Source organism: Dyadobacter sp. SRI_021, assembly GCF_057586235.1.
The window spans coordinates 1-57671 of the sequence record NZ_JBYCZM010000011.1; the positions used below are offsets into that span (position 1 = coordinate 1).

Below are 57671 nucleotides of genomic sequence, written 5' to 3' on the forward strand. Positions count from 1 at the left end.
GTCGATAATGATTTGAAGCATTATCGGGAACTGAGTTTCCTCCGTATCACGTTTCTTCCGTAATACAAACTTGGTCGAAATAGCCATAGCACTACAACTTTAGGTCGAACATAGGTCGAACATTTCGTGTCTAACGTAAGTTAACCAAAGTTACTAAAAATAATCAAAATGCTCATTCAGAGCATTTTATGATAATCATGCTTAATAAAACTTCTTGGAATAATACAATAAATATCCAATGGGGTGCTAGGGGTCGCAAGTTCGAATCTTGTCATCCCGACATTGAAAATAAGCCATTTACAGCTTTATGTTGTGAGTGGCTTTTTCATTATGTATGGGGCTTTATAATCCACCTAAGCATCTGACAGATAATTTAATAAACTGCTCCCAAGACAAAAAGACAAAGATTTTACAGCTGGTTTCACACTTACATTCTGGGAGTTCGAACAATTTTAGTTTTGATCACGTTTCTTACGTAATACAAACTTGGTCGAAATAGCCATTACTGTTTTTGACCGGTTGCCAAGAGACCGACCTTGATATTAATATTCCTTACTCAGGCGATAGGTTGGTTTTATGGGAAAAACGTTACAGCCGGATCTCCTGTCAGAGCTTCAACACCGAAAACTGATACGAGGCTTTCCTATTTCCGATCAACACCTGATAAATGCCTGGCGGCTGCTTGCCGAATTGAATATCCAACTTACCATTCTGAATCCTTGCGTCTTTCAGAACCATCACCGTCTGCCCGGATGTATTGGTCACCTTCACGGTTACTTCCGCGTTTTTCCATTCGAATAGCTCTATATGGAGGAACGATTGTATCGGGTTTGGATAGAACTTTATATTCCGGCCCACGGGTGCATCGATGGCCACAATACGGCTGTAAGCGAAGCTGCTGTCCGTATCCACTTGTTTGAGGCGGTAGTAGATGATTCCTTTATCGAAATAGGTATCCGTGAAATTGTAATGATTGGTGGTAGACACATTACCCGCGCCCTGCACGCGCCCGACTTCCGTGAAATGGCGGACGTTCGTACTTCTTTCAATGGCGAAATAAGCATTGTTGCTTTCTGAACTCGTAACCCACTCCAGGATGTTGCCTTCCGACGTGTTTCTACCTTCAAAACTGGCTAATGTAACCGGTAGCACAGTGCAGGAACTGACTCCCCGTAACTCCACAGCGGCAATAGCTTTGCTCAATTCCGCTACCTCCTCCGCAGTAATAGCCTCGAGATAGACCGGGGGCCTGTTAGGCTGGTAATCTAATTCAGGAAGGTTGAAGGCGATCAGGTCGCTGGCTGCCGCTTCCAGAATATCCGCCATCGCCGCGAAATCGGTGGTTTTGGTCATATACCCCCATTGCGCGCGCCAAGCGATATGCGCGAGCTTGTGTATAAACATTGCTTTGAACGTTTGGCCGTTATATACCCCACCATTGCCCAGTAATGCGAATGCGTGGCTCAGTACCGTGCTGTTTTGGTGTGCATCGCCGCCATTGGCGCACACATATTCCGGATCGGAGAGTTTTCCCGGATTACCCATGCAATCCGGCTTGTACATGTCCCGGATTTCGCCCCGGTATTCACCAATCTTCCATAAGCTGCCGGAGCAATAGCTGGTTCTTGGATATTCTTCGAAGCTATCCATATAGCCGCTGTTTTTCCAGTCCACGATCTCGCCCCAAACATCTGCCAGGGCCTCATCAATTGCGCCGGCCTGGCCTTTGGTTACGAGTCCGGCCGTGTGTTCAATGTAGGCGTGTGCCCACTCATGGCCTACGATGTCATCGGTGGAATAGTCTGCGCAAAAATTGGCACTTACCCCATTCCAACTCGATTGCGGGCATTCGAAATTTGGTGTGTTAAAAACAGTGATCATCGGCGAATCGCGGTTGTCAAAAGAAACCCACCCGAACCCGCTCTTCATCATATTATAAACGTGCCCCGACACATCGATCTCCGCCTTGCGCGATTCATATCCTCCTTCGTACGGGCCGGTTGCGCCGCCGGCGTCCGACCATTTCAGGTTTTCGGGGCTAATCGTGCCATTGTATATCCGCCTGTCGATGCCGTGAATACCGGTAAACTGCTCCGCGAGCTGCCCGGTATGTGCATCAATGTACAAGAACTCCCGCACGTCGGCGTCATTCCGGATTTCCACTTCATACGCCAGCACTTTGGCACCGTTAACTCCTTGAGCTAGCCCTTTCTGGAAAATGTAAAGCGCGCTGCCATTCACTTTCAGCGGCGCATTTGTCTTGACCAGATTTTGAGCCGTTACCAGGGCCAGTGCTTTCACTTCGGCATCCTGCTGCGTAAGTGTCGGTACAGGATTGACGTTAATATCGGCAATGTAGTTGCCGTTTACAGCGGAAAGCCGCTTATTGACATCATAATGAAATCGCATTACTCCGTCCCAAACCAGTACCCCTTTGTAGGTCTGTTGCAATGTAACATGGTCGAGGAAAAACAGGTCCGACTTCTGTTCCCGGAATTGCAGCTCGTCGGTGCCCGGCCGGAGACCGAACAATGCCTGATATTGTGAGACGAAATTCAGCGATTTTTCACGTGCATCGGCACCGGTAACCTGCAATGCATTCGGGTAGGGAAACCGTAGAAACGCGAGCGACCGGGTAGCGGAATCAACAGTGGCTTTGGCACCGGTGGCGGCAACAAATGCTTCGATTGCTGTCTGCGTGGACGTTTGGGCAAGGGCCATGTGCGCGCACAGCAACAGCTGCATGAGGGTTGATAAAAAGTGTTTCATGCCTGTGTTGAGTTATGTAAAATGTGTATCGGGTGAAAAGGATGGGTTCGAAGGCTAATTTTTCAAAACCTTGAGAATATGACCGTTCGAGAACTTCAGCAGGTAAATTCCTGTCCGTAGGGATCGCATATCCAGTTCAAGTGCTGCACCATCGGACTTCCCGCCCATGACTATATTTCCCTTCATATCCGCCAGCTGCCAGGCGCCGTTTGTTTTTGGAGTATGTTTTACATGAAGCGTTTCCACCACAGGATTAGGATAAATCAAATTCCCCTCACCGGGCAATGCCAGCCGCAGAATGGCTGAGTAGGCGAAAGCGCCATCCCCACCGGCCGGGGCACGGTCGATCATTTTCAGTCGATAATAGGCATAGGTGCCGGTGATTTCGTCAAGACCGGTATCAATGAAGCTGTATCGGCCGGTCGGCGAGGTGCTCACCTCGCCAATCGTGCTGAATGTCCTGGCATCATGGCTGCGTTGGAGCTCAAAGTGCGAGAAGTTGGACTCTTCCGTCGCGCGCCAGGTTAACACGCCCTGATTCTCCTGGAGTTTTGCATTGAAATCAACCAGCGTAACCGGCAATGCGCCTGCGGGGATCAATGTCATAGTCGAAACGGATGGCCAGTAGCCGAGCGGATCGAGATAGTTGCCGAAAGCGCTGGGATATTGGAATGCATTGGTGACAGGGTTCCATTCCACCACCGTGCCTGGATTTCGGGCGAGGAAATAGAAATTCCCGTTGCTGAGGGTCATGCTGCCGCGCAGGTCCGAGCCCACCTGCAGAGGCGTGCGAGTCGTGTTTGTCTCCAGCTCCCATTCCAGTACGGTTCCCAGGTTGCTCTCACCGCCCGCCGAAGTCAATGTGTACAATTTGTTATTATAAGTAATGAATGATCCGTAGGGCTTCATGCCCGTGGTGCTGTTCAGGTTCTGCTGCTTCGTCATGGTATTGCTCACCGGATCCCATTCGAACAGCGACCCACCGTTCGTTGGACTGCCTGTAGTGGTGGTGCCGTAAAATTTGCCATTTCTAAACAACAGGTCCCCGGTCGGCCTGCCACCAATTGCCGCGGTGAAATCCAGTTTTTTGGTATAAACGTTCGTCACCGGGTCCCATTCAAAGATCACCCCGAGATCATAATAGCCTCCGTAAGTCGTCATGCCGTAGAACTTTCCGTCCTGTTCTATGAGGCTTCCCTCAGGTTGTCTGCCGTTTGTGGCTACGAAATCGACTTTCTTTGTAAAAGTGTTGGTCTGAATATCCAGCTCAAACAATGTCCCGACTCCGTAAAGCCCGCCAGCCCGAGTAGTTCCGTATAATTTCCCATTTTTGTGCACCAGATTTCCCAGTGGCCGTGAGCCTTTGGTAGCGTCGAGACTTTGCAGTATTTTAAATTCCTCTGTACGGGGATCGAATCGGTAAATTACGCCCAGATCGGAAATGCCACCCCCATAAGCCGTTCCATATAGTTTGCTGCCGACCATCGTGAGACCGCTCTTTACGCCATTCCCTTCACTGACATTAAATATAAACTTCCCTTCAAAAGCATTGGTAGCGGGGTCCCACGAATACATTTCGGTATTATTATGCGCTTCCACTCCTACCGGCCTGCGGCCCCATAATTTGCCCTGCCATTCGATCATCTGCCCCTGAAATCTGCCGCTACGGCCATTGGCAAAACTGAACCGGCTTGTAAACGCATTTGTGTCCGGATCCCACTCGAAAATAATCCCCTGACCGGCCGAGCCACCATTCGCCCGACCATACAATTTGCCGTTATACAGCGTAAAGCCAATCGGATCAACGTAGGTGCTGATAGCCGAGGGAATCGTCATTTTGATTGTTAGCGCATTAGTCGCCGGATCCCATTCATACAATTCGCTGCGTGTCGTGATGCCGTACAACTTACCGTCTTTCCAGGTGACGTAGGAGTTGGGTTTTCCCATCGGATATCGAAACGATACCTTCCCGATATAGGTATTGGTGGCCAGGTCCCACTCCACAATTTCTCCCATGCCGCCTTCACCCCCCTCATTCGTGGCAGCATATAATTTGCCCTGGTATTCCGCCATTTTGGCAAATGGCTCGTGTGTGCCATTATCCATCAGGCTACCGGCTGCGCGGAATGTTTTGCCTAGCGTACCGGTATCCGGGTCCCATTCGTAAAGATAATCGCCACCTGAGCCCATGTCTGCAAGGATTACACCATAGAATTTTCCATTGTACATGGTAAAACTGTCGCCACCACCCTGCGAATAGGCAGGTAGCAAGCTGTAAAGATCGACGAGCTTCTTGTATACATTGGTAATCGGATCAAACTCATAAATGACACCGTGGTCATTTTGCCCGCCAAGCCGGGTGTTACCGTATAGCTTGTTGTCTTTCAGATAAAGGTACAAGCTTGGCTGGTTGCCTGTGGCCCCGTTGAACCGGTGCAGCGTTGTGTATTCATTGGTAACTGGATTCCATTTAAACAAGGTACCTATCCCCGCGCTTAGATCGTCGGTCCTCAGATCTACTTGCGTGGCGTAAAACTCCCCGTTAAACTCCACGAAATCGCCTACAAACCGGCCGGGTCGTTCGTATTCGAACTTGTGCCGGACTTTAAGGTTGGTACCGTCGGCTGCCGAGGAGAACATCGTGCCCTGGCCTATGAGATGATCGGTACGGGTAGTTGCCCAGAGTTCGCTGGCTTCCTGGGCACTTGCTAAAAGCGGCGTGAATGCGCATAGCAAGACCGCTAAGACGCGCTTAGTGTAGAATTCTAACTTCATTTTTGTCGTATAACGTTGAGCAGGTGTAAATATAGTCTTATTTTGTATTCAACTGGATACAAGCGCAAATTATTCTACCCGGCTCGAATCTTGTCATCCCGACAGAGCCTGGTCACTTGACCGGGGCTTTGCTTTGCCGGAGCAGCCCATATGACAGGCGCAGCCTGTTAGTAGTGGTGGTTTATGACATTCCAATGAGGAAGTATTTAAGCAAAAAACGGGCTGGAAAGGTCTGACAAACGAGGGCAATCGGTCCTTATGTCAAGGCTGCACAACAACTTTACCTGTTTTACTACCTAGCATTGCCCTTTCTTCGTCTTCCAGGAATACCTGATAGCTGTAAACTCCTGCCCGGGTTTCCTTAGGAATCCAGAACCACTCCACTACCGGCGCTCCGGCTGCAACAGTCAAAGTCTTGTCTTCGATTCCAATTCCCCGCTGATCATAAATAATATATCGAATCCATTTTAATGCCAGCGACTTAGCATTTCTTAGTTCAAAACGTACATATGAAGTAGCTGGATTGGGGCTTACCACCAGACTCTGCTGGCTATCATCGGGCTTGACGACTTCAAAACACATCCGATATGGCTGGGAAACTTCAATGCCCGCCCTATCTCTCGCATTAACCAACATTTCATACTTACCCGGGCCAAGTCTGCTTGCATAATCCAATGTCAGCCCCCTGCTTCCCTGTGCTTGCATCACCAGCTTGTCCCCTACGTAGGAAAGCCGCTTAAAATCGCAACGATCATCGGCACACGGCTTTATAAATATATCAATAAGCGTGGTGTCAAGAGATAGGGCATTGTCGTCGTTGAGGCTTATACGAAATGATGGGTCGGGAAAAATGGGATCACCCTGCTTCAAAAGACGTCCTTCTGACTGCACGACCAAAACAGGCGGGATATTGTCTTTCAACAATTTAGTGGAAAACATCTGCTTGTCCTTCACCAAATCCCAGTCAATCAGCAATTCAGCATTATTATTCTCACGTGTAAGCTCATTTAAGATGTGTCCAGGATCGATCTGTACTTTTATGGAATTCAGGTCTTTTTCCCTGGGAAAGGATAACTTTAACAATTTCTTGTTGGGGAAAGATCTAATATTAAGCCTGGCCGAATGTGTCGCCTGCTTCCCTGACCAATTGATTTCCAACGGCACGGTTTGATCCTCCTTAAATCTGCCGAAATTCACTAAATCAATATGTACCCGCAGCGAATCCGACTCTCCAATCGTTTTGTCCGCCGAATCCGAAAGAAGTGTTATCCCGCCGTTGGTTTCGACCGCATAATCGGGCTTCTCTGCGGCAAGCAGACGTAAGGCTGGATCACCTTGCAGCAGCGACTGGTGCACGTAGGCAATGTTGTATTGGTCTTTATACTTGGATAAAATATCGTTAGCTACCGCCAGCTGTATATTGCCTATTGGCAAACTGACGGTCGCCGAGTTTTCGAACATGTGGTGATACAATGAGTTCAAATAGGTCATTCCCGGACTCACAAAACTTTCAAAAGAACTTGCAATGACGGCGATGGCTCCCCGGTGGGGCGCGACGAGCCAATCGAGTGAGAGCGTAATCCGGTCGGCGGCTTTGGGATTAGGCGGCGTGGGATTGAACCGGTTGCAAAACACATTACCCACTCCGCAGCCATTGAAATACAGTACAGGATATTTATTCAGATTATGGTAACCTCTCGCCTCATCTCTGACGTGACCGATGTCAGGATCAGTTGTGATAGTCGAACCGTGCCCGAAAAATGTAATCATCCCTACCCCTTCATTAACATCTTTGCTGATATCTACGGATTCCACCTCTTGGGTAGGTTGCTGTTTTACATAGGACTTCACCGTTCCGCCGGCTATTCCTTGTTGTACCATCGGCTCCAATGCACGCAAATAATCCCGAAGCTGCACAATTTCACTCGTCGTTTTTCCTCCGCTCAGATGAAGTATCTTTTTTCGCCAGCCCGATTCTCCCGGCCCGCTTGACTCATACGCGATCACCTTTTGAAGATAGTCGGTAATATTCTGATTGGTCACTGCTGACAGTCTTCCGACCGGAATAACAGGCACATTAACGGCACCTCCTGCTATGCCTTCAACGAGTAATGCGTCCGACCCAGGAAAACCGATTGTGGGCACCTCGCCGGGAAGTTCCCGGATCATACGTTCGTTTTGCGTAATGGATTTGCCGATCAGGAACAGATATTTGTTCTCCGTCCCGTCGGAAAGCATGTAAGCCATGAATTTTTTGATCGCGACCGGGCTAGGTTCGCCATAGTTAAACTGATTATAAATGTCCTGAATTTCAAAAATGGCAGGTTTGAAATTACCTCCGGCCGGCGAAGCCCTGTACTTTGCGTAACTCGTTGCACCCTCCCGAAGGGCTTCCGTAGTAATGATGATATAATTGGTCGATTTAGGATCATGCGCCATTAACTGCACCCTGGCGATGTTCGATGAAGCCACTTCGAATATTTCGGATGTAGCCAGCAACACCTGCTTCTTACCCGGTTGGCGCGGAATCATCACAGTTTCATCTCTTCTTGTGAGGACGACCGGATTATCGACATCCGAAATATCAATAAATCTGAACTTGGACGAGACGCCCTTTACCAGTATTTTATTCCATTTATCCGCAACCGCATTTAAGCTAAATTCTTTAACCGGCACACTCCCGACTCGAAGGACTTGTGCAAATTCAATAGAATAGTAGGCGATTGAAAAACGCTCCAAAGGTTCATCGCTTACAGATCGGATCACCAGCACGCCGCCCTTCCCGGAGTCCGTGTCTTCGGGCCTGATATCAAATACACATTCCGTTGCAGCAAAGCCGAAATTGTCCGATACTTTAGCCAAACGTAAAGCATTCTTGCTTTTGCCTATGTAGCATTCCAATTTCCGGTCGTTCCTACTCCTGCCGTGCAATAGTAATTTGACCGTCGGATTATGGGTACTCTGAACAAAATCACTCAGCTTAAATTCAAATATCGCCTCCTCTTTGTTCTTATAAACTACGCTTGTCCTGCTTGCTCCCAACTCAAAATAGCTGTTGAAAAATCCCGGGTTAATCGAGGATTTGGTTCCCAGGGAATAATCTTGCTGAAAGATCTTTGTTAGCTGTTCATTGTGATCTTCAACAACCGGTACAGAGGGGTCATCTGGCTGATCTACCACGCCAGACCTCTTCCCCGGCTTATCTCCCACAGTCAGAAAATACATCCCTTCATCCCCATACATACTGAAATAGGGATTCACGCGCGAACTCATGGGCCGGTACAGCAGCGAATCGCTTGCACCGTCGTTCGGAACAGCATAGAAGATGATTTCCTGATTTGCTGTACTGATGATGGATATCTCTTTACCCCGATGCCAAAGCTGCAATTTTTCGGGGGAGCCAACTGGAAAACCCTTCGGCAAGGAGGAGAATGCAACTTTGTGCAAGCCCTTTTTCAGAATTCCGATTTTCACGTAAGGTTTGTTGTAGTCGATCCAGCTGTTGGCGTAAGGTGCACCCCATTGGGCTTGTAATTGATAACTGATAAGGAAAGCCACAATCAATAGCGCCTGCCTTGTGAAATACCACATATCTTCAAGAATGTCTGATGAATCCTCAATAAAACACTGCCTGACGATTCCATCCGCTTCCTTCCAGCGAGCGTGACATATGGGTTAGCAACTGGCTTTTGTAATCGCTGCACCGCTGTCGTTGTTCTGTTTAAATATTTCTACAAAATAATCTGGCAGAGATACTACAATGCAGTCACTCTCAAAAATGTATAATTCCTGGCATAGGATTTGACCTTTCGCTTCTGAATAAATCAACTCACGACCGATGGATACTTTTAAGTTTATGAAAGATGACTGGGTGAAGGAAAAAGGAGGCGACCAGCTCATGCAGGTCGACGAATACCAGATCGTCGAGATCGTGGCTAACCATCCTGGATCAGCCTCGCTTCCTGCCACCAGGCGGGTATTCAGCGGGAAAGTTTGGTGTACCTGGGTCAACAAAAACAAAGCGGTAATCACACAGCCGTTCTGGGAAGATGACCTGGAACCTGCCACCGACCGGCAGAACGACCAGCACACCTATCCGTCCCTCAACCACACACACTAATCCCCGAAAACCCACTCTCATCTCAAGACTAAACACCAAAGCCCGGAATCGCTCCCGGGCTTTTCAGTTTTCAATCTTTCTCGCATCAGGGCTTTCCTGCGGGATCAGTTTGCGGCTTCACCGACGTAGTATCATCCATTTCAGCAGTTCCCTTGCGGTTTTTCCGACGTTCTGACCGCTCTTTCCGCTTGTCATCAGTGGGCATCAGCGTATCGTGGATCACGGCTCCCGAGCTTTTTTGTCCTTTAATAAGCGTATCCTCAGACGGAATCTGAGCGGGTCGGGCAGGTGATTGCGGCGAATTGAATTCAGGCTTCGTTTCAGGCGCTGTTGTAGGAACAGGACTTTGCGGTACCGGCTGTGGCACAGACGGTTCCGGCGTCACAGGATTCTGTGCAAATGCTGCTGCGATTCCCAGGAGCATTGTAAGTACGCATGCAAGGTATTTCATGGTTCATGCTGGTTTAGTGAACAAAAATTACCTGTACTATGGCGGTTATTTGCACTAAAAGCATTCCAGAACCCTGCGTTACACCCGGGCCTCCAATGGCATCCTACATAGGAGGTTTCAGATGCACTGACCACAAAATGCGTAGCGATATACCCAAAATGTGCGGTGCTTCATTGGATAAATATGATTTTGAAAACCCTCTTTTCAACTCGAAATACTTCGCAACTGATTTATTAGCTATACACTCTCTTCATGCGGATTTTCTCACTCGGCGTTAATACCAACGGCACTTTTTCCACTTTCACCGAGCTGCTATCGAGGCCAAACCATTTATCTTCCGACGTAGTAATGCTTTTGATCGCGAAGTAGATCTTCATGATCAGTTCCTCCATAAACGGCAGATTGTTTTCAAGCGATAAATAACGTTCGAGGACAATGAAACGGAAGTCCCCTGTGATATTCTGCCGGCTCAGCGATTCATAACGGCTGGTAATGTCCACCTCCTTATTAAGTACCATATCCTCTACCACCTTCCGGAAGAAAAGGTTAATGCGCTGCTCGATCCGGAAGCCGAGGCGGAACGTTACTTTAATTACATCGTCCTCCGCGAGGGTATTCACGTGATAATCCATAGTGTAGGGCTCATCGGTGGTTTCCACGTGCACAAACCAATATATATCGGCTCGCTTCGGCCGTTTGTAAAAGATCGAATAAATGATTTTGCTCTCGATTTCGTTTTCACGCGGGGCATTCGACATGAATATCAAATGCGTCGAGTATTTGGGAATACTGATGTCGTTGCTCAGTTCCTTCAACGGACCAATGTACTTTTCCAGGCTTTCGAACTCCGTTAGTCGCATTTTGATGTAATATGCTTTCAACCAAACGGTAATCACCAGACCGATGACCGTAGCCAGTACCAGTGACACCCAACCGCCGTGGGTGAATTTCAACAGGTTCGCAGCCAGGAACGAGCCTTCAATAGCCAGATAAATGCCCAGGAAAACGATCACAATCGATTTGCTTACCCGTTTTACATAGAGGTACACCGACATGAGAATGGTAGTCATGATCATCGTAAGGGTGATCGCGAGCCCGTACGCGGCCTCCATATGCGATGATTCTCTGAAATACAGCACAATACCAATACAACCCGCCCAAAGCAGCCAGTTCACGCTCGGTACATAAAGCTGCCCTTTCTGATCGCTCGGGTATACCAGCCGGACCTTCGGCCAGAAGTTAAGCCGAATTGCCTCCGAAATGAGGGTAAACGAGCCACTGATCAGCGCCTGGCTGGCAATAATGGCGGCAGTAGTAGCAATGCCAATTCCCGGCAGCAGCCACCAGTCTGGCATGATCTCGTAAAAAGGTTTGCGGCCATTCAGCAGATCGCCCGAATGCACGATCAGCCATGCGCCCTGGCCAAAATAGTTCAGAATGAGACAGGTCTTTACAAAAACCCAGCTGATACGGATATTTCCGCGCCCGCAATGCCCAAGATCGCTATACAATGCTTCTGCACCGGTAGTACACAGGAAAACAGCACCCAGCATCCAGAACCCGCCGTGATGGTTGGCCAGGAGCCGGTAGGCATAAACCGGGTTTAGCGATTTCATGATCTCGGGATGGTCGATCACCTGCGAAACGCCCAGCACAGCCAGCATCAGGAACCATATCATCATCACCGGACCAAATGCGCGACCGACGATCGTCGTTCCAAAGGCCTGAACAATGAATAGCAACGTGAGAATGCCGATCACAATTGGGATCGTCTGAATATCCGGATAAAGTATACGCAACCCTTCCACAGCGGACGATACCGAAATAGGTGGCGTAATGATCCCATCGGCTAACAGCGTACTCGCCCCGATAATGGCCGGGACCGTCAGCCAGGCCGCTCGCCTGCGCACGAGGGCAAACAGCGCGAGTATACCACCCTCGCCTTTGTTGTCGGCCCTGAGAATGAGGATCACATATTTAATGGTCGTTTGCAAGGTAAGCGTCCAGAAAATACAGGACACGGCTCCATAAACGACGTCATTCGTAATCTTGTTGGTACCGATCACCGCCTGCATTACGTAGAGCGGCGACGTTCCGATGTCTCCGTAAATAATCCCTAATGCTACCAGAAGTCCGGCGGCAGACGCTTTATCCAGGTGTTTATGCGAACCCATTCGTTAGTCTGTTGAAATGCAGTGCGAATTTAGAAAAATCCGGCAGCTCTTCGTTAAAAGGTATAAAACTCATAGGTTACCTTCCATTTAATCTCCTGCCCCGGCTGAGCGGCGATCTTAATGTATGGTTCGGGGCAGGACGTGGTCGGACAAGCCCAGTAAACCAGCTTTTCCAACGGCTGATCACAGGTAATCCGCACGCCTGCCTTTGTTTTGGTATTTTCAATCCTGATATCATAATCCTTCGCGGTAGGTCCGAAGCCTTGCAAACCGGCGCTGAAAACCTGATCTCCTTTAACTACTTCCCGGGAGTAGTTCAGCATTTTACCGTTTGCGTTGATAATACTTCCGAAACCTTTGCCTTCTCCCTTAACTTCAAAAGGGAACACAATCCGGATATTCTCATTCGACGGCTCATTGTCAATCATGAAGAAATTGTGGTTATAAGTGCTCGCCACGATCGGTTTCGAGCCGGTATTTTTCAATATGTGCTCCAATACAAGTTGCGGTTTGCCTTTTACCAGTTTCAATGTTTTATGGTAATTATAGCCATAGCCGGTTTCATCACTCAATTCATGAGTAAACACGACCTGATCTTTACCCTTCGCCACCGACCATTTACCCGGATTTTTGATTGCATAATTAGTTGCGAAAGAATACTTTTTATCGTCGGGTTTGGTCAAAACGCCTACGCCGATTTTGACAAACTGCTCTCCGGGCTTTGCCTCGTCGAAATTCAACGGCGTGAATTCCTCTACGGGCCCCATAATCGCATCATGTAACTGGGGATCGTAAGGCGCCTGGTTCCAGGTTCCGAAATAAGTATGCCCTTTGTATTCCAGACTAGGTACCACACCCGCCCAGTCGAAGCGTACGCCCCGGTAATATCCTTCATTTGCATCAGGCAAATACAGTTTTGCTTTGATCATCCCGTTTGAAATGTCGGTTTGCGGAAACTCCGCGATGGTAAATGCAGTGATGGTAAGGCATATCAATGCGGAAAACAGGAATACGATCTTTTTCATTTGAATGGAATGGTTTAGGAAGAAAAGTCGGGCCGAATAAAACCTGCTATAAATAAAGGCAGTAAGATAAAAATGCGGTATCACATTTTCCCCTTACTGCCTTACAATTTGCACGATTTAATATCTACGAAATGCCTTTGAAAGCCTCCTCATTAATAAACGGCTGGTTCCTCAGACGCTGCTTGGTAGCTTTATAAAACGCATTGGCCACTGCTCCTCCCGCCGGCGGCAATGCAGGCTCACCCAGGCCGGTGGGAGAAATGCCATTGTCCACGAAATAGACATCTACCTCAGGAATCTCGTTCATACGAATCAAACGGAATCCATTGAAATTGCTCTGGTCCGGAGTACCTGCTTTGAAAGTCATATTCCCGAACATCGCATGGCCTACCCCGTCAACAACCCCGCCGCGTACCTGCTGTAACGAACCGCTTTTGTTGATCACAATACCGCAGTCGACAGCCGCAATAATGTTTTTCAACGCTGGCTTGCCTTTTTCAACAATCACTTCACCCACTTGCGCCACATATGACCGGTGTGAGAAGTAGACGCTGAAACCCTGGTACACGCCTTTTTTCTTACCCCAGTTGCTCTTTTCAGCCGCCAGTTTAATCACCGCGATCATCCGGTCAACATCATACTTTACTTCTCCAGCCGGTGATTTTTTTGCTTTTTCCAAAAGGGCGAGGCGGAACTGTACGGGATCCTTGCCTGCGGCCTCTGCCACTTCGTCGATGAACGACTGCTCGGCATAAGCGAGGAAATTGGTAATCGGCGCACGCCACGGGCCAGTGGTAATGGCCGATTTATGCTCCACCGAATCGATCAACAGGTTATCCACTGAGCCGGAGGGGAAATTATCCTCGCGGGTAGGATTACCCGAGTTGATACCCACGCCGCGCAATTTATAGCCAATCATTTCTCCATTTTTATCGAGTGCGGCCTCGAACCGATAGCGCACCGCCGGGCGATAGGTACCACCGGTCATGTCGTCTTCGCGGGTCCATATTACCTTCACCGGCGCTTTCACCAGTTTGGAAACATGTACCGCTTCGATGGCAAAATCGGCCGAGAGCCTGCGCCCGAAACCACCTCCCTGCCGTGTGATTTCTACGGTGATTTTTTCAATCGGGAAGCCGGTAATTTTTGCCGCGGCCTCGCGTGCACGATCGGGTGTTTGCGTCGGGCCTACGAGTTCCACGCCATCCTCACGTACGTGCGCGAAAAAGTTCATGGGTTCCAGCGGGCTGTGCGGCAGGAACGGGCATTGGTATTCGGCTTTAATCACTTTGGCTGCGCCCTTGAATGCAGCCTCGACGTCGCCATTCTTCCTGCGAACGGTGGCCTCGCCATTGTCCATTAGATTGGAGAAAATGCGGTTGTGGTCTTCCGAACTCTCGAGATCAGCTGCTTTTTCGTATTCAATTTTGAGCGCTTCACGCGCCTTTTTGCATTGCCAGGTCGATTTACCAACTACGGCGACGCTGTTTTCGAAAGTAACTACGTCCACAATGCCAGGCATGGCTTTGGCGGCTGCGGAATCAACGGATTTCAGTTTAAAACCAAATGCCTTAGGACGTTGGATTATTGCGAAGAGCATTCCCTCGCGGTAGAAATCCAGCCCGAAAAGCGGTTTGCCTGTCGCGATATTCTTGTTGTCGACATTTCTGACCGATTGACCAATCAGTTTGAACGACTTTTCATCTTTTAATTTAATGTCGGTCGGAGCCGTAAGCTTACCAGCCGCCTCTGCGAATTCTCCATAACTGCCCGATTTACCGGAAGCTTTATGGAACAATTTGCTATCCGCAGTGGTGATTTCGGAAGCAGGAAGTCCCCATTTGGCCGCTGCCGCATGGACGAGCAAATGGCGGGCAGTGGCTCCGGCCTTGCGTAAGCGCTCCCATGAATGCGGAACGGCGCCGCTGCCGCCTGTTACCTGGCGTTCAAACGCAGCGTTATCCAGGCGCCCCTGCACGGTTTTAACCAATTTCCAATCGGCGTCCAGTTCTTCGGCAACTACCATTGGAAATGCGGTTTTAATGCCCTGCCCTATTTCGGGGTTAGGAGAAATGATGGTAACGGTGTTATCGGAACCAATGGACAAGTAACTATTGAACTTTACCGATCCGGCTGCGATTTGCTTGGCATCCACTACAACGGGTGCGGCGGTGGTGTCCGACCAGTTGAATCCCAGGAACAAGCCGCCACCGGCCGCTGCCGCGAGCTTCATGAAGTCGCGACGCGATGTCTGATTTAACGTGCTCATGGTTAGTTGGTTTTAGCAGCTGCAACTTTCACGGCCTCACGAATGCGGTGGTAGGTTCCGCAGCGGCAAAGATTGCCGCTCATCGCACCGACGATCTCCTCCTCAGTTGGTTTGGGTTTCTCTTTGAGGAATGCCGCGGCCGTCATGATCTGACCTGCCTGGCAGTATCCGCATTGCGCCACATCCACTTCGTCCCACGCTTTCTGAACCGGGTGATCTCCTTGTTCCGACAACCCTTCGATCGTGGTCACCTTTGCTTTGCCCACTGCCGACACCGGCAATACACAGGAGCGGACAGCTTTGCCATCCAGGTGAACGGTACAGGCGCCGCATTGCGCGATCCCACACCCGTACTTGGTGCCTACAAGGCCCAGATTATCGCGCAATACCCACAGCAACGGGGTATCACCCTCCACGTCTGCGCTGTATGCACGGTTGTTGATTGAAAGTTTGAATAATGCCATGGTGATTAAGAGTTTGCCAAAAGTTACAAAAAATCACCAATGAAGCCAAACTCCTTATTCGCGAAGTAGCTGATTAATAGCGATATATCCGCACTTACGCTTCGCCACCTGGGCCACCGAAACTGATCGGGAAGTTGAATGTAGGCTCGCTATCCTGTGAATTCTGAATGGGGCCGTATTGGTCTTCGTACTTCTGAATATTGTCACGCAATGCGGCTACGAGGCGCTTTGCGTGTTCGGGCGTTACGATTATGCGGGCCTTTACCTTCGCGCGCGGGACGCCGGGCATAAGTCGGATGAAGTCAAGAATAAATTCGCTGTTGGAATGGGCGATCATCGCCAGGTTGGAATAGACACCTTCTGCCATTTCCTCTGACAGCTCTACATTAATCTGTTGTTCGTTCTCCTTGTTTTCTTCTTTCATTGGTTTTAATAGCTGCGCTATCGAATTTACTTTGGATGGGGAAATTACTAAAAATACCGGGCTTGGAAAAGTCCGGCTCCGGAAGCCGCGCTTGGAAAACAAAGAGCCGGTCCCGCTAATGCGGGCCGGCTCTTTGTTTACTCCTATTCAGTGGGATTACGCCAACTCTTTTTTCTTGCGTGATTGTCTCTCGCGAGAATCGGACAGCGCATCGAATTCTTCTTTCGATCCAACGATCAGGTTTTCGTACATACGCATACCTGTACCGGCCGGGATCAGGTGACCTACGATCACGTTCTCCTTCAAGCCTTTCAGTTCATCGCGTTTACCACGAACAGCCGCTTCGCTCAATACTTTGGTTGTTTCCTGGAATGAAGCCGCAGAAACAAAGCTTTCAGTACCCAAAGAAGCTTGGGTAATACCCATCAACGTTGGTCTTGCGACCGCAGCCTGCGCATCACGAGCTGTAACCAGTTTCAGGTCACGACGTTTCAAGCTCGAATTTTCATCGCGCAAACGGCGTACTGAAATGATCATACCCGGTTTCAGTGTTTCGGAGCTACCGGCGTCTTCAACTACTTTCATATCCAGGATCTTGTCGTTTTCCTCGCGGAATACCACGCGGTCGACAGCCTGCATTTCGAGGAAGTTGGTGTCACCAGCGTCCAGGATATCCACTTTCTGCATCATCTGGCGTACGATACATTCGATGTGTTTATCGTTGATCTTCACACCCTGCAGACGGTATACCTCCTGAATCTCGTTCACGAGGTACTCTTGCACCGCGGTTGGTCCTTTGATAGAAAGGATATCCGCAGGGGTAATAGCACCATCAGAAAGCGGATCCCCGGCTCTTACGAAGTCACCATCCTGAACGAGGATGTGTTTCGAAAGAGGTACCATGTAACGGCGTTGCGTTCCGTCTTTCGATTCGATATGGATTTCACGGTTACCGCGTTTTACGCCGCCGTAAGATACCACACCGTCGATTTCGGATACCGTTGCAGGGTTGGACGGGTTACGTGCTTCGAACAATTCGGTCACACGTGGCAGACCTCCCGTGATATCGCGTGTTTTACCAACAACACGTGGGATTTTCGCCAGCGGCTGACCAGCCTTGATGCTCGCACCAGCTTTCACAACCAGACGCGCTCCAACAGGAAGGTTATAGCCTTTTTCAGTCTGATCTTTCAACAAGGTAGACTTACCTTTCACCACGATAGCCGGGTTTTTGGTTTTGTCACGCGTTTCAATGATCACCGACTCCTGGAAGCCTGTTTGTTCGTCAAATTCTTCACGGAATGTGATACCTTCTTCGATCGCGTCGAATGATACGGTTCCTGTGAATTCCGAAAGGATTACCGCGTGATAAGGGTCCCAGGTACAAAGTTCCTGTCCTTTGAATACGGTATCGCCTTCTTTTACTTGCAAATGCGCACCGTAAGGTACGTTGTTCGAGATCAGCAGTTGTTTCGTTTCAGGGTGAACGATTTTCACCTCACCTGAACGGCCCATTACTACCGTTACTTCGTCGCCTTCCGAGTTAACAGATTGTACCAAACGAAGGTCTTCGAACTGGATCAAACCATCGAATTTCGCTTTGATGTTGGCCTCAACAGAGATGTTGGAAGCCGTACCACCCACGTGGAATGTACGGAGTGTCAGCTGTGTACCCGGCTCACCGATTGACTGGGAAGCGATTACACCAACCGCCTCACCGATGTTTACCATCTGGGCAGACGCCAAGCTGCGTCCGTAGCACTTCGCACAAACGCCGTCACGGGTTTCGCAAGTCAGTACCGAACGGATTTCAATCGTTTCAATGCTGGTTTCGTCAATGTAAGCAGCAATTTCCTCGGTGATTTCCTGCCCTGATGTAAGGATCAATTCGTTGGTCAACGGATCGAACACATCGTGAACGCTCACACGGCCAAGAATACGTTCCGACAATGGCTCTACGATATCTTCATTGTCTTTCAATGCCGAGATTGCGATACCACGGAGCGAGCCGCAGTCTTCTTCTACTACCACCACGTCTTGTGCAACGTCGTGCAAACGACGGGTCAGGTAACCCGCATCCGCAGTTTTCAACGCTGTATCGGCAAGACCTTTACGCGCACCGTGGGTAGAGATAAAGTACTCCAAAACGTCGAGACCTTCTTTGAAGTTAGAAAGAATCGGGTTTTCGATGATTTCACCGGCACCACCAGCGATGTTTTTCTGAGGCTTGGCCATTAGACCCCTCATACCACCCAACTGACGGATCTGCTCGCGGGAACCGCGGGCTCCGGAGTGCATCATCATGTAGATAGAGTTGAATCCGCCTTTGTCTGTTTCCAGTTGCTTCATCAACGTCTCTGTAATGCGTGAGTTAACGCGCGTCCAGATATCGATCACCTGGTTGTAACGTTCGTTCTCCGTGATGAGACCCATCAGATAGTTGTTCCAGACGTTTTCAACATCGCCTTTCGCCTGCTCGATGAGTTTTTCTTTTTCACTTGGAACCATTACATCGTCCAATCCCATTGACAAACCACCTTTGAAGGCCATTTGGAAACCAAGTTCTTTGATTTCGTCAAGGAATTGAGCGGTACGGGCTACACCAGCCTGTTTGAATACCAAACCGATGATCTGTTGAAGCTTTTTCTTAGTCAACAACTCGTTGATATAGCCTACTTCCTCAGGAACTGCCTGGTTGAACAGGATACGACCTGCAACGGTGTCAATCAGTTTCACTTCAAATGAACCGTCCTCGTTACGAACGCGAACGCGGCATTTGATATTCGCATGTTTGGAAAGCTTGCCTTCGTTGATCGCGATGATAACCTCATCCGGACCGTAGAAGATTTTGCCTTCACCCTGGATAGGATACTGTTCGGTGCTTACGCGACCTTTTGTCACATAATACAGGCCCAAAACCATGTCCTGAGATGGTACCGTGATCGGCGCACCGTTGGCAGGGTTCAGGATGTTATGCGAAGAAAGCATCAGCATTGAAGCTTCCAATACGGCTTCCTGGCCCAGTGGTACGTGTACCGCCATCTGGTCACCGTCAAAGTCAGCGTTGAATGCCGTACACACCAATGGGTGAAGCTGGATCGCCTTACCTTCGATCAGTTTAGGCTGGAATGCCTGGATACCCAAACGGTGAAGTGTCGGAGCACGGTTAAGCAATACCGGGTGACCTTTCAGTACGTTTTCGAGAATATCCCAGATCACAGGATCCTTGCGGTCTACGATCTTCTTCGCTGATTTTACAGTTTTAACAATACCGCGCTCGATGAGCTTGCGGATAATGAACGGCTTGAAAAGCTCGGCAGCCATGTCTTTCGGCAGACCGCATTCGTGCAGTTTCAGTTCAGGACCTACCACGATAACCGAACGACCAGAGTAGTCGACACGTTTACCGAGCAAGTTCTGACGGAAGCGGCCTTGCTTACCTTTCAGCATGTCTGAAAGTGATTTCAAAGCACGGTTACCTTCCGAACGTACCGCGTTCACTTTACGGCTGTTGTCGAAAAGGGAGTCAACCGCTTCCTGCAACATACGCTTTTCGTTACGCAAGATCACCTCAGGTGCCTTGATCTCGATGAGGCGTTTCAGACGGTTGTTACGGATGATCACACGACGGTAAAGGTCGTTCAAATCCGAAGTCGCGAAACGGCCACCATCCAGAGGTACCAATGGGCGCAATTCTGGTGGAATAACCGGTACCATTTTGATCACCATCCATTCAGGGCGGTTTTCGATACGGGTATTCGCATCGCGGAATGCTTCTACCACTTTCAGACGTTTCAAAGCTTCCGCTTTACGTTGCTGAGAAGTATCGGTAGCTGCCTGGTGACGGAGCTCGTAAGAAAGTTCGTCGAGCTTAATGCGGCTCAACAGCATTTCCAACGCATCAGCACCCATTTTCGCGATGAATTTGTTGGGATCCGTGTCAGGAAGCAACTGGTTCTCGCGTGGGAGCTTGTCGATGATATCGAGGTATTCATCTTCGGTCAGGAAGTCGAGGTAGCCAACGCCGTCCTCTTCTTTGATACCTGGCTGAACAACCGCGTACCGTTCGTAGTAAATGATCTGGTCGAGTTTCTTGGTAGAAAGACCCAGCAGGTAACCGATTTTGTTCGGCAAGCTGCGGAAGTACCAGATATGTGCAACGGGAACCACCAATTCAATGTGACCCATGCGCTCGCGGCGAACCTTTTTCTCGGTTACCTCCACACCGCAACGGTCGCAGATGATTCCTTTATAGCGAATGCGCTTGTATTTCCCGCAGTGACATTCCCAGTCTTTTACAGGACCAAAAATGCGCTCGCAGAACAGACCGCCCATCTCCGGCTTGTAGGTCCGGTAGTTGATGGTTTCAGGCTGGGTTACTTCACCGAAGGAGCTTTCTAGGATAGACTCCGGTGACGCCAGACTGATCGTCATTCTGGAAAAGTCGCTGTTTAATTTTTTATTCTTTTTGAAAGACATAATAAAGAGTCGTTTGTCTGTTAGTCGAAACTAATTCAATTGCATTTCTATGGCGCGGTTGCCCGCGCCAACGACTAGAAATTAGTCCAGTGTAATCTCCAATGCTAGTCCACGAAGCTCGTGAACGAGTACGTTGAATGACTCTGGGATATTTGGTTTCGGAAGGTTTTCACCTTTCACGATCGCTTCGTACGCTTTGGCACGGCCGACCACATCATCGGATTTCACCGTAAGGATCTCCTGAAGAATGTGCGATGCACCGAACGCTTCAAGCGCCCACACTTCCATCTCACCGAAACGCTGTCCACCGAACTGCGCTTTACCACCCAATGGTTGCTGGGTAATGAGCGAGTATGGCCCGATAGAACGCGCGTGCATTTTATCGTCAACCAAGTGGCCCAGTTTCATCATGTACATCAGACCGACTGTTACCGGCTGGTCGAACTGCTCACCAGTGAGACCATTGTACAGGTAAGTACGTCCCCAAGCCGGCAGACCCGCCTCTTTCAATTCGGCAGCTACTTCCGCTTCTGTTGCACCGTCGAAGATCGGTGTCGCGTAACGACGGCCGAGTTTCAGACCAGCCCATGCCAGAATCGTTTCATAGATCTGACCGATGTTCATACGTGAAGGTACCCCCAATGGGTTCAACACGATGTTTACCGGAGTTCCGTCTTCCAGGAATGGCATATCTTCGTCACGAACGATACGCGCCACAACCCCTTTGTTACCGTGGCGACCCGCCATTTTATCACCCACTTTCAGCTTGCGCTTTTTGGCGATGTAAACTTTCGCAAGCTTCACGATACCAGCAGGCAATTCATCACCCACTTCCAATGCGAAACGATCGCGTTTGAAGCGGCCCATTACTTCGCTGCGGGCATTGAGATAGTTTTTCAACACCAGAGAGATCTGACGGTTGGTATCAGCGTCTTCTGTCCACGAGTCGGTCAATACGTCTCCGATAAGGTTTACCTCCTCAGGAACTGCGTATTGGCTTTCGTCTCGGTACGGGTTGTTGGCAGGGAACAGGTTCTCCGAGATATTTCTCACGTTGAACTTCATTCCTTTGCTGATCAGCTCGTCGCCGAATTTATGTTTTACACCCGAGCTGGTTTTGCCGTCAGTCAGCGTCACCAGTTTGTCGATTACGCGTCCGCGCAATGCAGTCAGGTCGCGGCTGTATTTCTTCATCAACAGACGAAGCTCGTCTTTATGTTTTGCACGCTCTTCTTTGGTTGGGCGAGAGAAAAGTTTGGTATCGATTACCACACCTTTCATCGATGGTGGTGCCTTTTTAGAAGCATCCTTCACATCACCAGCTTTATCACCGAAGATCGCACGAAGAAGTTTTTCTTCAGGGGTAGGATCAGATTCTCCTTTTGGAGTGATCTTACCAATCAGGATATCACCTTCTTTTACTTCTGTACCTACTTGTACGATACCGTTTTCATCGAGGTTCTTCACAGTTTCCTCGCTTACGTTCGGAATCTCAGCGGTCAGCTCTTCTTCCCCGCGTTTGGTATCACGCACTTCGAGTTCGAATTCTTCGATGTGGATCGAAGTAAAGATATCGTCGCGTACTACTTTCTCGGAAATTACGATCGCATCCTCGAAGTTGTATCCCTGCCAAGGCATGAATGCAACCAGAAGGTTACGGCCCAATGCAAGTTCACCACCTTCGGTACCATAACCCTGGCAAAGCGGCTCGCCTTTTTTCACTTTCTGACCTTTCAACACCATTGGTTGGAGGTTCAAGCAAGTGTCCTGGTTGGTACGACGGAATTTAACGAGGTCGTAAGAAACGCTGTCGTCGATGAAGCTCACAAGGCGATCCTCGTCAGTACGGTCGTATTTCACGACGATCTTCTTCGCATCTACGAATTCAATCACACCGTCGCCTTCTGCTACTACCAATGCACGGGAGTCCATGGCCACGCGGCGCTCCAGACCTGTTCCTACAATAGGAGCCTGTGGACGCAACAGAGGCACACCCTGGCGCTGCATGTTAGATCCCATCAAAGCACGGTTAGCATCATCGTGTTCGAGGAACGGAATCAACGAAGCCGCTACTGATACGATCTGGTTCGCAGCAACGTCCATATAAGATGCCTGCGAAGGATCTACCATTGGGAAGTCGCCTTCGAAACGTGTTTTGATTTTATCAACGGTAAAGTTTCCTTCTGCATCCACAGAGGCATTAGCCTGTGCAATGTATTTGGAATCTTCTTCTTCCGCCGTCATATAGATCAGCTCGTTGGTCAGCTTACCTGTGCTATCGATCACCCGGTAAGGCGTTTCGATAAAGCCCATGCCATTCACTTTCGCGAATACGCAAAGTGAGGAAATCAGACCGATGTTCGGACCTTCCGGTGTTTCGATCGTACACAGACGCCCGTAGTGGGTATAGTGAACGTCACGAACCTCGAAACCTGCTCTTTCACGGGAAAGACCACCTGGTCCGAGTGCCGACATACGACGTTTGTGCGTAATCTCAGCCAATGGATTGGTTTGGTCCATGAACTGAGACAGCTGGTTGGTACCGAAGAACGAGTTGATCACCGATGACAATGTTCTTGCATTGATCAAATCAACCGGTTTGAAATCCTCGTTGTCACGCACGTTCATACGTTCCTTGATGGTACGCGCCATACGTGCGAGACCTACGCCGAACTGTGCATACAGCTGTTCGCCCACGGTACGTACACGACGGTTTGACAAGTGGTCGATATCATCGACTACCGCTTTCGCATTGATCAGACCAATGAGGTATTTCACGATGGAAACGATATCCCCAGTCGTCAGTACGCGGACGTCGAGGCTTGTATCCGATCCCAATTTCTTGTTGATCCGGTAACGGCCCACATCACCCAGGTCGTAACGCTTATCCGAGAAGAACAAGCTCTGGATTACGTCACGTGCAGTTTGCTCATCGGGAGCTTCCGCATTACGCAGCTGACGGTAAATTTGCTCAACAGCCTCCTTGTCGGAGTTCGAGCTATCTTTTTGAAGCGTGTTATAAATGATGTTATAATCCGCTACGTTCATGTCCTCTTTGTGCATGATGATCGACTTCTGACCTGATTCCAGGATCACATCGATATCATCCGCAGAAATAGTAGAGTCACGTTCCAGCAACACTTCGTTACGCTGGATAGAAACTACCTCGCCGGTATCCTCATCCACAAAGTCCTCAGTCCACGTACGGAGAACCCTTGCCGCCAACCGGCGTCCTACTGCCTTTTTCAGGTTAGCAGGCGTTGCGCTGATTTCCTCCGAAAGGCCGAACAGGTCGAGGATATCTTTATCAGATCCAAAACCGATCGCTCTCAAAAGGGTTGTTACCGGGAATTTCTTCTTACGGTCGATGTACGCATACATCACGTTGTTCACGTCCGTAGAGAATTCGATCCAGGAACCTTTGAATGGAATAATCCGCGCAGAATATAGTTTGGAACCATTGGTGTGCTTGCTCATCGAGAAGAACACCCCTGGTGAACGGTGAAGCTGAGAAACGATGACGCGCTCAGCACCATTGATCACGAACGAACCGCGTTCGGTCATGTAAGGAATGTTACCAAGGAAAACTTCCTGTTCAATGGTTTCAAATTCTTCATGATCGGCGTCGTTACAGATCAGACGCAGCTTCGCCTTTAAAGGCACTGCGTAAGTCAGACCGCGATCGATGGATTCGTCGACTGAATACTTCGGTGGCTCAAGGAGATAATCGATGAACTCGAGAACGAAGTTTTCGCGTGAGTCGGCGATGGGGAAGTTTTCAGCGAAAACTTTGTAAAGTCCTTCTCCGGAACGGTCTTCAACCGATGTATCCAGACTAAAGAAATCACGGAACGATTGTACCTGGATTCCCAAAAGATCGGGATAATCGATAATCTGATTAATCCGAGAGAAATTCTTTCTTGGTGTTTTTGGATTAATAGTAGCCAAGGCTATGTGTGATTTGGGTTAGCAGAAAAACTAATTAGTTTTAACCTAATCTATTGCCTCGTAGAGAAAGGTTAACCGTCCCTGTTCTTCCATTCTACGAGTAAGGAAGTGTTTCGGACAAAGTTAGCCGGAAGGAGATTTCGGCAGTAAACCCGTTACCGCCTCTAACCAGAACGCTAAAAAGAGCTTTTTCGTTTGGTTGGTATAGAAAACAGGAAAAGACCTGACGGTTGTCAGGCCTATTCCCTAAGAATTTATCTTCTAATGCTGTGGAGCAAATTACTTCACTTCAACTTCTGCACCAGCTTCTTCAAGTTGCTTTTTCAGAGCGTCAGCTTCGTCTTTAGCAACACCTTCTTTTACAGGTTTTGGAGCGCCGTCAACGAGTTCTTTCGCTTCTTTCAGGCCAAGACCAGTCAGGTCTTTAACCAATTTCACAACAGCAAGTTTACCAGCACCAGCCGATTTCAAGATTACATCGAAAGATGTTTTCTCTTCTACCGCAGGAGCATCAGCACCAGCGCCAGCGCCAGGGCCTGCTACCATTACTGCACCAGCAGCTGCTGGCTCAATACCGTACTCGTCTTTAAGAATTGCAGCCAATTCGTTCACTTCTTTAACCGTAAGGTTAACAAGCTGTTCTGCGAAAGCTTTCAAATCTGCCATTTTTATTTTGATTTTTTTGATTATACAATAAGATGATTTAAAAAAGGCTCCTTTAATTATAAACCCGGAGAGCTAAGCCTGGCTACTTAATTAGTCTTCTTTTTCAGATAAAGTTTTCAAGATACCAGCCAGGTTCTGTCCGCCGCTTGTAAGAGCGCCGATAACATTTTTGGCAGGCGATTGCAACAATCCGATCACTTCGCCGATCAGCTCTTGTTTCGATTTCAGTGAAATCAGAACGTCCAGCTGGCTTTCTCCAACAAAAACAGATGAATCAACAGAAGCTCCTTTGAATTTAAGCTTGTCGCTACCTGATTTCTTTTTGAAATCCTTGATCAATTGCGCAGGTACTTTACCTGACTCCGGGTGAAACATTACTCCAGAAAATCCTTTCAACACTTCGTCGAAAGAAGAATAGTCCGTATCTAGTGTTTCAAGCGCTTTTTTAATCAATGTATTCTTCACAACACGATATTCAACACCACGTTCGAAGCAAAGGCCTCTCAGGGTATTTACCTCGCTCACGGTCATGCCGCTTGCATTGGTAATGTAGAAGTATGGCGTGCTGGCGAATTTTTGACTTAACTCGTCAATAATTACTGCTTTTTCTTCCCGTGTCATATTACAATCCTGGAATCGTGTTTTTGTCAATAATAACACCCGGGCTCATCGTGCTTGACAAGTGAATGCTTTTTACGTAAGTTCCTTTGGCCGATGAAGGCTTAAGGCGAACCAAGGTATTGATAACTTCCGTTGCGTTTTGTGCAAGCTGGTCAGTTCCGAAAGAAACTTTACCAATGCTGGTGTGGATGATACCGGTTTTGTCAACTTTGAAGTCGATTTTACCAGCTTTCACTTCCTTTACAGCTTTGCCTACTTCGGGAGTTACAGTTCCTGACTTAGGGTTCGGCATCAGACCGCGAGGTCCCAATACTTTACCTAGTCTACCTACTTTTGCCATTACACTCGGCATTGTAATAATCACGTCGATGTCTGTCCAGCCTTGCTCGATTTTTGTAATGTATTCGTCAAGACCAACATAATCCGCTCCTGCCTCTTTCGCTTCTGCCTCCTTGTCGGGAGTACACAGCACCAATACACGAACTTCTTTACCGGTTCCATGTGGCAATGTCACCACGCCACGCACCATTTGGTCAGCTTTACGAGGATCCACGCCCAAACGAACGTCGATATCTACGGAAGCATCAAATTTGGTATAGGAAATCGTTTTCAGAACATCCGCAGCTGCTTCCAGGGTATAAGCCTGGGTTGCGTCGTATTTTGAAAGAGCTTCTTTTTGCTTTTTGGTCAATTTTCCCATGTTCTTTGTTTCTTTGGCGTATCTATAAATCTACGCTCAGTTGTTTTCTTCCCATGGGGCTTTGCCAGCCACGGTGATACCCATACTACGAGCCGTTCCCGCGATCATTTTCATAGCAGACTCTACGGTGAAGCAGTTCAGGTCGGGCATTTTAGTTTCAGCGATCGTCTTAACTTGATCCCATGAAACTGATCCTACCTTTACACGGTTTGGCTGAGCCGAACCTGTCTTTACTTTTGAGGCTTCCAGAAGAAGAATAGCGGCCGGGGGGGTTTTGATGACGAAGTCGAAAGACTTGTCTTTGTAGTATGTAATAACTACCGGCAATACCACACCCATTTTATCCTGGGTACGGCCATTGAACTGCTTGCAAAACTCCATGATATTCAAACCCTTCGATCCTAGTGCAGGACCAATTGGAGGTGATGGGTTGGCTTGGCCACCTTTCACCTGCAGTTTGACGTATCCACCTATTTCTTTTGCCATTGTTTTGGAATTTGTCGGTTCATCGATTGATTAGCGGCTCACATGCAGTTGGAAGCCTACCTGCCCGCTATTCGCTCAACTATCCTTTTCTACTTGTGCGTAACTGAGTTCCACGGGTGTATTACGCCCGAATATTTTTACAACTACATTGAGTTTTTTCTTCTCATCGAATACTTCTTCCACCAGACCAATGAACCCGCTGAACGGACCATCTACGACTTTCACAGTCTCGCCTTTGATGAAAGACATGCTTGGCGCTTCTTCGTGTTGTTCTGCTTCGTCGACCTTACCGAGAATACGGTTAATTTCTGACTGACGCAGCGGAACGGGCACTTTGGAATTTCCTTCGGCATTGCCCAGGAAACCAATTACGCCGGGAATACTTGTAATAATGTGCAGAACCTCCCCTTTGGACAGATCGGCTGAAATGATAATATATCCGGGAAAGAAGTTCTTTTCCCGTACACGCTTTTTACCGTTACGCATTTCGTAAATCTTCTCCGAAGGGATCAGGATTTGCGGAACGAATTCATTCAGTTTCTGGCGTGTTATTTCATTTTCAATGTAGGACTTGATCTTTTTCTCTTGTCCCGATACTGCCCGCAATACAAACCAATTTAGACTACTCATACCTTTCAGGGGGTTATCTTTACTAAAATAGCCTTAGAAAGACTGGTAAAACAGTTTCAGTGCATTCTCGAATACGAGATCCATTACACCTACCACGAAGGCAAAAATGAGCGAACCTACAAGCACCAGTGTAGTGTTGGCTTGCAGTTCGTTGAAAGGCGGCCATGTCACATGTTGGGTCATTTCTTCCCAGGACGCTTTCAAAAAAGAAGTAAATTTTTCCATTTCACCTTTTCGATTTATGCACGGGTGGAGAGATTCGAACTCCCATCAACGGTTTTGGAGACCGCTATTCTACCCTTGAACTACACCCGTTTATCGTGCAATTGCCCATTCGGGGCTGCAAAGATACGACTTTTTTATAAAAAACAAGTGCATTCCAAAAGAAATGCACTTGTTTTAATATTGCTATCTTGATTAGTCAAGAATTTCAGTTACCTGACCAGCACCTACGGTACGTCCACCTTCGCGGATCGCGAAACGAAGACCTTTTTCCATAGCGATTTTGTTGATCAGTTTCACTTCGATAGTGATGTTGTCACCTGGCATAACCATTTCAACACCAGCAGGAAGTGTAATTTCACCTGTCACGTCAGTGGTACGGAAGTAGAACTGAGGACGGTATTTGTTGAAGAATGGAGTGTGACGTCCACCTTCTTCTTTCGACAGTACGTAAACTTCACCTTTGAAGTGCTGGTGAGGCTTAACTGAACCTGGCTTACAGATTACCATACCGCGACGGATCTCTTCTTTGTCGATACCGCGAAGCAACAAACCTACGTTGTCACCAGCTTCACCGCGGTCAAGGATCTTACGGAACATCTCAACACCTGTTACAGTTGATTTGAGACCTTCTGCACCCATACCGAGGATATCAACAGGATCACCAGAGTTGATTACACCACGCTCGATACGACCAGTTGCAACAGTACCACGACCAGTGATCGAGAATACGTCTTCAACAGGCATCAAGAATGGAAGATCAGTCATACGTGGAGGAATTGGAATCCAGGTATCAACAGCCTCCATCAGATCTTCGATAGTTTTAACCCACTTAGGTTCGCCGTTAAGACCACCCAAAGCAGATCCCTGGATTACAGGAATGTTGTCGCCATCGAATTCGTAGAAGCTCAGAAGTTCGCGGATTTCCATCTCAACGAGTTCAAGAAGTTCCGGATCATCCACCATGTCCACTTTGTTCATGAACACAACAAGCTGAGGTACACCTACCTGACGAGCAAGAAGGATGTGCTCACGAGTTTGTGGCATTGGACCGTCAGTAGCAGCAACCACGATGATTGCGCCGTCCATCTGAGCAGCACCAGTTACCATGTTCTTCACGTAGTCAGCGTGACCTGGGCAGTCAACGTGCGCATAGTGACGGTTGGCTGTCTGGTATTCTACGTGAGAAGTGTTGATTGTGATACCGCGCTCTTTCTCTTCAGGAGCATTGTCGATTGATGAGAAGTCGCGTTTCTGTGCAAAACCTTTATCAGCCAACACAGTTGTAATCGCCGCTGTAAGGGTAGTTTTACCGTGGTCAACGTGCCCGATAGTACCAATATTTACGTGGGGTTTCGAGCGGTCAAACGTCTCTTTTGCCATGACTTAAGTACGCTTAAAATTAAAAGTTATTACGAATTTATTATACACTACTAATTGATCCTGCTGGCTTTACTGCAATCAAACACCGCAAACGTTACCAAACCAGGATCAAAACCAATGCAGGGACACCTCCTGCTTTCTGAGCTTTTGAGGGGATTTGAACGGCACGGGCCGCCCCGCCCTGACCTCTTCCTTACCAAGGAAGTGCTCAAAAAATTCCTGAGCTTTTGAGGGGATTTGAACCCCTGACCTCTTCCTTACCAAGGAAGTGCTCTACCCCTGAGCTACAAAAGCATTGTTACTTCTTTCTCTTTCATCTTCCCAAGGAAGTGCTCTACCGCATCGGCGGACCGCCCTGAGCTACAAAAGCATTGTTACTAAAAGCATTCTTGTTAGAACCAAAAAGCGATTAGCGAAAGTTATCTATTGAATGTTTTCGCTAATCGCTTCGATGATGCTTCTAATGGAGCGGAAGACGAGGTTCGAACTCGCGACCTATAGCTTGGAAGGCTATCGCTCTACCAGCTGAGCTACTTCCGCATTTGTTTTCGTCTTTCACCTCAAAACTGGTATGATTTGAAGCTTTTTTCAGACTCAAACTGTGGGGGCGGATGGATTCGAACCACCGAAGACATAAGTCAGCAGATTTACAGTCTGCCCCATTTGGCCACTCTGGTACACCCCCAGACAACATTTCAACACAAGCGTGAAAACCGTTTGTTTCACAATTTGGAGTCGCAAAATTATACCCATTTTTTAGATTCTCAAATTCTTTTGAAAAAAAATTAAAAAAAAATACGGCCTGGGATCAAAAACGTCGATTCCAGGCCGTAGGGGCACTTTTACAACTTAGAACAATCTTACTCCGAAACTCAACATACGGACCGACGGCCCTCTGTTGGCCTGATACAGATTATTCAAATCATAGTTCACAAATAAGTCAGGAAAGTTACGGATACCGATTTCGGCGGCTAAGCCATAGCGCAAATCTTCGATGTAAAAATTACGTCTGTCGCGATCCACATCCTTCGATCCAACTTGCCGGACCTTGGTATAGCTGCCCAGGCGGTACCCGCCGTAGACACCCGCGCTGATGTAGGAAATGAACGACCTCGAAAAGCTCAATGTAGGCATAATCGACAGGTTCACATAGGGGACCACGAGTTTTGATTTTCCGAGATCCACCTCCTCGCCTGCGTCGTTCTTCACAAGCGGAAATTCAACACCGTCGTCCGTTTTGATGATCGTATTGTTGCCGTCGTACATCATGTTGTACCACGAAAAGTCGATCCCGAAATCCAGCGTTAACCCCGCATCCTTACCCCGGACCAGATTCGCACTTGCGACGTACCCCAGGCTCACGTAGCGCGATCCGAACGGTTTCAGGTCATAATCGTCCTTGTTGAAACCGAGGGTCGTCTCATTCGTACCGTAAGCATTGAGCCCCAAGGCAATATTAAAACCCTTCCGCGGGCTCGATCCGCCCCAGGAACTCCAGTGAAACCGCTTGCCGATACGCCGGTAAGTCGAATCCGAACCGACCGCTTCATCGCCCTCCTTCACATCCACTCCCGAGCCGTCGATAGAGACCTTCGTATCGCCGTCCTTGATATGAATACCCCGGAGGCCAATCCTTACATAATCCTTGTCCGCCTCCTGCTCCGGGTTTTTCAAATACTTATTCCCGTTGAACTCCTCCCGCAAAAACGTCGTGTCGGCCTGCGTACTGTCCAACCTGACTTTGAGATCCTTCAAAAGCGCATTAAGGTCGTACTTCATGATCTTCTCGAGCTCCGTCCGGTTTTCGCCGTAAATGATCAGCCGTGTTTTATCGCCAAAAGTCACGATTATCGAATCCTTCTCGGAAAACTCATCATTCAATTTCAAAGAACCGGCGCGCGTGCCAATGGCTGCCAATACAAACAGCACCGCCATTGCATATATTTTACTTTTCATGGCACAATAGATTACAGTTTAGTCTTTTCTTTAGGGTGGTCTTTGTCTGAACTTTTGTCATCCTTGCCACGCAGGCGATCGTCCACGCGTGCTACAAGGCTTTTCGGATTAAAACCCACTTCCTCCCAGTCGACTTTCTCACCTGCCCTCGCATTTTTGAGCTGACGGAAAACCCTTGCAAACCGGGTATTACGTGGTTTCTCTTCCCCTTCATTAGTGCCGGTCTCCACCGCAACGACAATCGTTCTTGTCGGTTCGGGTTCCGGCTTGTTTACCCGGTTAACAGCTGGCTCATCGGGCAAAGTCTTTATATCCTGCGCAACAGGATTTTTTGTAGGTTCCGCTTGCATTGCATTCACCGGAACGGAAGGGTTTTCCGCAATAGCGACAACCGGTGCATTCTCAACAGGCTCGGGATGAGTATCGGAAGTTTGAATGCGCGGTACCTTCACATTTGGCGTCTCATTGTCATGAGCTTTGACTACTTGCGCTATCTGTGTCTTTCCATTACCAGGTGCATTGTAAGTGGGTTTCAAAACCTTCCCGGTGTTATCCACTTCGGCATTAGTTTTTTTCTCCGCCCCAGTCAGTTGTTCAACCGGTACATTTAATTTTTCTACTGCGTAAATCGCTGAATCAACAGGCGCAGGCTTAGCCACTGCAACAGTCTGCTGCGGTTGAATGCCACCCGGGGAAACACCCTGCTGATTCTGCCAAACCAGGTATCCTCCCATCATTGCCGCCGCCACGCCGGCCGCAGCATACCAACCCCACACAACGGGACGGTTCTTCGCCGGCCGCGTTTCCTGAATTTTCAGCCACGCATTTTCCGAAGGTGTTTTTTCCAATCCTTCGAGTTTGCGTTTGAAAAGATCATCAACAGGATGCTTTTTCATAGTCTACTTTTTTTTTATAATCATTCTGCCATTCCGCCACCATCCTTTGCAACAAGCCCCGGGCGCGGTGCAACTGTGATTTCGATGTACTTTCGGTGATGCCCAGCATCTGGGCGATTTCAATGTGTGCGTAGCCTTCAATAGCGTACAGGTTAAAAACCGTCCGGTAACCTACCGGTAGTGCTTCGATCAACGCCATCAGCTCTTCGGTTTCCAGGTTCTGATCGGCGTGGATGTAATCGGGAATGTTATTGGCCTCATCCGACAGGTTATCTTCCAGTATCCGTTTTTGTTTCCGCAAATAACCCAGGGACTCGTTCACCATAATCCGTCTGATCCACCCTTCAAAACTCCCTTCGCTGTTAAACTGGTTTATTTTCTCAAAAACCCTTAAAAAACCCTCCACCATCACATCCTCGGCCGCCATTTCGTCGCATACATAGCGGAAGCACAAAGCCAGCATTCGATGGCTGTACTTGTCGTAAAGCTGTCGCTGGGCCTTCGGATCTTCCTTCCTGAGGGCTTTGACGAGCTGTGCTTCCTGGCTGAATAATGCTAAAATTCGACCCATTCTAATTGGTGGTTTCGACAGCAAGATGCGCATTCCTCCGCGTGAGGTTGCATGTGCCGGAAAAGTTTTTTGATATATTTTTTAGCTTTGATGTGAATATCACTCTTTGACCACCAAAAGGACTTTTCTCCAATGCTCGACTCCTCTGCGCCCATCGGAATTTTTGACAGTGGAATCGGCGGTATGACCGTCGCCAGTGCCGTAACCCGGTTGCTTCCCCAGGAAAACACCATCTATTTCGGCGATACGGCGCATTTGCCTTACGGCGATAAATCGACGGCTGCCATTCAGGCCTATTCGATCAAAATCTGCAATATGCTTTTACAGCAAAACTGCAAGCTGATTCTCATCGCCTGTAACTCCGCGTCCGCGGCCGCGTACGAGCTCGTGCGTGAGTACGTGGGAAGCAAAGCGAAGGTTTTGAATGTGATCGATCCGGTAGTGGACTATGTGAAGGAGCATTATGAAGGTAAAACCATCGGCCTGATCGGCACCAAGCAGACGGTTCTTTCCAATGTGTATAAAAAGAAAGTTGATGCGTTGGATCGCAACATCCACCTGAAATCCCTCGCTACGCCATTGCTCGCACCTATGATCGAGGAAGGTTTTTTCGACAACAATATCAGTGAAAGTGTCATTGCCAACTATCTCTCTGATCCGTCTCTGAGTGGCATTGAGGCGTTGATACTCGGTTGCACGCATTATCCGCTGATCAAAACGCAGATCCGCAAATTCTACGGCGATACGGTAGAGACGCTCGACACCTCGGAAATCGTCGCGCGATCGCTGAAAGCCTGGCTCGAACAGCACTATCTGATCAACGAGAAAGGCGAAGGCAAACGACAGTTCTATGTGTCGGATTACACACTGTCATTTGAGCAATCCACCAACATATTCTTTGGCCGGCAAATCCAGCTGGAACATTATCCGCTTTGGGAGTAATGCGTTAGTAAAGCAGCTTCACCGGCCCAAGCAAGCCAGAGGGCATCGGCTGCCATCGGGTAGCATCAAATTTTTTGTACGTGATATCGACTATATTAATATCATAGAATTTCTTCCAGTCGGGCTGCTGCTGGTCGCGGAGGCGCATGTAGTTGGCCGAAAGGTTGGTTACTTCAATTTCAAGGACGTTACCTTTCGACTTCAATGCATTTCCCACAGGGAGTATGAATGGTATGTGCCATGCGACGCCGAGATCCTTCCCGTTCAGCTTCACGCTTGCAACCTCGCGCACGTCTCCCAAATCCAGTGCCGCATTTGCATAAGTTGCCGCCGGGCCCGGCAAGTCGAAAGTAATGCGATAGCGCGCTTTGCCTGAGAAGTAGGCCGCAGAATCCGGTAACGTCGTCCAGGAAGTCAGTTCCGTTAATTGCGCAGGAGCAGGCAACTTGGGTTTACCATTTAAAAAAGCGAGCTCCCATTCACCTTTAATGTCGAAATGCTTGCCTGAGCTGCTCACTACCGGCGCGTCGCGACCGTCTGCGGATGTCGTCAAAAAGCATGATTCTCCCGGCAAGAGGCGCAGGAAAATCTCCTCGCTTCCTTTGGAGCCGCGCGTTTTAAGCGTTGATACACCACTGAGCGGATCTGATTGGAAGAATTGTCCCCCTTTCCCGACCTTTACCCAGCCCTCGGAGAATGTATTGCCGAGGTTCGCCACGAAATAAAGTGGTATCCCTTCGCCTTGTTTCTTGCGGATAAAAGTCAGTCCCTTCCCGGCCAGCTGCTCCTGCACAACTCCATTCGCGGCAAGGTCCGCATGAAGGTCCATAGAAACTTTCACGTTTTTGAGTTTCGAAAGTCGTGTTAAAGCCTCGCTAAATGCCTGTTGGCGCCCGCCATGGTTTGTATTACCCGTCACCGTAGCAGGCAACTTTTGATCAAAAACGATTTTAGCACCGGCACTAGCCAGGCGTTGCAACTCTTTCAAAGTCTCTTCGGGCAAATAGGTTGTCGACGGAATGAGCAAAGTCTTGTAAGTCGCATTCCCCGAATTCAAAACACCGTTCGCCTCCACCGTAAATTTCTTCAATTGCAAATCCGACACAAAATCGAATGCATAACCTTCCTTCCAAAGCCTTTCCGACAGCTTTCCAAAGGGCAGATCCAGTAACCAGCGATCCACGTGATGTACTTCGAGCAGATGCACGCCACCTCCCGATTTAGCTTTGGTAGCCCATAAATCGTGAATCGGAAAGTAGACCAGCACATCGTTATCCGGCTTACTGTTCTGCAAGAGACGTTGACATAGGTCTACATACCGGTTCAGCAGCGGGAGATGTTCGGCGAAATGGGATGTTTTGCCAAAATTGGTAGAGGCATAAAACAGCCAGCCGGGAAAGCCTTCCCTTTCTGGCGAATAGGTAGTGCCATGATAAAAAACGTGGTTAATACCCGCCGTAAAAAGCTCATCGATTTGCGGCTTGATTTGAGACAATGAAACCTTGAAGTGGTTCGCGAGCCAGGTACCGGTCTCAGAACTTACCAATTTCTTTCCAGACAAATTTGCGGCAGAAGAAGCGAATTTCATCGCCAGCGGATTCGGCGTTCCGAACTGATCAATCGAATAATCCGGATCCACGCGCAGGCCGGGAATATTAAAACGACTTGTGCCAAATGATTCCGTTTCCGGGATATCCGCAACCTCGTAAAGGTCAAGCAGGTTACCGGGCGATCCGTGCGCCTGGTAGCGCGTCACGAATCCGTGTGCGCGACTCCAATCCGTCCAGGGCTTTGCATACCGTTCCAGCAGTAACTCGGCCAATGTCTGGTGATAATCTATTTTGACTAATGTAGCCTCTGCATTTCCGGTCGAGTCGTTCAATAATGGCAGCTTTCCTAGCAGGTCATATTTCCGGCGGGATTGAAATTCTTTTGCAAAATCCTTCGTCCAGTTGGCGCTATACGCTTCATAGGAGTCATTATACATAGCCCTTGGCTTCGCGGAAGCCTTACTGAATGCTGAATCAAACCGGGAGAGATATTGCGACATTCCATCGGCATTGAATGGATCCAAAACCAATCCTTCCCCACCGGGAGCAGCCCGCTTCACCTTCTGCCCTGTTGGTTTTACCACAGGTTTCCCATCCACGACAGTCATGTTTTGTGCAGCAGTTACGGCAGTCACATTCGGACCGCCAAACGGCCAGCCGGTACCTGTGGTCATGTCCACCCCTAATCCAAGGCGCTTGCCTTCGCTCACGGTATGCTGCATTACTTCCAGCCATTGATTTCCCAGAAATGGAAGTGCGGCTTTTTCATATCCCTTCACCCCATAAATCGGAATAATGTGCACGCCGCCAAGCCCCGATTTGCTGAAATATTCCAGCTGAGCCGTTATATCCGCCTTGGTAACTGCACTACCCATCCACCACCAGTACGTCCAGGGTTTGGAGGTCGACAATTTTTGGGCATTGCTCTGGGCAAACTGGGCGAATATCAGAAGGGCCGCGAGTAGAATCCGGAGCATAACAGGACGATGTTTTTCTTTAAAGACGCGCAATGCATTATCTACGCCACTACAAAGGAATATTTTGTAAAACACAACGCACAAAAAAAGGCAGAACCGCGCGGCCCTGCCTTTGAATATCTTCTTTGCAAATCAGTTCTCGTATGCAGAACGCACGCGTGCCGCTACGAACTGGCGCTCGGCTTGTGCCCGCTTGGAATTGCGGTACCAAAGGTAACCGATCACCGCGACGAGGATGTAGGGGATCACAAAGAGGAACATAATACCCGTGTTCAATCCGACACCTACATTGTTGCGCCCGTTACCCATCGAGCTTTCTACGGATCCGCGGCACATCGCGCATTGCGCAAAGGTGCCCGCGCTGTTCAGAACGAACATGATCACCAATCCGGATATTGCCAAAAACTTTTTCATACGTAATAAGGACTAATCATCAAGTAAACGATTACACCGGTAACACTCACATAAAGCCAGATCGGCATGGCCCATTTCACCGCCTTCCGGTGTTCGGCGATTTGATTGGTATATCCGAAATACACCGCTCGTAATACAAACCAAACGACTCCGATCGACAACACAATATGCGAGATCAGCAAAAAGTAATAAACAGGTCGGATAAATCCCGTCCCGCCGAACGGAGTCGCCTCATTGGAAATGTGATAAAGCACATAACATACCAGAAACACCGAACCAAGCGCGAATGCTGCCGTCATCGTCTGCCGGTGTGCCATTACATTCTTTTGCTTGATAAAGTAATAACCCATGATGAGCAACATAGCCGTCAGGGTGTTAATTACGCCAATCACGTGCGGGAGCACCTTCGTCCACGCGCCGAGGTCAATCTTCTGCCGGATTCCCAGCAGCAATGCAACCACCACCGGAATGACGACTGCCAGAATATTAATGATACGCTCGTACTTCGGTTTTCTTTCGATTGTTAATGTAGCCATACTCACTTATTTCTCATTCTTTTTTTCATAATCGAGGATCTTGATCTCGGCCATCAGCCGGTCGGTCTCCTCTCCATCTCCGGCTTTATAAAAGCCTCTCACGTGCTTGTTACGGTCAATCAGCACAAGCTGACCTGCCCGTCCATTCAGGGCGTCGCTTCCCTTGGCTGCATCTGTCAGTTCTTTTAAAAAACAGTTTGCAATCGTCACACTATCCGCCTTTACCGATTGCCACCCTCCGCGTCTCACAGTATCGGTCGCAATCACCAACACTTGCAATTCCGGGATCGCAGCTTTCAATGCGACAATGCGGGCTATTTCATCGACCGCCCTATCACAAGGCTCTCCGCATTCCGAGGGCATTCGGCTTACGATGGTCAATCTTCCGTCCAGGTTTACACCACCGAACACGCCGCAATCCGCCGAAACCTGATGAAACACCGTATCGCCATTTTGCACGACGATCGAGCCGCTACCATCCTTTTCCGCCACGAAGTATGGCAGGCCGTAATGGTTCGTCCCGAACAGTTTCAGTAAAGCAAAAATCAAAGCCGGTATTACTAACGTGACGATCAGTAATCCGGCTTTGGGGAATTTCTTCATTCTATTTTACTATCCAAAAATCGCTTCGAAAATCGCATTTCCTTCAAGCAGGAGTGCCAGGATCAACCAGGCGACGAATATAACCGGCACGAGTATCGACCAGATCAGCGTTTTTGTTTCATGTTTCAAGTGCATGAATTCCCCCACGATATAGAATGCTTTCACGATCGTCATGACGATAAAGATCGAAACTTTGAGCACGCCATGGGGAACTGTAAATGCGATCAAGAACTCGAGAGAGGTGATGATCAAGAGAATCCAAAACGTTTTCCAGATTGCTTTACGCTGCTCTGCTCCTGCTTCGGGATCCTGGTTATGTACGTGGTGATGATGTACTTCCGCCATTTTACTTCAATTTTAAATATTGTCCTATAAATTAAACTAGGTAGAAGAATGTAAATACAAACACCCAAACCAGATCCACAAAGTGCCAGTAAAGACCTACTTTCTCAACCATTTCGTAGCTACCTCTCTTATCGTAGAAACCTGTCGCGGCACGGAAGAAGATCAGGATATTCAGGATCACACCCGAGAATACGTGCGTTCCGTGGAAACCGGTGATGAAGAAGAAAAAGTCGGCAAATGCAGGAGGGCCGTATTGGTTCTCCGTCAGGTTAGCACCGAAAATGGTTTTCTCAACCCAGGTACCGTTTTCGATCACTTTCATCACGGTACCTGCATCGGTTCCGTGGATGAAGTGGCTCCATTCCCAAGCCTGGCAACCAAGGAAGGTAAAACCGCCGAGAATTGTCCAAAGCATATATTTCTCAACATTCGCACGGTCCATGCGGTGACCGGCCTCTACTGCAAGTACCATTGTAACGGAGCTCGCGATGAGGATGAATGTCATGATTCCAACGAATACCAGCGGCAGCGAAACACCGTGCAGGAATGGTACCGCTTCGTAAACCCTTTCAGGTACCGGCCAGTACATGTTGGAGAAGGTGAAATCTTCGTGTTTTCCGGTGAATGCAGGGAAACTAAACCGGGCTGTACCATATGCCACCAGCAAGGCAGAGAAAGTAAAGGTATCCGAGATGAGGAAGAACCACATCATCAGTTTACCGTAACTTGCTTTCATAGGCTCAATACCCCCCAACCACATTTTGGGTTCTACCGCGCCGGGTGTTGTTACATGTGCCGCCATTGATAAAAAATTATTAATTAAAGGTCAATAAAAAAACAAAAAGGTATAACCAGAGTATATCCAAAAAGTGCCAGTAAGTAGCACTGATCTGAATTCTTCTCAGATTTTTGGAATGCATGTTCAACTTAAATGCTGAAATCAATGCGAATACCAAAACAATCAAGCCGGTAATGATGTGGAAGCCGTGAAGCCCGGTGAACACGTAAAAGAACGAGCCGGACGGGTTTCCTACAAAATAGACATTCATCGCCACCAGCTCTTTCCAGCCCTGAAATTGCATATAAAGGAAGATCAGGCCGAGTACAAAAGTAATAGAAATTGCTATTTTCAATTGTTGGAACTGATCTTTTTTTGCCGAAAAATAGGCCCATTGCATCGCTACACTGCTCATTATGAGCACCACCGTGCTATACCAGAATATCTTCGGCATTTCAAATTCGAGCCAGTTACCTTCTGCGCGACGCACGAGGTAGGCGCTGCTCTGAGAGGCGAAAAGCATGATGATCGTTACGAGGAACAGCCATAGAATAAACTTCTTCGGGTCCATCGCCAACGTTTCCTGCGGCTCTCTTTCCAATTTATATTGCTGAACGTTTTCCATTTTCTCTCAATTCGATATCACAATTTATCCAACAAAAAAGCAATCTGTACGATAGGCAGGTAAATGAACGATCCGAACATCAGTTGCTTCGCCGTCTTGTCCGTACACGTGCGCATGAGGTGGAACGTCTGCGCGAGGAACAATACCCCGAAAACCGTCGCAATGAATGCGGAATTAATACCCGTCATTCCCAGTTCGTACGGTAACCAGCCGATAGGAAGCAGGAACAGCGTATAGATCATAATTTGCAAAGTCGTATCAGAGTCTTTCAAACCATTGGCGGGCAACAATTTGAAACCTGCTCTTTTGTAATCTTCGTCCAGCACCCATGCAATGGCCCAGAAATGCGGGAATTGCCAGAAGAACTGGATCGCAAACAGGATACCGGGTTCCAAACCAAAATGGTTGGTTGCCGCAACCCAACCGATCATCGGAGGAAATGCCCCCGGGAATGCCCCCACGAACACCGCAATCGGACCGACGCGCTTCAACGGCGTGTAAACGAAGCCGTAAAGCACCAGCGACAGCAGGGAAATAAGCCCCGTTGTCAGGTTAAATACCATCACAAATATCACCAGCGAAGCTACACCGAGGATCACCGCCCAGATAGCAGCTTGCTCCACGGTAATTCTTCCACTTGGCAACGGCCGTGAAGCCGTTCTTTTCATCATTTTATCCAGATCCTTTTCCAAAATCTGGTTGATAATATTCGCAGCACCGGTAATACCGATCGACGCTAACACAAAAAGTATGAGGTCACCGGTTTTAACATCCCGCGAACCCAGGCAATATCCCATAGCCCCGGAGAACGCAATCAACGACGCTAACCGGAATTTGAGTAATTCAAATAAAACCCCTAATCTCTCTCTGATCTTCCCAACCCCGCTTGCACTTTCCTCTACTGAAATCATTATTACAGAAATTGAAAATTCTAAAACTGGCTACCAGCCGTCGCGGCCACGCCTTCATATTTCAAATACTTCTTACCATTCACAACCAGCCATACGATAAACTGCAAGCCGATTAAAAGGATGGCGAACGTAAGGTGAACAGGCTGTGCAAATGCGGGAACCCCGAAATATGCCATGATTACACCCGTTGCGATCTCCGCTATCAATATCCAGAAGCAGGCTTTGGCGATTTTACCCGCTACCGTCCCCTGGTTTCCGGTTTTCAAAACTTTGTTGATCCAGATTGCATTCACAACAAAGACCAGAATTGAAAATGACCGGTGTATGTAAAAATTAGCGCCTAATTCATCGATCCATTGTGACCGCGCTCCGTAACCGAGTCGCATGATCACCACATCCATCGCTTCACGAACTTGCGTCCCGAGCAGAATCTGGAACAACGAAAGTGCCATTACTGCGATACCAATTCCGCTGAGCACTTTCTCGCTGCCTTCACGCAACGTAAGCACCCTTTCGACATAGCCGGCCCACGTAAACACGTACAGCACGATGAAAATGATCACTATGGCAAGTAGCATGTGTACCGTGACGATCAGCGGGTGCAACTCGAAAGAAACTACTTTCGCACCGAGCCAGCCTTGAAAGCCCGTCAACAGGAAAGCTGCGAGGCTCCAAAAGAATATTTGCTTGTTTCCCGATTTAAGAAAAGGAATGGAGGCCAGCAGCATCAGAAAAATGATGACACCTGTGAGCGCTCCTACAAGCCTGTTTACGTACTCTGTCCAGGTTTTCGTCGCATTAAACTCGACTTCTCCTTTCAGCTTCGCACCGTAAATCTCCTTGTAATTGGGAGGAAGTTGTGATGCTTCGGTAGGAGGGACCCATCTGCCGAAGCATTTAGGCCAGTCGGGACAGCCCATTCCTGAGCCTGTGCTTCTCACGACGCCGCCTGCTATTACTACCAGATACAGCGAAATGAGTGTATTTAAAGCGAATCGCCGGAACCGGCGATTCGCTTTAAGATCAATGATGTGTTTTGAACTGGTCATTGAAGTTTTGTGACTCAATCACCTTTTCGGTCGCGATCAGCTCATTCTCATGAGGGAAGTTCGATTCAGGTGTTTGAGAATACGGGATGTTCTGAGGAATGAAGTCCTCTTTCGCACCCGGTTTGCTGTAATCATATGACCAACGATATACCGCAGGAATTTCGCCTTCCCAGTTTCCGTGACCCGGAATAATAGGAGCGGTCCATTCGAGCGTGTTTGAACGCCATGGGTTTTGCGGAGCTCTTCTTCCTTTGAAAATGCTGTAAAAAAAGTTCCAGAGGAACACAAACTGCGCAAGGAACGTGAATATCGCCGCAATAGAGATAAACATGTTCATATCCATGAACTTATGCGTAAAGTCGTAGCTGGTGAACTGGTAATAACGACGAGGGAAGCCCGCGATACCTACGTAGTGCATTGGAATAAACACCAGGTAAATTCCGATGAACGTCAACCAGAAGTGAACCTGGCCCAACGAGGTGTTCATCATACGGCCGAACATTTTAGGGAACCAGTGGTAAACCCCTGCGAAAAGACCGAATGCCGATGCAGCACCCATTACCAGGTGGAAGTGCGCTACTACGAAGTAAGTATCGTGCAACTGAATATCCAATGCGCTGTTACCCAGAATGATACCAGTCAAACCACCTGATACGAACAAGGAAACCAGACCGATTGAGAACAACATACCCGGAGTAAAAACGATGTTACCTTTCCAGAGTGTTGTAATGTAGTTAAAACCTTTCACAGCAGAAGGTACCGCGATAATCAATGTCAGGAACATGAAGACCGATCCGAGGAATGGATTCATACCTGTTACGAACATGTGGTGCGCCCATACGATAAATGCAAGGAATGCGATACCGAGCATGGATGCGATCATCGCACGGTAACCGAAGATCGGCTTGCGTGAGTTCGTCGCGATCACTTCGGATGTAATACCCAAAGCCGGAAGCAATACGATATATACTTCGGGGTGACCAAGGAACCAGAACAAGTGCTGGAACAAGATCGGGCTACCACCCACGTTTGGCAGCGCTTCACCATTGATGTAAATGTCGGAAAGATAGAAGCTGGTACCGAAATGACGGTCGAAGATCAGCAGCAATACGGATGAAAGCAATACAGGGAAGGAAATCAGACCCAGCACCGCAGTGATCAGGAATGACCAGATCGTCAGAGGCAGGCGATCGAAAGACATACCTCTTGTACGCAGGTTAATGACAGTAGTAATGTAGTTGATACCACCCAACAACTGGGAAACAATAAAGAGCGCCATACTAGCCAACCACAACGTCATACCCATGCCCGAGCCTGGGTGCGCCTGTGGCAATGCGCTCAATGGAGGGTAAATTACCCAGCCACCTGCCGCAGGTCCTTGTTGCAGGAACAACGAAGCGAACATGATAATGCTGGCCAGGAAGAAGAACCAGTAAGACAGCATGTTCATGAAACCCGACGCCATGTCACGCGCTCCGATTTGAAGCGGGATAAGGAAGTTACTGAAAGTACCGCTCAGACCGGCCGTCAATACAAAGAACACCATGATGGTACCGTGCATTGTAACCAAAGCCAGATAGAAGTTCGGGTCCAGCTTACCTGCGTCGCTGATCCAGCCACCAAGGACAGGCTTCAACCATGACAGGTTAGAATCGGGTAAACCGAGCTGGATACGGAAGATCACCGACATGGTAATCCCGATAACAGCCCACAAAATACCCGTGATCAGATACTGTTTGGCAATTACCTTGTGATCTTCACAAAATATATATTTCTGCCAAAAGCTTTGTGCTTCGTGGTGGTGGTCATGCTCGTCTGCGTGGTGGTGAGCTGTTTCCAATCCTTCAATAGCTGACATATACTTTTATTGTATTTTAATTAATAGAATTATCGTAGACTAGTACTTGCTCCGGCACCGCCAGCTGATGTTGCTGAGCTGTCAGCAGCAGGAGCAGCTGCTTCGGCAGGCACATACTTCATCGCCTTTGCTTTCAGGTTCTCAGGAACTTTTGCAAGATACTCTGGGTAGGTCGACAGGAAAGTAGCCTGTTCTGAAACCCATTTTTTGTATGTAGCCTCGTCGTCTACGATCAATCTCATCTTCATTGAAAAGTGACCTTGTCCACATACCTCCGTACAAGCAATCTCGTAGTCAAATTTCGGGTTGCCGGTTTCAGCACGCATATCGGCTGTCGTTTTGTCCGGTACAAACCAGAATTTGGTCGGCATACCTGGAACCGCATCCATTTTCACTCGCATGTGAGGAATGAATACGCTGTGCAACACGTCACGAGCGCGGATTTTCAACAGTACCGGACGGCCTACGGGAATGTGCATTTCAGAAGGGTTCGTAAAGTCGTCGAAAGAGTTTTCGTCTGACAAGTCGATACCCACTTCGTTTTGTGCGTCAATCAGTTTGTAGTTATAATCACCGAGCTTGTTATTATCAACGCCGCCATAACGGGCAATCCAGTTAAACTGCTTGCCAGTAATCTCAATCACTTCTGCATCCCGTGGCGCTTCTGCAGTGATATCCGACCATGCTTTCCAGCCTGTGAATACCAGCAATGCCATCACAATAGCAGGGATGATAGTCCAGATCAATTCCAGCTTGTGGTTTTCGGGATAGAATGTAGCTCTGTGTCCCTTTTTATGCTGGTATTTCCAGGCAAAGAAGAATACAAGGAAGTTTACAATGATGAAAGGAATGGTAAGGATTCCCATCGAGAACCAGAACAGGTCGTCGGTTCTTCTTCCATGAATAGAAGACGCCTCAGGAAGGAAAAATTCACGTGCATGCAGGTATGACCATGTGATAGAAATAGCTCCACCAATCAGGATCACAATAAACATGGCACCATTGAATTTATTACCAGATGTTTCAACCTCTTCCGAATCGGTTTTGTTGATACTCTTCAGAACACCCTGCAGCCTGGATATTACAACCCCGGTGAGGACAATAAATACAAGAGCAACTAATGCGATAATAATATACATGATGATTTACTGGTTTTGCAATTAGGCGATATCGTGATGCAGAGACTCCTCCAACATCGGGTGATTTCTCGGGATCAGATTTGCCTTGGTCAACTGGTTTGCGATTGAATATGCAAAGGCACAAAGGAAGATCAGGAAAAAGCCCCACTCCAAAGGTCCAAGCGAAGCGCTAGCACCAACCGTTCCCGGCATAATGTTCGTGTAGAAATCGAACCAGTGTCCGACGATTACACTCCAGCAAGCCACTTTCAAAATCGAATGCGTACCCTTCGCGTCGCGGGTCATCAACACCAGGAAGGGGAAGAAGAAGTTCATGAACAACGTGATGAAGAAAGGCGCCTTGAAGAATCCTCCGTGTCCGCGGAAACGCTCGATGAAATAGATCGTTTCTTCCGGAAGGTTAGCATAGTAGATCAAAAGGAATTGTGCGAACCACACATATGTCCAGAAAATACTGAACGCAAATACAAACTTGCCAAGATCGCGCAGGTGACTGGTGTTAACCGCTCTCAGATAACCTCTTTCGCGAAGCATTACGATTGTCAGGGTGATCACCGCCAGACCGGCTACGTGCCAGCTGGCCAAAGTATACCAACCGAACATGGTGCTGAACCAGTGTGTGTCGATCGACATCACAAAATCCCAGGCAGATGTAGAAGATGTAACACCGAACACCACGAGGAACGCAGTTCCGATACGGATTGATTTTTCGTAGAACTCAGTTCCGCCGATTTCGTCTTCCTGCAGTGATAGGCTGCGGATCTTGTTCCACAGTAAATACCAGATTGCAAAATAAGCAACGAGACGAATCAGGAAGAAAGGCGTATTCAGATAGCCACGCTTACCAGCGATGATTTTATCATATTCAGGACCGCCTACTTCATAAAGCCCCTCGTGCGTCCAGTGGAACAGGTCATGTCCGCCGAGAAGGAAAGTAGCGATCAACACTACACCTGTTACGGGAAGAAATGCAGGCAACGCCTCAGGTACTCTTTTGAATACCGCCGACCAGCCAGCTTGTGCCAGGTAGTTATATGAAAGGAAGAACATCCCGATCACGGACATTCCGGTAAAATATACACCATTTACCCAAAGGTTAGCCCAAATGCGTGCCACCCAGCTTTTCGCGTGGTGACCGCCTTCCGCCGCAGCGCCGTGAGCGTCCGCGCCATGTGCCGCAGCCGCCGCTCCGTGCTCAGCCGCAGCATGACCTGCCGCCGCAGCATGTTCCGCTCCGTGCGCAGCCACTTCGTGACCACCACCGCCATTGGCTGCGAGGTATGCTCCTAATAGTACAAGAGCCAGTCCTACACCGCCACCAATGAGCAAACTTCTCTTAGCTCCCGATGTAAATTCAAACCGTTCTTCAATAGAAGGAATCGAATGTCCTGATGCCATTATTTAAAATATTTCTCTGTTTTCAAAATTGTACTTAAGCCCCTTTCTGCAATTTCTGTACGTAGTGTACGATCTTCCAGCGTTCCTCAGGGTTGATCTGGGATCCGTGAGGCCACATGCGCGCTTTCCCGTGTGTGATTACGTGGAAAATATGTCCTTCATTCAGGTTTTTGTAAGCATCGCTCGCATAGTTAGGAACACCTTTGTACATCGCTCCCACCTTTCCATCGCCGGCACCGGAAGCACCGTGGCAGTGCTGGCAGTATCTGTCATAAAGTACTTTTCCTTCCGCCAGCGTTTTCTCGTTCAGAGGAACTGGATTTTTAAGTACTTTTTCTGCAATCTCGATGCTATCAGCAGGAATGTTGTAAACCATGAGGTCAACAACCGCTGAATCCGATTCGCCGAATTTGGTATGATAGTTACGCCTCGCAACAGTACCAGCCACCGGCAAACGCATGGTCAATCCCTGTGGGTTGATCGGGTTCGCTTTTTCCTGCTTGTATGGTTCGTAACCTACCGGCAGGTACATGTTTGGTGCGTATTCCTTTCCGGGATTGTTGGGATCTTTTTTACAACCAGCAGCGGCAGTAAGCAATACGGCAGCAACCAATAGAGATCTATATAAACTTTTCAATTTCATTGCTTTAAACGCCATTAGAATTGCTTAATGTTGACTTCTTCCGCTCCGCTGTCTTTCAATGCTCTTGCTATTTCTTCCTCGCTCATTGAGTTCCTGCTCATTTCGATCGCCATGATAAACTTGTTATCGGTGGCGCGTACGTCAAACCGCGGGTGGAAATGCGTACCAGGTCCGAGGCCATTCGAAATCAAGAAGGTGATCACCATACCGAAGGCGGTGAAAAGTACCGTTCCTTCAAATGTAATGGGGATATAGTTAGGAATCGAGATCGGATCTTTGCCACCGATGATCATCGGCCAGTCAAATCCCATTGTCCAGATCATCAGCGTCAGCACGCAGCAGCACCCTGTCACTCCAAACATAAAGGCAGCGATACCGATACGTGTTCTTGGGTGACCCAGTGCTTCGTCCAGCCCGTGGATAGGGAATGGAGAGTATACTTCTTTGATTTTCACACCGGCCTTTCTCAGCTTGGGAACCGCGTGGAGAACAGTATCGTCATCGTCGTAAACTCCGACCAAATATTTACCAGATAATTCTGCCATACTATTACTTAATTATAATCTCTATAATTCGCTTTTACGCAATGCTTTTTATTCCTGATCCTTATTGTAAACCGGCTCGGCAGTTCCGCGCTGTCTTACTTTCGCCACTCCGGCGATTTTAGCAGGCAACTGCGCAGATGTCGAACGCAATACCGCTTTTACTTCCGCCATGTTTACTACCGGCAGGTACTTCGAGAACAGGAGGAACAATGTGAAGAACAAACCGAAGGAGAAAATGTAGTCCCCGATGTCGTACCGTGTTGGCGAGAACATTGTCCAGCTCGAAGGAACGTAGTCTCGGTGAAGGGAGGTTACGATAATTACGAAACGCTCGAACCACATACCGATGTTTACGATCACCGAGATGAAGAATGTAAACGAGATGCTACGGCGCAGTTTTCTGGACCAGAAAAGCTGTGGAGAGATTACGTTACAAGTCATCATCGCCCAGTATGCCCACCAGTAAGGACCGGTCATACGGTTGAAGAATGCGTAATATTCGTATTCAACACCTCCGTACCATGCAATAAAGAACTCAGTGATATAGGCCACACCTACGACAGAACCGGTAAGCGTGATTACCTTGTTCATGGTCTCGATGTGCTCCAACGTAATGTAGTCTTCCAATTTGTAAACCACACGGGTGATCAACATCAGGTTTTGAACCATCGCGAAGCCGGAGAAGATCGCACCCGCAACGAAGTACGGAGGGAAGATCGTCGTGTGCCATCCCGGGATGACCGAGGTAGCAAAGTCCATACTTACAATGGTGTGTACCGAAAGTACGAGTGGAGTAGAGAGACCCGCAAGGATCAAAGAAATGTATTCGTAACGCGCCCAGGTTTTAGCTGAACCGTCCCAGCCCATTGCAAATGTTCCGTACATGAATTTCGAAACTTTGCTTGTAGCGCGGTCGCGGATAGTAGCAAGGTCAGGAATAAGACCAATGTACCAGAATACTAACGATACGGAGAAATAAGTACTAATCGCGAATACGTCCCAAACGAGTGGTGAGTTGAAGTTAACCCAAAGTGAACCGAATGCGTTGGGTAATGGAAGCGCCCAGTAAGCCATCCACGGACGACCCATGTGCATCAAAATAAATGAAGCAGCACAAATAACGGCGAAGATAGTCATCGCTTCCGCTGCACGGTTGATGGAAGTTCTCCATTTCTGACGGAAGAGTAGGAGGATCGCGGAGATCAGCGTTCCCGCGTGACCGATACCTACCCACCATACGAAGTTGGTGATGTCCCAGGCCCAACCTACTGTTTTATTCAAACCCCAAACTCCGAGGCCTTCCCACCAGGTCCAGGCAAGACACACAGATCCATATGCCAGAACGATGAGCGAAAGTCCGAAAGCAATCTTCCATTCTTTCGTTGGAGTTGCCTCCACGTGACGACATATGTCTTCCGTTACGTCCGCGTACGTTTTCCCACCTTGGATCAGCGGTTCTCTTACAGGTGAAGTAACATGCATACTACTATTTATTTATAATGATTGGATCGTCAATAATTCTAAACTCTGATACTAAGCGTGCTCTTTCTCAACCTTCTCAGCTTTGGCAGCTGCTGCGTCCTTATTACGGATTTTGGTGAGGTAAGAGATTTGCGGGCGAACGTTGATTTCTTCCAGCATGTGGAATGCACGTCCTTCTCTTTCGACTTCGAGCAATTTCGAAATGCGGCTTTCAGGATCGTTCATATCTCCAAAAGTAATCGCGTCGGTTGGGCAAGAAGATGCACAAGCCACGTTTACTTCACCATCGACAATGCGTCTTCTTTCTTTCTTTGCAGTCAGCTTAGCTTCCTGGATTCTATGAACACACATCGAGCATTTCTCGATTACCCCTCTTGAACGCACCGTTACATCCGGGTTAATGACCATTTTACCAAGGTCATTGTTGAAGTTGTAATCGAAATTGTCGTTATCAAAATATTTGAACCAGTTGAAGCGACGTACTTTATATGGGCAGTTGTTTGCACAATATCTGGTACCTACGCAACGGTTGTAAGTCATTTGGTTCAAGCCCTCGGAGCTGTGGGTGGTAGCCAATACCGGACATACCGTCTCGCAGGGAGCATTGTTACAATGCTGGCAAAGCATCGGCTGGAATGTAACTTCCGGGTTTTCAGCAGCAATCTCCAATCCCCTAAGGTCTTCCACGTCTGCATCGCTGCTATAATAGCGGTCGATACGCAGCCAGTGCATTTCACGGGCATTGATGATCTCCTGACGGCCAACAACCGGAATGTTGTTCTCGTTCTGGCAACTGATCACGCAAGATCCGCAACCGAAGCAGGTGTTCAAGTCGATCACCATACCCCACGAGTGGTTTTTATATTTGTGACCGTTCCACAACGACAGGTCGGTTGCATCAACCTCTCCTTCCGAAGTCTGGATTTTCGGGACGAAACGTCCGGCCATCGGATCTTTCTGGAAATGAGCCAGTACGGTTTCTTGCAGAACCGACTTCCGGTTCATTACCGTGTTGTGCGTCTGAGTCTGAGCAATTTCGCGGGTTTCGCCTGTTTTTGAAACAGTTACCTCGCCCGGAGCGAAGTTCAGGAAGCCGTCGGTAAATGTTGCAAACGGGAATACATTTTTACCTACACCATTAGCAGATTTACCAGCTTTCTCACGGCCAAAACCGACAGCAACTGCAACGGTTCCTTGCGCAAGACCCGGCTGAATGATGACTGGCAATTCCACCGATTTACCTTTCACATCTACTTTCACTACATCACCCTGCGCAAGGCCAAGCTCTTTTGCAGTTTTTTGTGAAAGACCTGCGTGGTTATCCCAGCAAGCCTTTGTGATCGGATCAGGGTTTTCCTGCAACCATGGGTTGTTTGCAGCGAAACCGGTACCCATACCCACGTTTTCGAAGATAGCGAGTTCGAGACCTGATGACGATGCCTTGTATCTTTTGGCAATGCCGGCAGCAGCAGCAGCGAGATTTCCGGAGAATGTCGCACCCGCTCCGGTAGCAGCCGAAGCTACATCGAATACACCGTCGTGCAGGGATTTAACCCAGAATTTCTCGAAGTCACCACCTCCCGCTTGCGGGAAAATGTTCTTTCTCCAGTATGCTTTTACATACTCGTGGTAGTCAGCGGATGCCCCTGCCCATTTCAAAAGGGACGATTGCGCCTGGCGAGTGCTGAAAATCAGGCTGATCGCTGGCTGCATCAAGCTGTATGATCCTGCAACAGGCTCTGCATCACCCCATGATTCGAGGTAGTGCGGTGCAGGAAGGATGTATTTCAAAAGAGAAGATGTTTCATCAGCACGGTCGTTGAAAGACACGCTCAACGAAACCTGTGGCAATGCGGATGCCAATTCAGCTCCACGCGGGTGATCGTAAACCGGGTTAGCGCCCCACAAAATCAATGCAGAAACTTTACCGCCTTTGATCTCGTCGATCAGTTGGTTGGTAGCGATATCGTTACCCTGGCGGTAGTTTACGGGTTTGTCAAGGTTGATAGTAGAACCGTAGCTTCCCAGCAGGCTGTTCAGCGCATTCACTACCACTTGTACCGAAGGATCGTTCACACCTGAAACAACCAATGCCTGTCCTTTCGCCGCAACGAGGTCCGCAGCAGCTTTGTCCAGGTTGTCGATGTTTAATGCAGCCGTTGCAACAGGAGCACCGCCCAGCTTCGCTGCTACCTTGTTATATAGCGCAGCCGCAACCAGACCAATCTGCGAAGGTTTCACCGAAGTACGGTAATCCGCATTAGCTCCGGTTAGTGAAAGCGTCGATTCGAATTGGTACAAACGGGACATTTCCTTGTTACCTTCTTTTTCGCTGCTTACGCGACGGGTATCTGCGAATTGCTTAGAGAAAGTATCAGGAGCAAGCCATGTTCCGAGGAAATCGCCGTCGATCCCTACGATTACTTTCGCTTTGCTGAAATCGTAAGAAGGGATAACGGCTTTACCGAATGACAACTCATTACCTTTTACAATCGCGTAAGAAGAGTTGGCATCGTAAACCACGTGGGTAGTGGTTGGATATTTTGCAGTGAAGTCTGCGATTACCGCCTTGGTCGACGGACTTAGAATCGTTGAAGTAAGGATACGGATTGCTCCGCCTTTTGCTGCGATTTGTCCAAGCTGACCAGCGATCTCCTTGTCAACAGTTTCCCAGCTTACTTTGGTATCTTCTCCTTTTTTAGGACCTTTCAGTTTCTCATTGTCGTACAAGCCGAGCAATGAAGCGTGTGCGCGTGAGCTAACACCCCACGAAACTTTTGAAAGGGAATTGCTTTCTATTTTAATAGGTCGGCCCTCACGGGTTTTGACCAGGATACTCGCGTAATCTCCACCCTCTGCGTAAGTGGATGCATACCAGTTAGAGATAGTAGGGAATTCGCCCTCGGGCTTGTTTACGTAAGGGATAGCCTTTTTAACCGGTGCTTCGCAAGCTGCGAGAGATACGGCTGCCATTCCAAAACCCAGTACTTTAAGGAAATCACGACGGTGGGTTCCTACGCCATCCACCAGGCTTTCATACTGACTTTCGGTCGGTGCGCTTGGGAACTCAGAACTTGCATCTTTGACAAACTTTTCGTCATTCCTCAGCTCTTCAAGTCCCCGCCAGTATCTTTTATTAGTATTTTCCATAAAACTATTCAATACAATGAGTTGTATCCGGTATTAATTTCTTGATTAGTAGTGGCACTTAGAACATTCCAAACCACCAATATCCGCTACTTTCAAAGCCTCTTTGCTTTCAGAAGCGTGTAACTGTACCAGCTTATCGTAGTACTGATTGTCTTTGGTATTTACCTCAGTTTTACGGTGACAATCAATACACCATCCCATCGTCAGTGACGAACGTTGCTGTATTACTTCCATTTTCTCAACTTCGCCGTGGCAGTTCTGACATTCCAGCCCACCCACGTTTACGTGCTGTGCGTGGTTGAAGTAAGCTAGGTCGGGCAGGTTGTGAACGCGCACCCATTCGATAGGCTGGTTGTTCTCGATAGAAGTATAAATCTTTTGAATTTCAGGAGATTCCTTTTTGATAACACCGTGGCAGTTCATACAGATGTTAGCAGAAGGTATGTGTGCCGACTTACCGCGGTTAACGCCGGTGTGGCAGTAGTTACAGTCGATTTTGTACTCGCCTGCGTGCAATTTGTGAGAGAATGAAATAGGTTGCTTAGGCGCGTATCCCTGCTGAACGCCTACATTAAACGCGCCGTCCAAAGTAGATTTCAAAACGAGCAGGACGAAAATCCAGAGTGTTGCAGAGCGGATCGCAGGATCAACAGCGATTCTTTTCAGCAATCCGCCGAAACCTTCACCGACAGGAGCCTCAGTTTCAGCGCCCCCGCCTTTAACCGCCTTGGAAAGGAGCGATACGATTACAAGGAGAACGCCGAGCACCAGTACCATTACTACTACCAACGCAACCAGCACAATCACGAACAGATCCGAAGGAGCACCACCTTTGGCATCACCCGCAGCTGCTGCGCCGCCAGCAGGAGCAGCACCGGCCGCCGCAGCAGCAGGAGCAGCAGACGCCTGGTCTACATATGCAAAGATCGCTTTGATGTCATCATCCGAAAGGTTCGGAAAGCTCGTCATTTGAGCTTTCGAATACTCGTTGTAAATCTTGACAGCGTAAGCATCGCCGGAAGCGATCATCGCCGAAGAGTTACGTACCCATTTGGTGAGCCATGCAAAATCGTGGCGGGAGCTTGCCCCTTTCAAACCTGGACCCACTACACGTTCATCTGTCGGAGCGTGGCACTGGGCACAGTTGTTTTTGAAGATTGACTCACCTTTCGCAGCGTCGCCACCACCGGCAGGTGCAGCAGCGGTAGCCGTGCTGTCCTGAGCTGATACTAAAGTGGGTACGCTTAATAAGATAGCTAAGAGGATAGCTAAAAAGGTTTTTGAGTAATTAAAGAAGGAACAAAACTTAGCGTCCATTCGGAATGGTATATTCATAATCAACTATTCATTATTCTTCAACAGACAAAACTAGCTTACGATTTTTTATCCACAAAAGTATTTCAGGGATATTTTACCCCACCTTCTTATTTATAATTTGTCTAATTTGCTGGACTAAATTAACAGCAGTTACAAAATTGATAGAGGCTGATTTTCAGCACAGTAGCAAAAAAAATACCATTTGGAGCTCTTCTAAAAAGCTGTGTCCAAATGGTATTTTTCAGGCATTTAATTGTGTTCAGAATCTGGGGAAAATGACCACAATTCAAGGTGAGGTTCCGAGCGGATTCGAACCGCTGTACGAGGTTTTGCAGACCTCTGCCTAGCCACTCGGCCACGGAACCATTTTTGAAGATTAGCTGCCTGCGCGGGGCTGGCAGCTAATCCGGGTGCAAAAGTATTAAAAAATTCTTCTACACCATATTTTATTTTACTTTTTTCCTTTCTTCTCGCTCTCTTCCAGCTGCTCTTTCAAAGCAGACAGAACGCTAAGGTCTCCGAAAGTAGATTTTTCTACTTCTTTGTTCACTGATTCAGCAGCAGGAGCTTTGGCAGCTTTTGCTTCTTTTTTCTCCTCAGCAGGAACACCTTTAACTTTAGAGTGAGTCAGAACGATCTTCTTCTCGTCTTTCAGGAATTCAAGAACAGTGAAGTCAAGGCTCTCACCTACCTCAGCAAATGTTCCGTCTTCTTTCGCAAGGTTCTTGATCGCAGCAACACCTTCGATTCCGTAAGGAAGCTCGAGTGTAGCAAATTTGTCACCCTTCGCAACGATAGTCGATTTGTGTACTGAACCTACTTCGAAAATGCTCTCGAAAGTATCCCATGGGTTTTCTTCAAGCTGCTTGTGGCCCAGAGCCAGACGACGGTTTTCCGCGTCGAGTTCCAACACAACTACTTCCAGCTCGTCGTTTACTTTCACGAAGTCGGAAGGATGCTTGATTTTCTTAGTCCATGAAAGGTCGGAAACGTGTACCAGACCATCGATACCTTCTTCAAGCTCGATGAAAAGACCGAAGTTGGTCAGGTTCCGAACAACACCTTTGTGACGGGTACCGATCGCATATTTCTCTTTCAATGAACCTTGAGTCCAAGGATCTTCGGTAAGTTGTTTAATACCGAGAGACATTTTGCGCTCCTGACGGTCAAGCGTCAATACAACCGCGCTGATCTCGTCGTTCACATTCATGAACTCCTGTGGATTGCGCAGGTGCTGAGACCATGACATTTCAGAAACGTGGATCAGACCTTCAACACCTGGTTTGATTTCAAGGAAAGCGCCGTAGTCAGCAACGTTCACGATGCGACCTGTAACTTTCGATCCAACCTGGATTGACTCGTCCAGAGAATCCCATGGGTGAGACTGAAGTTGTTTCAGACCCAAAGAAATGCGTTTTTTCTCTTCGTCGAAGTCGAGAACAACCACGTTCAGTTTCTGATCCAGTGAAAGGAGGTCAGATGGGTGGTTGATACGGCCCCAAGAGATATCAGTAATGTGCAACAGACCGTCCACACCACCCAGGTCGATGAACACACCGAAGTTGGTCATGTTTTTGATCACACCTTCCAATACCTGACCTTTTTCAAGGTTGTTCAGGATTTGCTGACGTTGTGCTTCGAGGTCTTTCTCGATCAGTATTTTGTGAGATACGACTACGTTATCGTTAGCATAGTTGATTTTCACAACTTTTACTTCCATGCGTTTTCCAACGAATACGTCGAAGTCGCGGATTGGTTTCACATCGATTTGTGAACCTGGCAAGAATGCTTCAATGCCGAAAATATCAACGATCAAACCACCTTTGGTTCTTCTCTTCACATTTGCATCGATCACAACATCCTCGTCGAATGATTTCTGGATGTTATCCCATGCAGTGATCACTTTCGCTTTTTTGCGTGAAAGTACCAGCTGACCTTGTGCGTCTTCCTGGTTCTCTACGTAAACTTCCACTTCGTCGCCGATTTTCAAACCTGGCAGGTCGCGGAATTCATTGGATGAAACGATACCATCGGATTTGAAACCGATGTTCAGGATCACCTCGCGGTCTGTAATACCTACTACAACACCTTTAACTACTTCTTTTTCCGAAACCGGAGAAAGGGTAGTTTCATACATTTGTTCCAGACGGCTGCGGTCAGCTGATGAATAAGCGGTTCCGAAACCTTTGTCTGATGCTTTATCCCAATCGAATTCGGGAAGCGGTTGATTTTGTTTTTCCTTAGACATAAATAGGAATAATGGCCCTTCGATACATCAGCCGCCGGGCTAATCGGCTGAAAATTAGTTCAACAAGTATTTTTTGAAAAATCAGGACGCAAAATTACGCGATTCAAAAGCAATATCCGAACGGTTGGGCGATTTAATTTTACGCAAGGGGAGTAAGGCGCCGTTTGGACGTAAAATGGTCAGGGTTAGTCAGGCGCAGTCAAGTATGGTCAGGGGTAGTCATGAAGTAGTCACGTGTTGTCAGGAGTAGCCAGGAAGTAGTCAAGTGTTGTCGGGAGATGGTCAGGTGTAGTCAGGAGGTGGTCAGAGATAGTCGGGAAATAAAATTGGAGAAGAACTTGATCCAGGTATCGAAAGAACACCTGTGACAATCAATGACTATTCATGACCACACCTGACATTTCCTTCAACCTCCTGACAATACCTGACCACAAATGACACCCACAAACCGGTGCCATACCGAACGGACGTTAGCAGTGCCGCTCTTTTGACCCGAGGTAAGGCAGCCACTCATCATCGGCCATACCTGAAAAATCACGAATGAACATTAAAAAAGAAGGCCGGAACGGTCGCTGCTTTAACGGCATGTCAACCTCTTCCGGCGTATGGTCTCCTTTGCGGGAGTTGCATCTTTTACAGGCGGTGGCCAAATTGTCCCAGGTGGTTTTCCCGCCCCTACTTTTCGGCAACACATGGTCCAGCGTCAGATTATCGTGGGTTCCGCAGTACTGGCACCTGTTGCCGTCCCGCTTGAAGAGGTTTTGCCTGGTCATGACTACGCCCCTGTACGGTATGTGTATGTAGCGGTGGAGGCGTATCACGACGGGCATGGGATACCGGTCGTTGACAGTCCTCAAATGTTCCATCTGAGATTCGGCTAGCATTTCCGCTTTCTTCATATAAACCAGCAGAAACGCCTTCGGAACTGTGCAAACACTTAGTGCGCTATAATCTTGATTCAGAACCAGTACTTTACCCATGAGCCCTGTGGTAGTTAATTCCCACAATATAAGAATATTTCACCAGAAAAAACGCTTCTGTATTTTCAAATATTGTTGAAACAATTTAACAGAAAGTACCGAGGATCACCGTATTAGCCCATTTTGTAAGCTAAACGTGCCGATGGCTCAGTAACCTGCCCGATCGTTCTCCCGCTTCACGTCGCGCTCTTTAATGCTGTCGCGCTTGTCGTAAAGCTTTTTACCTTTTGCCAATGCAATGTGCAGCTTGGCCAGGCCGCGTTCGCTGGTAAACAACCGCACAGGTATGATGGTAAGGCCTACATCCTTCAATCCTTCCATCAGCTTCTTCCGCTCGCGCTTGGTAATGAGCAGCTTGCGGTCACGCATAGGCTCGTGGTTGTAATGCGTCCCTTCGGTGTAGGGCGAGATGTGGAGGCTGCGAATGAAGAGCTCGCCATCCATAAAAAGGCAGTAAGCATCCTGGAAATTAACCTTTCCCTGCCTGATCGACTTGATTTCCGTGCCCGTAAGCACCATACCGGTTGTGAACTCTTCCAGAAAGAAGTACTCGAATGAAGCCCGCCTGTTCCTTATATCTACTTTTTTAACTATTTTTTCCGACATATCGATTCCCAAAATTTTACAAAGGGGCTCAAAATTAAGTTTTTGTTAAAACTATACCAATGAAACGTATTAGCCATTTCCTGACACTCGCATTACTTGCAAATGCACTCACCGGCGCCGTACATGCCGCTACGCCGCCAACCGACGAAACCGACGCGCGCCAGGTCGTCGACAGGCTGTTCGAGGGCATGCGCAATGGCGACTCCACCGCCGTCCGCAGCGTATTCACCAAACAATGCACGCTAACCTCCATTTCCAAAAACACCGCCGATTCCACCGTCACGCACAAAGGCACTGTCGACGGCTTCGTCAAAGCCGTGGGTACGCCGCACAAGGATAAATGGGACGAGCGCATTTACGATGTTAAAGTCTCCATTGACGGACCGATGGCGGTCGTTTGGGCGCCCTACAAGTTTTACCTCGGCGAAAAGTTCTCGCATTGCGGCGTCAATGTTTTCAACCTCATCAAAACGGGCGCCGGCTGGAAGATCAACGACATTACCGACACGCGGCGAAAAGACGCCTGCCCTTAATCCATACATTCGG

Annotated in this window: 44 protein-coding genes and 5 tRNA genes; 3 read left to right on the forward strand and 46 right to left on the reverse strand. The window is 48.3% G+C overall.

The window, feature by feature from the left end; translation table 11 throughout:
* Positions 1 to 606: 606 nt before the first annotated feature.
* From AC2YIT_RS26175 to porU2, 3 genes are all read right to left on the reverse strand, one after another.
* The gene (locus AC2YIT_RS26175) at positions 607 to 2769 is read right to left on the reverse strand and encodes a M4 family metallopeptidase (protein ID WP_487281174.1); all 2163 of its coding nucleotides are present in this window, start codon (positions 2767 to 2769) and stop codon (positions 607 to 609) included.
* A 54-nt stretch (positions 2770 to 2823) separates the two neighbouring features.
* Positions 2824 to 5544 carry a choice-of-anchor tandem repeat GloVer-containing protein gene (locus tag AC2YIT_RS26180; protein ID WP_487281175.1) on the reverse strand — a complete coding sequence of 907 codons (2721 nt, stop codon included), beginning with the start codon at positions 5542 to 5544 and terminating at the stop codon, positions 2824 to 2826.
* A gap of 261 nt (positions 5545 to 5805) precedes the next feature.
* Positions 5806 to 9135, reverse strand: coding sequence for a putative type IX secretion system sortase PorU2 (gene porU2 / locus AC2YIT_RS26185; protein WP_487281176.1), 3330 nt, complete (start codon positions 9133 to 9135; stop codon positions 5806 to 5808).
* A 247-nt stretch (positions 9136 to 9382) separates the two neighbouring features.
* Between porU2 and AC2YIT_RS26190 the strand changes: the two genes are divergently transcribed.
* Positions 9383 to 9664, forward strand: a complete 282-nt coding sequence (locus tag AC2YIT_RS26190) for a hypothetical protein (RefSeq protein ID WP_487281177.1) — start codon at positions 9383 to 9385, stop codon at positions 9662 to 9664.
* Positions 9665 to 9749: 85 nt separating this feature from the next.
* Here the strand turns inward: AC2YIT_RS26190 and AC2YIT_RS26195 are convergent, their stop codons facing one another.
* From AC2YIT_RS26195 to AC2YIT_RS26300, 22 genes are all read right to left on the reverse strand, one after another.
* Positions 9750 to 10115, reverse strand: a complete 366-nt coding sequence (locus AC2YIT_RS26195; RefSeq protein WP_487281178.1) for a hypothetical protein — start codon at positions 10113 to 10115, stop codon at positions 9750 to 9752.
* 233 nt (positions 10116 to 10348) lie between these two features.
* Positions 10349 to 12289: a KUP/HAK/KT family potassium transporter gene (locus AC2YIT_RS26200; RefSeq protein ID WP_487281179.1), complete on the reverse strand. Its 1941-nt coding sequence runs from the start codon at positions 12287 to 12289 to the stop codon at positions 10349 to 10351.
* Between the two features lie 53 nt (positions 12290 to 12342).
* The gene (locus AC2YIT_RS26205; RefSeq protein WP_487281180.1) at positions 12343 to 13314 is read right to left on the reverse strand and encodes a hypothetical protein; all 972 of its coding nucleotides are present in this window, start codon (positions 13312 to 13314) and stop codon (positions 12343 to 12345) included.
* A gap of 124 nt (positions 13315 to 13438) precedes the next feature.
* Positions 13439 to 15583: a xanthine dehydrogenase family protein molybdopterin-binding subunit gene (locus AC2YIT_RS26210; protein ID WP_487281181.1), complete on the reverse strand. Its 2145-nt coding sequence runs from the start codon at positions 15581 to 15583 to the stop codon at positions 13439 to 13441.
* Positions 15584 to 15585: 2 nt separating this feature from the next.
* Positions 15586 to 16047: a (2Fe-2S)-binding protein gene (locus tag AC2YIT_RS26215; RefSeq protein WP_430849964.1), complete on the reverse strand. Its 462-nt coding sequence runs from the start codon at positions 16045 to 16047 to the stop codon at positions 15586 to 15588.
* Positions 16048 to 16141: 94 nt separating this feature from the next.
* Positions 16142 to 16471 (reverse strand): DUF3467 domain-containing protein, encoded by a 330-nt coding sequence (locus AC2YIT_RS26220; RefSeq protein WP_041736494.1) that lies wholly within the window; start codon positions 16469 to 16471, stop codon positions 16142 to 16144.
* A 156-nt stretch (positions 16472 to 16627) separates the two neighbouring features.
* Positions 16628 to 20950: a DNA-directed RNA polymerase subunit beta' gene (rpoC, locus tag AC2YIT_RS26225; RefSeq protein WP_430849967.1), complete on the reverse strand. Its 4323-nt coding sequence runs from the start codon at positions 20948 to 20950 to the stop codon at positions 16628 to 16630.
* 81 nt (positions 20951 to 21031) lie between these two features.
* Entirely contained in the window at positions 21032 to 24898 is a 3867-nt protein-coding gene (gene rpoB / locus AC2YIT_RS26230; RefSeq protein ID WP_430849969.1) for a DNA-directed RNA polymerase subunit beta, read from the reverse strand.
* A gap of 279 nt (positions 24899 to 25177) precedes the next feature.
* Positions 25178 to 25564 (reverse strand): 50S ribosomal protein L7/L12, encoded by a 387-nt coding sequence (gene rplL / locus AC2YIT_RS26235; RefSeq protein WP_223400673.1) that lies wholly within the window; start codon positions 25562 to 25564, stop codon positions 25178 to 25180.
* Positions 25565 to 25654: 90 nt separating this feature from the next.
* Positions 25655 to 26185 carry a 50S ribosomal protein L10 gene (gene rplJ / locus AC2YIT_RS26240; protein WP_430850251.1) on the reverse strand — a complete coding sequence of 177 codons (531 nt, stop codon included), beginning with the start codon at positions 26183 to 26185 and terminating at the stop codon, positions 25655 to 25657.
* A gap of 1 nt (position 26186) precedes the next feature.
* Entirely contained in the window at positions 26187 to 26885 is a 699-nt protein-coding gene (gene rplA, locus AC2YIT_RS26245; protein WP_430849972.1) for a 50S ribosomal protein L1, read from the reverse strand.
* 36 nt (positions 26886 to 26921) lie between these two features.
* On the reverse strand, positions 26922 to 27371 hold the full coding sequence (gene rplK / locus AC2YIT_RS26250; protein ID WP_015812907.1) for a 50S ribosomal protein L11: 450 nt from the start codon (positions 27369 to 27371) through the stop codon (positions 26922 to 26924).
* A gap of 75 nt (positions 27372 to 27446) precedes the next feature.
* Positions 27447 to 28001 carry a transcription termination/antitermination protein NusG gene (gene nusG, locus AC2YIT_RS26255; protein ID WP_015812908.1) on the reverse strand — a complete coding sequence of 185 codons (555 nt, stop codon included), beginning with the start codon at positions 27999 to 28001 and terminating at the stop codon, positions 27447 to 27449.
* A gap of 33 nt (positions 28002 to 28034) precedes the next feature.
* Positions 28035 to 28226, reverse strand: coding sequence for a preprotein translocase subunit SecE (secE, locus tag AC2YIT_RS26260; RefSeq protein ID WP_015812909.1), 192 nt, complete (start codon positions 28224 to 28226; stop codon positions 28035 to 28037).
* A gap of 19 nt (positions 28227 to 28245) precedes the next feature.
* Positions 28246 to 28316: transfer RNA gene (locus AC2YIT_RS26265), tRNA-Trp, on the reverse strand.
* 102 nt (positions 28317 to 28418) lie between these two features.
* The gene (tuf, locus tag AC2YIT_RS26270; protein ID WP_291200727.1) at positions 28419 to 29606 is read right to left on the reverse strand and encodes an elongation factor Tu; all 1188 of its coding nucleotides are present in this window, start codon (positions 29604 to 29606) and stop codon (positions 28419 to 28421) included.
* Positions 29607 to 29828: 222 nt separating this feature from the next.
* A tRNA-Thr gene (locus tag AC2YIT_RS26275) sits at positions 29829 to 29900 on the reverse strand.
* A gap of 170 nt (positions 29901 to 30070) precedes the next feature.
* A tRNA-Gly gene (locus AC2YIT_RS26280) sits at positions 30071 to 30146 on the reverse strand.
* A 62-nt stretch (positions 30147 to 30208) separates the two neighbouring features.
* Positions 30209 to 30291, reverse strand: a tRNA-Tyr gene (locus tag AC2YIT_RS26285).
* A gap of 164 nt (positions 30292 to 30455) precedes the next feature.
* Complete coding sequence (locus AC2YIT_RS26290) at positions 30456 to 31562, reverse strand: porin family protein (protein WP_487281182.1); 1107 nt, start codon at positions 31560 to 31562, stop codon at positions 30456 to 30458.
* Between the two features lie 11 nt (positions 31563 to 31573).
* On the reverse strand, positions 31574 to 32458 hold the full coding sequence (locus AC2YIT_RS26295) for a hypothetical protein (protein WP_487281183.1): 885 nt from the start codon (positions 32456 to 32458) through the stop codon (positions 31574 to 31576).
* A complete protein-coding gene (locus AC2YIT_RS26300) occupies positions 32439 to 33029 on the reverse strand; it encodes an RNA polymerase sigma factor (protein ID WP_430849980.1) in 591 nt (196 codons plus the stop codon). The genes AC2YIT_RS26295 and AC2YIT_RS26300 overlap by 20 nt, the downstream gene beginning before the upstream one ends.
* Before the next feature lie 132 nt (positions 33030 to 33161).
* Here AC2YIT_RS26300 and murI point away from each other — a divergent pair, with 132 nt between their 5' ends.
* Complete coding sequence (gene murI / locus AC2YIT_RS26305) at positions 33162 to 33971, forward strand: glutamate racemase (RefSeq protein ID WP_430849982.1); 810 nt, start codon at positions 33162 to 33164, stop codon at positions 33969 to 33971.
* A 4-nt stretch (positions 33972 to 33975) separates the two neighbouring features.
* Here murI and AC2YIT_RS26310 read toward each other — a convergent pair whose 3' ends face one another.
* The 21 genes from AC2YIT_RS26310 to smpB form a co-directional block, all read right to left on the reverse strand.
* Positions 33976 to 36498, reverse strand: a complete 2523-nt coding sequence (locus AC2YIT_RS26310; RefSeq protein ID WP_487281184.1) for a glycosyl hydrolase — start codon at positions 36496 to 36498, stop codon at positions 33976 to 33978.
* Positions 36499 to 36630: 132 nt separating this feature from the next.
* Positions 36631 to 36912: a hypothetical protein gene (locus AC2YIT_RS26315; protein WP_430849986.1), complete on the reverse strand. Its 282-nt coding sequence runs from the start codon at positions 36910 to 36912 to the stop codon at positions 36631 to 36633.
* Positions 36909 to 37448: a DUF420 domain-containing protein gene (locus AC2YIT_RS26320; protein ID WP_430849988.1), complete on the reverse strand. Its 540-nt coding sequence runs from the start codon at positions 37446 to 37448 to the stop codon at positions 36909 to 36911. The genes AC2YIT_RS26315 and AC2YIT_RS26320 overlap by 4 nt, the downstream gene beginning before the upstream one ends.
* A gap of 6 nt (positions 37449 to 37454) precedes the next feature.
* The gene (locus AC2YIT_RS26325; RefSeq protein WP_487281185.1) at positions 37455 to 38051 is read right to left on the reverse strand and encodes a hypothetical protein; all 597 of its coding nucleotides are present in this window, start codon (positions 38049 to 38051) and stop codon (positions 37455 to 37457) included.
* Between the two features lie 9 nt (positions 38052 to 38060).
* Entirely contained in the window at positions 38061 to 38396 is a 336-nt protein-coding gene (locus AC2YIT_RS26330; RefSeq protein WP_430849992.1) for a cytochrome C oxidase subunit IV family protein, read from the reverse strand.
* A 31-nt stretch (positions 38397 to 38427) separates the two neighbouring features.
* The gene (locus tag AC2YIT_RS26335; RefSeq protein WP_106595602.1) at positions 38428 to 39198 is read right to left on the reverse strand and encodes a cytochrome c oxidase subunit 3; all 771 of its coding nucleotides are present in this window, start codon (positions 39196 to 39198) and stop codon (positions 38428 to 38430) included.
* A gap of 13 nt (positions 39199 to 39211) precedes the next feature.
* On the reverse strand, positions 39212 to 39799 hold the full coding sequence (locus AC2YIT_RS26340) for a cytochrome c oxidase subunit 3 (protein WP_430849996.1): 588 nt from the start codon (positions 39797 to 39799) through the stop codon (positions 39212 to 39214).
* Between the two features lie 17 nt (positions 39800 to 39816).
* Complete coding sequence (gene cyoE / locus AC2YIT_RS26345) at positions 39817 to 40710, reverse strand: heme o synthase (RefSeq protein ID WP_430849998.1); 894 nt, start codon at positions 40708 to 40710, stop codon at positions 39817 to 39819.
* Positions 40711 to 40730: 20 nt separating this feature from the next.
* Positions 40731 to 41759, reverse strand: a complete 1029-nt coding sequence (locus AC2YIT_RS26350) for a COX15/CtaA family protein (RefSeq protein WP_487281186.1) — start codon at positions 41757 to 41759, stop codon at positions 40731 to 40733.
* On the reverse strand, positions 41734 to 43617 hold the full coding sequence (locus tag AC2YIT_RS26355) for a cytochrome c oxidase subunit I (RefSeq protein ID WP_430850002.1): 1884 nt from the start codon (positions 43615 to 43617) through the stop codon (positions 41734 to 41736). Before AC2YIT_RS26355 ends, AC2YIT_RS26350 begins: the two co-directional genes overlap by 26 nt.
* A gap of 29 nt (positions 43618 to 43646) precedes the next feature.
* Positions 43647 to 44756: a cytochrome c oxidase subunit II gene (locus AC2YIT_RS26360; protein ID WP_487281187.1), complete on the reverse strand. Its 1110-nt coding sequence runs from the start codon at positions 44754 to 44756 to the stop codon at positions 43647 to 43649.
* 21 nt (positions 44757 to 44777) lie between these two features.
* Positions 44778 to 46154: a quinol:cytochrome C oxidoreductase gene (locus tag AC2YIT_RS26365; RefSeq protein ID WP_430850006.1), complete on the reverse strand. Its 1377-nt coding sequence runs from the start codon at positions 46152 to 46154 to the stop codon at positions 44778 to 44780.
* Between the two features lie 34 nt (positions 46155 to 46188).
* Positions 46189 to 46812: a c-type cytochrome gene (locus AC2YIT_RS26370; protein WP_430850008.1), complete on the reverse strand. Its 624-nt coding sequence runs from the start codon at positions 46810 to 46812 to the stop codon at positions 46189 to 46191.
* A complete protein-coding gene (locus AC2YIT_RS26375; protein WP_309988175.1) occupies positions 46812 to 47342 on the reverse strand; it encodes a DUF3341 domain-containing protein in 531 nt (176 codons plus the stop codon). The genes AC2YIT_RS26370 and AC2YIT_RS26375 overlap by 1 nt, the downstream gene beginning before the upstream one ends.
* A 48-nt stretch (positions 47343 to 47390) precedes the next feature.
* Positions 47391 to 48824, reverse strand: coding sequence for an NrfD/PsrC family molybdoenzyme membrane anchor subunit (nrfD, locus tag AC2YIT_RS26380; protein WP_430850011.1), 1434 nt, complete (start codon positions 48822 to 48824; stop codon positions 47391 to 47393).
* A gap of 51 nt (positions 48825 to 48875) precedes the next feature.
* On the reverse strand, positions 48876 to 51974 hold the full coding sequence (locus tag AC2YIT_RS26385) for a TAT-variant-translocated molybdopterin oxidoreductase (protein ID WP_487281188.1): 3099 nt from the start codon (positions 51972 to 51974) through the stop codon (positions 48876 to 48878).
* A gap of 45 nt (positions 51975 to 52019) precedes the next feature.
* Positions 52020 to 53291, reverse strand: coding sequence for a c-type cytochrome (locus AC2YIT_RS26390; protein WP_487281189.1), 1272 nt, complete (start codon positions 53289 to 53291; stop codon positions 52020 to 52022).
* A 294-nt stretch (positions 53292 to 53585) separates the two neighbouring features.
* Positions 53586 to 53656 (reverse strand) — tRNA-Cys (locus AC2YIT_RS26395).
* Between the two features lie 86 nt (positions 53657 to 53742).
* Positions 53743 to 55539, reverse strand: a complete 1797-nt coding sequence (gene rpsA / locus AC2YIT_RS26400) for a 30S ribosomal protein S1 (RefSeq protein WP_430850017.1) — start codon at positions 55537 to 55539, stop codon at positions 53743 to 53745.
* Between the two features lie 470 nt (positions 55540 to 56009).
* On the reverse strand, positions 56010 to 56519 hold the full coding sequence (locus AC2YIT_RS26405; protein ID WP_487281190.1) for an HNH endonuclease: 510 nt from the start codon (positions 56517 to 56519) through the stop codon (positions 56010 to 56012).
* Positions 56520 to 56666: 147 nt separating this feature from the next.
* Positions 56667 to 57125: an SsrA-binding protein SmpB gene (gene smpB / locus AC2YIT_RS26410; RefSeq protein WP_487281191.1), complete on the reverse strand. Its 459-nt coding sequence runs from the start codon at positions 57123 to 57125 to the stop codon at positions 56667 to 56669.
* A 59-nt stretch (positions 57126 to 57184) separates the two neighbouring features.
* On the opposite strand from smpB, the gene AC2YIT_RS26415 reads away from it, so the two are divergent.
* Positions 57185 to 57658, forward strand: coding sequence for a nuclear transport factor 2 family protein (locus AC2YIT_RS26415; protein ID WP_487281192.1), 474 nt, complete (start codon positions 57185 to 57187; stop codon positions 57656 to 57658).
* Positions 57659 to 57671 lie beyond the last annotated feature (13 nt).

What these genes read in the sequence shown, in the direction of transcription:
- AC2YIT_RS26175 (WP_487281174.1), bottom strand. Translation starts at nt 2,769, where the DNA reads ATGAAACACTTTTTATCAACCCTCATGCAGCTGTTGCTGTGCGCGCAC.
- AC2YIT_RS26180 (WP_487281175.1), bottom strand. Translation starts at nt 5,544, where the DNA reads ATGAAGTTAGAATTCTACACTAAGCGCGTCTTAGCGGTCTTGCTATGC.
- porU2 (WP_487281176.1), bottom strand. Translation starts at nt 9,135, where the DNA reads ATGTGGTATTTCACAAGGCAGGCGCTATTGATTGTGGCTTTCCTTATC.
- AC2YIT_RS26190 (WP_487281177.1), top strand. Translation starts at nt 9,383, where the DNA reads ATGGATACTTTTAAGTTTATGAAAGATGACTGGGTGAAGGAAAAAGGA.
- AC2YIT_RS26195 (WP_487281178.1), bottom strand. Translation starts at nt 10,115, where the DNA reads ATGAAATACCTTGCATGCGTACTTACAATGCTCCTGGGAATCGCAGCA.
- AC2YIT_RS26200 (WP_487281179.1), bottom strand. Translation starts at nt 12,289, where the DNA reads ATGGGTTCGCATAAACACCTGGATAAAGCGTCTGCCGCCGGACTTCTG.
- AC2YIT_RS26205 (WP_487281180.1), bottom strand. Translation starts at nt 13,314, where the DNA reads ATGAAAAAGATCGTATTCCTGTTTTCCGCATTGATATGCCTTACCATC.
- AC2YIT_RS26210 (WP_487281181.1), bottom strand. Translation starts at nt 15,583, where the DNA reads ATGAGCACGTTAAATCAGACATCGCGTCGCGACTTCATGAAGCTCGCG.
- AC2YIT_RS26215 (WP_430849964.1), bottom strand. Translation starts at nt 16,047, where the DNA reads ATGGCATTATTCAAACTTTCAATCAACAACCGTGCATACAGCGCAGAC.
- AC2YIT_RS26220 (WP_041736494.1), bottom strand. Translation starts at nt 16,471, where the DNA reads ATGAAAGAAGAAAACAAGGAGAACGAACAACAGATTAATGTAGAGCTG.
- rpoC (WP_430849967.1), bottom strand. Translation starts at nt 20,950, where the DNA reads ATGTCTTTCAAAAAGAATAAAAAATTAAACAGCGACTTTTCCAGAATG.
- rplL (WP_223400673.1), bottom strand. Translation starts at nt 25,564, where the DNA reads ATGGCAGATTTGAAAGCTTTCGCAGAACAGCTTGTTAACCTTACGGTT.
- rplJ (WP_430850251.1), bottom strand. Translation starts at nt 26,185, where the DNA reads ATGACACGGGAAGAAAAAGCAGTAATTATTGACGAGTTAAGTCAAAAA.
- rplA (WP_430849972.1), bottom strand. Translation starts at nt 26,885, where the DNA reads ATGGGAAAATTGACCAAAAAGCAAAAAGAAGCTCTTTCAAAATACGAC.
- rplK (WP_015812907.1), bottom strand. Translation starts at nt 27,371, where the DNA reads ATGGCAAAAGAAATAGGTGGATACGTCAAACTGCAGGTGAAAGGTGGC.
- nusG (WP_015812908.1), bottom strand. Translation starts at nt 28,001, where the DNA reads ATGAGTAGTCTAAATTGGTTTGTATTGCGGGCAGTATCGGGACAAGAG.
- secE (WP_015812909.1), bottom strand. Translation starts at nt 28,226, where the DNA reads ATGGAAAAATTTACTTCTTTTTTGAAAGCGTCCTGGGAAGAAATGACC.
- tuf (WP_291200727.1), bottom strand. Translation starts at nt 29,606, where the DNA reads ATGGCAAAAGAGACGTTTGACCGCTCGAAACCCCACGTAAATATTGGT.
- AC2YIT_RS26290 (WP_487281182.1), bottom strand. Translation starts at nt 31,562, where the DNA reads ATGAAAAGTAAAATATATGCAATGGCGGTGCTGTTTGTATTGGCAGCC.
- AC2YIT_RS26295 (WP_487281183.1), bottom strand. Translation starts at nt 32,458, where the DNA reads ATGAAAAAGCATCCTGTTGATGATCTTTTCAAACGCAAACTCGAAGGA.
- AC2YIT_RS26300 (WP_430849980.1), bottom strand. Translation starts at nt 33,029, where the DNA reads ATGGGTCGAATTTTAGCATTATTCAGCCAGGAAGCACAGCTCGTCAAA.
- murI (WP_430849982.1), top strand. Translation starts at nt 33,162, where the DNA reads ATGCTCGACTCCTCTGCGCCCATCGGAATTTTTGACAGTGGAATCGGC.
- AC2YIT_RS26310 (WP_487281184.1), bottom strand. Translation starts at nt 36,498, where the DNA reads ATGCTCCGGATTCTACTCGCGGCCCTTCTGATATTCGCCCAGTTTGCC.
- AC2YIT_RS26315 (WP_430849986.1), bottom strand. Translation starts at nt 36,912, where the DNA reads ATGAAAAAGTTTTTGGCAATATCCGGATTGGTGATCATGTTCGTTCTG.
- AC2YIT_RS26320 (WP_430849988.1), bottom strand. Translation starts at nt 37,448, where the DNA reads ATGGCTACATTAACAATCGAAAGAAAACCGAAGTACGAGCGTATCATT.
- AC2YIT_RS26325 (WP_487281185.1), bottom strand. Translation starts at nt 38,051, where the DNA reads ATGAAGAAATTCCCCAAAGCCGGATTACTGATCGTCACGTTAGTAATA.
- AC2YIT_RS26330 (WP_430849992.1), bottom strand. Translation starts at nt 38,396, where the DNA reads ATGGCGGAAGTACATCATCACCACGTACATAACCAGGATCCCGAAGCA.
- AC2YIT_RS26335 (WP_106595602.1), bottom strand. Translation starts at nt 39,198, where the DNA reads ATGGCGGCACATGTAACAACACCCGGCGCGGTAGAACCCAAAATGTGG.
- AC2YIT_RS26340 (WP_430849996.1), bottom strand. Translation starts at nt 39,799, where the DNA reads ATGGAAAACGTTCAGCAATATAAATTGGAAAGAGAGCCGCAGGAAACG.
- cyoE (WP_430849998.1), bottom strand. Translation starts at nt 40,710, where the DNA reads ATGATTTCAGTAGAGGAAAGTGCAAGCGGGGTTGGGAAGATCAGAGAG.
- AC2YIT_RS26350 (WP_487281186.1), bottom strand. Translation starts at nt 41,759, where the DNA reads ATGACCAGTTCAAAACACATCATTGATCTTAAAGCGAATCGCCGGTTC.
- AC2YIT_RS26355 (WP_430850002.1), bottom strand. Translation starts at nt 43,617, where the DNA reads ATGTCAGCTATTGAAGGATTGGAAACAGCTCACCACCACGCAGACGAG.
- AC2YIT_RS26360 (WP_487281187.1), bottom strand. Translation starts at nt 44,756, where the DNA reads ATGTATATTATTATCGCATTAGTTGCTCTTGTATTTATTGTCCTCACC.
- AC2YIT_RS26365 (WP_430850006.1), bottom strand. Translation starts at nt 46,154, where the DNA reads ATGGCATCAGGACATTCGATTCCTTCTATTGAAGAACGGTTTGAATTT.
- AC2YIT_RS26370 (WP_430850008.1), bottom strand. Translation starts at nt 46,812, where the DNA reads ATGGCGTTTAAAGCAATGAAATTGAAAAGTTTATATAGATCTCTATTG.
- AC2YIT_RS26375 (WP_309988175.1), bottom strand. Translation starts at nt 47,342, where the DNA reads ATGGCAGAATTATCTGGTAAATATTTGGTCGGAGTTTACGACGATGAC.
- nrfD (WP_430850011.1), bottom strand. Translation starts at nt 48,824, where the DNA reads ATGCATGTTACTTCACCTGTAAGAGAACCGCTGATCCAAGGTGGGAAA.
- AC2YIT_RS26385 (WP_487281188.1), bottom strand. Translation starts at nt 51,974, where the DNA reads ATGGAAAATACTAATAAAAGATACTGGCGGGGACTTGAAGAGCTGAGG.
- AC2YIT_RS26390 (WP_487281189.1), bottom strand. Translation starts at nt 53,291, where the DNA reads ATGGACGCTAAGTTTTGTTCCTTCTTTAATTACTCAAAAACCTTTTTA.
- rpsA (WP_430850017.1), bottom strand. Translation starts at nt 55,539, where the DNA reads ATGTCTAAGGAAAAACAAAATCAACCGCTTCCCGAATTCGATTGGGAT.
- AC2YIT_RS26405 (WP_487281190.1), bottom strand. Translation starts at nt 56,519, where the DNA reads ATGGGTAAAGTACTGGTTCTGAATCAAGATTATAGCGCACTAAGTGTT.
- smpB (WP_487281191.1), bottom strand. Translation starts at nt 57,125, where the DNA reads ATGTCGGAAAAAATAGTTAAAAAAGTAGATATAAGGAACAGGCGGGCT.
- AC2YIT_RS26415 (WP_487281192.1), top strand. Translation starts at nt 57,185, where the DNA reads ATGAAACGTATTAGCCATTTCCTGACACTCGCATTACTTGCAAATGCA.